General features: G+C 67.2%; 55 protein-coding genes, 1 tRNA gene and 1 other RNA gene (1 of these 57 cut by a window edge). 32 read left to right on the forward strand and 25 right to left on the reverse strand.

What is annotated here, in order from left to right:
- Window positions 1-74 precede the first annotated feature (74 nt).
- Window positions 75-1250 carry a hypothetical protein gene (locus tag IDF66_RS13985; RefSeq protein ID WP_190267294.1) on the forward strand — a complete coding sequence of 392 codons (1176 nt, stop codon included), beginning with the start codon at window positions 75-77 and terminating at the stop codon, window positions 1248-1250.
- Window positions 1247-1627 carry a DUF6188 family protein gene (locus tag IDF66_RS13990; protein WP_190267295.1) on the forward strand — a complete coding sequence of 127 codons (381 nt, stop codon included), beginning with the start codon at window positions 1247-1249 and terminating at the stop codon, window positions 1625-1627. Before IDF66_RS13985 ends, IDF66_RS13990 begins: the two co-directional genes overlap by 4 nt.
- 56 nt (window positions 1628-1683) lie before the next feature.
- Here IDF66_RS13990 and IDF66_RS13995 read toward each other — a convergent pair whose 3' ends face one another.
- Window positions 1684-2874: a TY-Chap domain-containing protein gene (locus IDF66_RS13995; RefSeq protein WP_190267296.1), complete on the reverse strand. Its 1191-nt coding sequence runs from the start codon at window positions 2872-2874 to the stop codon at window positions 1684-1686.
- Window positions 2875-3002: 128 nt separating this feature from the next.
- Window positions 3003-3671, reverse strand: a complete 669-nt coding sequence (locus IDF66_RS14000; RefSeq protein WP_190267297.1) for a fasciclin domain-containing protein — start codon at window positions 3669-3671, stop codon at window positions 3003-3005.
- Between the two features lie 228 nt (window positions 3672-3899).
- Here IDF66_RS14000 and IDF66_RS14005 point away from each other — a divergent pair, with 228 nt between their 5' ends.
- Window positions 3900-5465, forward strand: coding sequence for a molybdopterin-dependent oxidoreductase (locus IDF66_RS14005; RefSeq protein WP_190267298.1), 1566 nt, complete (start codon window positions 3900-3902; stop codon window positions 5463-5465).
- A gap of 1 nt (window position 5466) precedes the next feature.
- Here the strand turns inward: IDF66_RS14005 and IDF66_RS14010 are convergent, their stop codons facing one another.
- Both IDF66_RS14010 and hpnE read right to left on the reverse strand, forming a co-directional pair.
- Window positions 5467-6966 carry a flavin-containing monooxygenase gene (locus IDF66_RS14010; RefSeq protein WP_317628711.1) on the reverse strand — a complete coding sequence of 500 codons (1500 nt, stop codon included), beginning with the start codon at window positions 6964-6966 and terminating at the stop codon, window positions 5467-5469.
- A 40-nt stretch (window positions 6967-7006) separates the two neighbouring features.
- On the reverse strand, window positions 7007-8428 hold the full coding sequence (gene hpnE / locus IDF66_RS14015; RefSeq protein ID WP_190267300.1) for a hydroxysqualene dehydroxylase HpnE: 1422 nt from the start codon (window positions 8426-8428) through the stop codon (window positions 7007-7009).
- A gap of 87 nt (window positions 8429-8515) precedes the next feature.
- Here hpnE and IDF66_RS14020 point away from each other — a divergent pair, with 87 nt between their 5' ends.
- A complete protein-coding gene (locus tag IDF66_RS14020; RefSeq protein ID WP_317628697.1) occupies window positions 8516-9079 on the forward strand; it encodes a TetR/AcrR family transcriptional regulator in 564 nt (187 codons plus the stop codon).
- Between the two features lie 12 nt (window positions 9080-9091).
- On the opposite strand, the gene IDF66_RS14025 is transcribed toward IDF66_RS14020, so the two are convergent.
- Complete coding sequence (locus tag IDF66_RS14025; protein ID WP_190267302.1) at window positions 9092-9643, reverse strand: DinB family protein; 552 nt, start codon at window positions 9641-9643, stop codon at window positions 9092-9094.
- A 272-nt stretch (window positions 9644-9915) separates the two neighbouring features.
- Window positions 9916-11490, reverse strand: a complete 1575-nt coding sequence (locus IDF66_RS14030) for an AMP-binding protein (RefSeq protein ID WP_190267303.1) — start codon at window positions 11488-11490, stop codon at window positions 9916-9918.
- Window positions 11491-11653: 163 nt separating this feature from the next.
- On the opposite strand from IDF66_RS14030, the gene IDF66_RS14035 reads away from it, so the two are divergent.
- Entirely contained in the window at window positions 11654-12469 is an 816-nt protein-coding gene (locus IDF66_RS14035) for a helix-turn-helix transcriptional regulator (RefSeq protein WP_190267304.1), read from the forward strand.
- Window positions 12470-12491: 22 nt separating this feature from the next.
- Here the strand turns inward: IDF66_RS14035 and IDF66_RS14040 are convergent, their stop codons facing one another.
- Window positions 12492-12761: a DUF7218 family protein gene (locus tag IDF66_RS14040; RefSeq protein ID WP_190267305.1), complete on the reverse strand. Its 270-nt coding sequence runs from the start codon at window positions 12759-12761 to the stop codon at window positions 12492-12494.
- 154 nt (window positions 12762-12915) lie between these two features.
- Here IDF66_RS14040 and IDF66_RS14045 point away from each other — a divergent pair, with 154 nt between their 5' ends.
- The 4 genes from IDF66_RS14045 to IDF66_RS14060 all read left to right on the forward strand — a co-directional run bounded on the left by IDF66_RS14045 (window position 12916) and on the right by IDF66_RS14060 (window position 16783).
- Window positions 12916-13326, forward strand: a complete 411-nt coding sequence (locus IDF66_RS14045) for a hypothetical protein (RefSeq protein WP_190267306.1) — start codon at window positions 12916-12918, stop codon at window positions 13324-13326.
- 179 nt (window positions 13327-13505) lie between these two features.
- Window positions 13506-14600: an S-(hydroxymethyl)mycothiol dehydrogenase gene (locus IDF66_RS14050; RefSeq protein ID WP_190267307.1), complete on the forward strand. Its 1095-nt coding sequence runs from the start codon at window positions 13506-13508 to the stop codon at window positions 14598-14600.
- The gene (locus IDF66_RS14055) at window positions 14597-15226 is read left to right on the forward strand and encodes an MBL fold metallo-hydrolase (protein ID WP_190267308.1); all 630 of its coding nucleotides are present in this window, start codon (window positions 14597-14599) and stop codon (window positions 15224-15226) included. Before IDF66_RS14050 ends, IDF66_RS14055 begins: the two co-directional genes overlap by 4 nt.
- A gap of 36 nt (window positions 15227-15262) precedes the next feature.
- Window positions 15263-16783, forward strand: a complete 1521-nt coding sequence (locus IDF66_RS14060) for an ATP-dependent DNA ligase (protein ID WP_190267309.1) — start codon at window positions 15263-15265, stop codon at window positions 16781-16783.
- Between the two features lie 11 nt (window positions 16784-16794).
- Here the strand turns inward: IDF66_RS14060 and IDF66_RS14065 are convergent, their stop codons facing one another.
- From IDF66_RS14065 to IDF66_RS14095, 7 genes are all read right to left on the reverse strand, one after another.
- Complete coding sequence (locus IDF66_RS14065) at window positions 16795-17553, reverse strand: anti-sigma factor (RefSeq protein WP_190267310.1); 759 nt, start codon at window positions 17551-17553, stop codon at window positions 16795-16797.
- Complete coding sequence (gene sigK, locus IDF66_RS14070; RefSeq protein ID WP_317628698.1) at window positions 17546-18118, reverse strand: ECF RNA polymerase sigma factor SigK; 573 nt, start codon at window positions 18116-18118, stop codon at window positions 17546-17548. The genes IDF66_RS14065 and sigK overlap by 8 nt, the downstream gene beginning before the upstream one ends.
- 71 nt (window positions 18119-18189) lie before the next feature.
- Complete coding sequence (locus IDF66_RS14075) at window positions 18190-19005, reverse strand: DUF1295 domain-containing protein (protein ID WP_190267312.1); 816 nt, start codon at window positions 19003-19005, stop codon at window positions 18190-18192.
- Entirely contained in the window at window positions 19002-20306 is a 1305-nt protein-coding gene (locus IDF66_RS14080) for a class I SAM-dependent methyltransferase (RefSeq protein ID WP_190267313.1), read from the reverse strand. Before IDF66_RS14080 ends, IDF66_RS14075 begins: the two co-directional genes overlap by 4 nt.
- The gene (locus tag IDF66_RS14085; RefSeq protein WP_190267314.1) at window positions 20303-21091 is read right to left on the reverse strand and encodes a DUF1365 domain-containing protein; all 789 of its coding nucleotides are present in this window, start codon (window positions 21089-21091) and stop codon (window positions 20303-20305) included. Before IDF66_RS14085 ends, IDF66_RS14080 begins: the two co-directional genes overlap by 4 nt.
- A complete protein-coding gene (locus IDF66_RS14090; protein WP_190267315.1) occupies window positions 21088-22389 on the reverse strand; it encodes an NAD(P)/FAD-dependent oxidoreductase in 1302 nt (433 codons plus the stop codon). Before IDF66_RS14090 ends, IDF66_RS14085 begins: the two co-directional genes overlap by 4 nt.
- An 82-nt stretch (window positions 22390-22471) precedes the next feature.
- The gene (locus IDF66_RS14095) at window positions 22472-22891 is read right to left on the reverse strand and encodes a YccF domain-containing protein (RefSeq protein WP_190267316.1); all 420 of its coding nucleotides are present in this window, start codon (window positions 22889-22891) and stop codon (window positions 22472-22474) included.
- 99 nt (window positions 22892-22990) lie between these two features.
- Between IDF66_RS14095 and IDF66_RS14100 the strand changes: the two genes are divergently transcribed.
- On the forward strand, window positions 22991-23236 hold the full coding sequence (locus tag IDF66_RS14100) for a hypothetical protein (RefSeq protein WP_164310322.1): 246 nt from the start codon (window positions 22991-22993) through the stop codon (window positions 23234-23236).
- A 28-nt stretch (window positions 23237-23264) separates the two neighbouring features.
- Here IDF66_RS14100 and IDF66_RS14105 read toward each other — a convergent pair whose 3' ends face one another.
- The gene (locus IDF66_RS14105) at window positions 23265-23831 is read right to left on the reverse strand and encodes a TIGR03086 family metal-binding protein (RefSeq protein WP_190267317.1); all 567 of its coding nucleotides are present in this window, start codon (window positions 23829-23831) and stop codon (window positions 23265-23267) included.
- A 37-nt stretch (window positions 23832-23868) separates the two neighbouring features.
- Between IDF66_RS14105 and IDF66_RS14110 the strand changes: the two genes are divergently transcribed.
- The gene (locus tag IDF66_RS14110) at window positions 23869-24711 is read left to right on the forward strand and encodes a helix-turn-helix domain-containing protein (protein ID WP_190267318.1); all 843 of its coding nucleotides are present in this window, start codon (window positions 23869-23871) and stop codon (window positions 24709-24711) included.
- Between the two features lie 147 nt (window positions 24712-24858).
- Window positions 24859-26136, forward strand: a complete 1278-nt coding sequence (locus IDF66_RS14115; protein ID WP_190267319.1) for a helix-turn-helix domain-containing protein — start codon at window positions 24859-24861, stop codon at window positions 26134-26136.
- Window positions 26137-26161: 25 nt separating this feature from the next.
- Here IDF66_RS14115 and IDF66_RS14120 read toward each other — a convergent pair whose 3' ends face one another.
- Window positions 26162-26809, reverse strand: a complete 648-nt coding sequence (locus IDF66_RS14120; RefSeq protein ID WP_190267320.1) for a class I SAM-dependent methyltransferase — start codon at window positions 26807-26809, stop codon at window positions 26162-26164.
- A gap of 43 nt (window positions 26810-26852) precedes the next feature.
- On the opposite strand from IDF66_RS14120, the gene dinB reads away from it, so the two are divergent.
- The 8 genes from dinB (at window position 26853) to IDF66_RS14160 (ending at window position 37907) form a co-directional block, all read left to right on the forward strand.
- Window positions 26853-28061: a DNA polymerase IV gene (gene dinB / locus IDF66_RS14125; RefSeq protein WP_190267321.1), complete on the forward strand. Its 1209-nt coding sequence runs from the start codon at window positions 26853-26855 to the stop codon at window positions 28059-28061.
- A 353-nt stretch (window positions 28062-28414) separates the two neighbouring features.
- Entirely contained in the window at window positions 28415-29881 is a 1467-nt protein-coding gene (locus IDF66_RS14130; RefSeq protein WP_190267322.1) for a CitMHS family transporter, read from the forward strand.
- 34 nt (window positions 29882-29915) lie between these two features.
- A complete protein-coding gene (locus IDF66_RS14135) occupies window positions 29916-31610 on the forward strand; it encodes a sensor histidine kinase (protein ID WP_190267323.1) in 1695 nt (564 codons plus the stop codon).
- Entirely contained in the window at window positions 31603-32268 is a 666-nt protein-coding gene (locus IDF66_RS14140; protein WP_190267324.1) for a response regulator, read from the forward strand. Before IDF66_RS14135 ends, IDF66_RS14140 begins: the two co-directional genes overlap by 8 nt.
- A 110-nt stretch (window positions 32269-32378) precedes the next feature.
- A complete protein-coding gene (locus tag IDF66_RS14145; protein WP_190267325.1) occupies window positions 32379-33197 on the forward strand; it encodes a mycofactocin-coupled SDR family oxidoreductase in 819 nt (272 codons plus the stop codon).
- A gap of 124 nt (window positions 33198-33321) precedes the next feature.
- Window positions 33322-35715 (forward strand): phosphoketolase family protein, encoded by a 2394-nt coding sequence (locus tag IDF66_RS14150; protein WP_190267326.1) that lies wholly within the window; start codon window positions 33322-33324, stop codon window positions 35713-35715.
- A gap of 130 nt (window positions 35716-35845) precedes the next feature.
- A complete protein-coding gene (locus IDF66_RS14155; RefSeq protein ID WP_190267327.1) occupies window positions 35846-37147 on the forward strand; it encodes a TrpB-like pyridoxal phosphate-dependent enzyme in 1302 nt (433 codons plus the stop codon).
- Window positions 37148-37175: 28 nt separating this feature from the next.
- The gene (locus IDF66_RS14160) at window positions 37176-37907 is read left to right on the forward strand and encodes a DUF429 domain-containing protein (RefSeq protein WP_190267328.1); all 732 of its coding nucleotides are present in this window, start codon (window positions 37176-37178) and stop codon (window positions 37905-37907) included.
- On the opposite strand, the gene IDF66_RS14165 is transcribed toward IDF66_RS14160, so the two are convergent.
- The 3 genes from IDF66_RS14165 to IDF66_RS14175 all read right to left on the reverse strand — a co-directional run bounded on the left by IDF66_RS14165 (window position 37900) and on the right by IDF66_RS14175 (window position 40524).
- Window positions 37900-38472 (reverse strand): GNAT family N-acetyltransferase, encoded by a 573-nt coding sequence (locus IDF66_RS14165; protein WP_190267329.1) that lies wholly within the window; start codon window positions 38470-38472, stop codon window positions 37900-37902. The two genes, IDF66_RS14160 and IDF66_RS14165, sit on opposite strands and share 8 nt — an antisense overlap.
- 63 nt (window positions 38473-38535) lie before the next feature.
- A complete protein-coding gene (locus IDF66_RS14170; protein ID WP_190267330.1) occupies window positions 38536-39360 on the reverse strand; it encodes an alpha/beta fold hydrolase in 825 nt (274 codons plus the stop codon).
- Between the two features lie 174 nt (window positions 39361-39534).
- Window positions 39535-40524: a GlxA family transcriptional regulator gene (locus IDF66_RS14175; protein WP_164310337.1), complete on the reverse strand. Its 990-nt coding sequence runs from the start codon at window positions 40522-40524 to the stop codon at window positions 39535-39537.
- Between the two features lie 72 nt (window positions 40525-40596).
- Here IDF66_RS14175 and IDF66_RS14180 point away from each other — a divergent pair, with 72 nt between their 5' ends.
- Complete coding sequence (locus IDF66_RS14180; protein WP_190267331.1) at window positions 40597-41523, forward strand: hydroxymethylglutaryl-CoA lyase; 927 nt, start codon at window positions 40597-40599, stop codon at window positions 41521-41523.
- 13 nt (window positions 41524-41536) lie between these two features.
- Here IDF66_RS14180 and IDF66_RS14185 read toward each other — a convergent pair whose 3' ends face one another.
- Together IDF66_RS14185 and IDF66_RS14190 are read right to left on the reverse strand one after the other, a co-directional pair.
- Complete coding sequence (locus IDF66_RS14185) at window positions 41537-42928, reverse strand: acyl-CoA synthetase (protein WP_190267332.1); 1392 nt, start codon at window positions 42926-42928, stop codon at window positions 41537-41539.
- Window positions 42929-43204: 276 nt separating this feature from the next.
- Window positions 43205-43293 (reverse strand) — tRNA-Ser (locus IDF66_RS14190).
- Between the two features lie 115 nt (window positions 43294-43408).
- On the opposite strand from IDF66_RS14190, the gene ffs reads away from it, so the two are divergent.
- From ffs to IDF66_RS14210, 4 genes are all read left to right on the forward strand, one after another.
- An RNA gene (ffs, locus tag IDF66_RS14195) (signal recognition particle sRNA small type) lies at window positions 43409-43503 on the forward strand.
- A 64-nt stretch (window positions 43504-43567) separates the two neighbouring features.
- Window positions 43568-44845, forward strand: coding sequence for an aminotransferase class I/II-fold pyridoxal phosphate-dependent enzyme (locus tag IDF66_RS14200; protein ID WP_190267333.1), 1278 nt, complete (start codon window positions 43568-43570; stop codon window positions 44843-44845).
- A gap of 31 nt (window positions 44846-44876) precedes the next feature.
- On the forward strand, window positions 44877-46268 hold the full coding sequence (locus IDF66_RS14205) for a glycosyltransferase 87 family protein (RefSeq protein WP_317628699.1): 1392 nt from the start codon (window positions 44877-44879) through the stop codon (window positions 46266-46268).
- An 89-nt stretch (window positions 46269-46357) separates the two neighbouring features.
- A complete protein-coding gene (locus IDF66_RS14210) occupies window positions 46358-48613 on the forward strand; it encodes a DNA polymerase III subunit gamma and tau (RefSeq protein WP_190267335.1) in 2256 nt (751 codons plus the stop codon).
- Between the two features lie 62 nt (window positions 48614-48675).
- Here IDF66_RS14210 and IDF66_RS14215 read toward each other — a convergent pair whose 3' ends face one another.
- Both IDF66_RS14215 and IDF66_RS14220 read right to left on the reverse strand, forming a co-directional pair.
- Window positions 48676-50004: a class I SAM-dependent methyltransferase gene (locus IDF66_RS14215; RefSeq protein ID WP_190267336.1), complete on the reverse strand. Its 1329-nt coding sequence runs from the start codon at window positions 50002-50004 to the stop codon at window positions 48676-48678.
- Window positions 50001-51422, reverse strand: a complete 1422-nt coding sequence (locus IDF66_RS14220; RefSeq protein WP_190267507.1) for an FAD-binding oxidoreductase — start codon at window positions 51420-51422, stop codon at window positions 50001-50003. The genes IDF66_RS14215 and IDF66_RS14220 overlap by 4 nt, the downstream gene beginning before the upstream one ends.
- 79 nt (window positions 51423-51501) lie before the next feature.
- On the opposite strand from IDF66_RS14220, the gene IDF66_RS14225 reads away from it, so the two are divergent.
- The 7 genes from IDF66_RS14225 (at window position 51502) to IDF66_RS14255 (ending at window position 55610) form a co-directional block, all read left to right on the forward strand.
- On the forward strand, window positions 51502-51939 hold the full coding sequence (locus IDF66_RS14225; RefSeq protein WP_164310354.1) for an SRPBCC family protein: 438 nt from the start codon (window positions 51502-51504) through the stop codon (window positions 51937-51939).
- 32 nt (window positions 51940-51971) lie between these two features.
- Window positions 51972-52880, forward strand: coding sequence for a pseudouridine synthase (locus tag IDF66_RS14230; protein WP_223309682.1), 909 nt, complete (start codon window positions 51972-51974; stop codon window positions 52878-52880).
- A gap of 24 nt (window positions 52881-52904) precedes the next feature.
- On the forward strand, window positions 52905-53234 hold the full coding sequence (locus IDF66_RS14235; RefSeq protein WP_164310356.1) for a hypothetical protein: 330 nt from the start codon (window positions 52905-52907) through the stop codon (window positions 53232-53234).
- Complete coding sequence (locus IDF66_RS14240; protein WP_190267338.1) at window positions 53212-53631, forward strand: YbaB/EbfC family nucleoid-associated protein; 420 nt, start codon at window positions 53212-53214, stop codon at window positions 53629-53631. The genes IDF66_RS14235 and IDF66_RS14240 overlap by 23 nt, the downstream gene beginning before the upstream one ends.
- A gap of 6 nt (window positions 53632-53637) precedes the next feature.
- A complete protein-coding gene (gene recR / locus IDF66_RS14245; protein WP_164310358.1) occupies window positions 53638-54249 on the forward strand; it encodes a recombination mediator RecR in 612 nt (203 codons plus the stop codon).
- Window positions 54250-54310: 61 nt separating this feature from the next.
- The gene (locus IDF66_RS14250; protein ID WP_321189581.1) at window positions 54311-54868 is read left to right on the forward strand and encodes a uridine kinase family protein; all 558 of its coding nucleotides are present in this window, start codon (window positions 54311-54313) and stop codon (window positions 54866-54868) included.
- Window positions 54869-54896: 28 nt separating this feature from the next.
- Window positions 54897-55610, forward strand: a complete 714-nt coding sequence (locus IDF66_RS14255) for a uracil-DNA glycosylase (RefSeq protein WP_190267339.1) — start codon at window positions 54897-54899, stop codon at window positions 55608-55610.
- A gap of 25 nt (window positions 55611-55635) precedes the next feature.
- Here IDF66_RS14255 and IDF66_RS14260 read toward each other — a convergent pair whose 3' ends face one another.
- Window positions 55636-56358, reverse strand: coding sequence for a type 1 glutamine amidotransferase (locus IDF66_RS14260; protein WP_190267340.1), 723 nt, complete (start codon window positions 56356-56358; stop codon window positions 55636-55638).
- Window positions 56355-56512: the 3' portion of a Mur ligase family protein gene (locus IDF66_RS14265; protein ID WP_190267341.1), read on the reverse strand. 1129 nt of this gene lie beyond the right edge of the window; only the last 158 of its 1287 coding nucleotides appear in the window; its start codon lies off the right edge, out of view; it ends in the stop codon at window positions 56355-56357. Before IDF66_RS14265 ends, IDF66_RS14260 begins: the two co-directional genes overlap by 4 nt.

A 56512-nucleotide genomic window follows, 5' to 3' on the forward strand; every position in this document is an offset into this window, starting at 1 on the left:
CATCCGGGAGCCCGATAGCCCGATCGCCGACCTAGATTCATCTCGACCCACACATTCGCGAGAGTCGAGACAACATGCGATCTTCCAGAGCCATCACCACGCTGATCGGCGCCTGCGTCACCGCTGTGGCCGCCGTCCTCATCGCCGTCCTCCCCCTGGCACATGCCGGCGCGGCGTCCACCAAGGGCATGGGCGGCGGTGCGTCGTCATCGCAGTCGGGGAACAGCAAGAGCGGCCACGACAAGGCCCCGTCACCGGGAAACCGGGGCGGCGAGGCGCATCAGCTCAAGCCTCGGCCAGGGACGTCGAGTCCGAACAGCAATTCGCCGTCGCCCTCGTCGCCGGGTTCTCCCGGTGCGCAGCCGTCGAAACCGGCGGCCCCCAAGAACCCCTCGACGCCCCAGCGATCACCGGCGAAACCGGATCGCGACCCGCACAAGTACTCGCCGAAGACCAAGGCGCCGAATAACAAGGCGCCGAATACTTCTGATCACGCCGGTCGCAGCGGGAACAAGCGGAAGGGTTCTGACCGTCCATCCGGTCCGTCCGAGAACCGCGGCCCGAACAAGACCGCGCCGAAGACCTTCGCCCGTCCGGACACGTCACCGGATCGGAGTTCGCACGGACGGCCGGGCGAGAGCGGCCGCACCGGGGAACGCACGCCGGACCGGGACGATCCGCCTGCGACACCTCTGGACAGTCCGGGTATGGACGGTGTCGACAATGATCACGACGGCATCGTCGACAACGAGAATCCGTTCGTCGAGCTTCCGCCCGTGGAGATCCCGATGCCGCGGGGTGGCGGTTTCCCGCTGCCGGGGATGAAGCCGCCGGCTCCGAAGGCGCCGGCAGAGCCTGCACCTGCCCCGGCGCCGAAGGCCCCCGAATCCGCACCGGCCAGACCGACGCAGCCGCCCGCCGCCCAGAAGCCCGCCCCCGCGCCGGCGAAGTTGCGGCCATGGCAGCAGGGTGCCCCTCGCCCCCCGCAGGTTCCGGAGGGCTACGTCGCCGGACCGGCGAGGAACGGAAAGGGTGTCGTGTGGCGTCCGCCGGGTTCCCAGGGCGACGAGAACTCGATCCGGATCATGGAACCGACCCCGCAACACCCCAACGGGTACGTTCGGTACTACAACAAGTACGGACAACCAGTCGACCAGCAGTTGAAACCGACCGGCCCGGACATGACCCACCACGATTTCGGACCGGATGGACAGTTCCCGTCGGTCCCCAGCGGATGGCCACAGAAATGACGAGCATCACCGACCGATCTCAGACGATCTCCGAGGTCGTGATCGAGCCGTACCGAATCGTCGTCCGCACCGATCTCGACTGGGCCGTCGTGCTCGAGGTCTACGATGCGGTTCGCACGGGAGAGGGGGCGGTCATCCCACCGGACGAAGTGCCGAGCACTCTCGAGTCGCTGACCGGTAGGTCCGTCGACAAGATGGCGGTCGATCACCCGGGGACCTTGTCGCTGACCCTCGACGACCGATCGCGAATCGACATCGGCTGCGACCCGAGCGGCCGATACGAGGCGTGGTCCGTCGTCGCCCCCGACGGGGTCCGGGCCGTCGCGATGCCCGACGGCGAGGTGGCGTTCTGGGATCCACCGCCCGTCCAGCAGTGACAGCCTGAACGGCCGGCCGCTCTCGCCTCTGGGCAAGGGCGGCCGGCACGTATCGGTCAGGTGGTGTGATCGTGGCCCGACGACTCGGGCCTGCGGTGGTTCTGGGCGTCGTCGAGGGCGCGCAGCGCGGTGCCGAGGCAACGGATGACGTGCCGCCACTCGCGGGCCTCCTCGGCCCGGTGCTCGGCCTCGTCGGCATCGCCGATCTGGCGGCATGCCTTCTCGTCGACACGGCACCGATTGGACTGCTGGGCGCAGTGGCGCAGATAGCCGAGGATGGTGGTCTCGTCATACCGGCACAGGGCGGCGATGGTCATCCCGTCCGGCTCCGACCGTTCGTCGACCAGGGCGAGTACACCGTCGAGGCCGGCAGGCATCTCGTCCGACCCCGTGGGCGAAGGTCGCGGTCGCGCACTGCTGCAGCGCAATCCGATCTCAGTTGCGGCCTCGTGGATGAACGAGTCCCAGATCTCCAGCCCGGCAGTGAGGTTGGCCGGATGGAAGGCCGAGCACTCGATGCGGTGCGACGCGTGAACCCGGCCATCCTCGATCGACAGACAGATCCCCGGCCACCGCCGGCCGTTGGCGGCGACGAACTCCGCTGCACCGGAGCCCGACACCTGATCGGTGAGGATCGTGTAACACTCGATCGCCGCGACGTCGTGAATAGGGCGCAACCACGACTTCACCGGATCGGTCGGGAGCGGGATCTCGCCGTGCCGATCGACTTGTACGGGGACGCCGACGAGTTCTTGCAGGGCCTCGACGACCAAGCCGAGCAATTGTGTCGAATCGTAGGCGAGAGTGGCGAGTTCGATGGCCGGCTCGCCGGGGATGGCCTCATCCGACGGTGGCCGAAGGAACGCCGGATGTACGACCTCCCACACTTCGCGCAGTGCCGCCACCGCGATCGCGGAGAGCCTGTCGACCTGACGTTTGCCGGTGTCGACGACGAAGTCCCCGTCGGGCCTCCGCAACGACCGCATGCCGAGGTCTTGCAGAAGGCGCGCTTGTGCGGGTCGCCGATCGTCGTCCGCGAGTTCGGTTGCGTGAACTCGACATCGGTACCTGCGGGAACCGGTCAGCGAACATGTCATCAGCGGATGCGCATCGCTGCCGCCGTCGACGGGGATCGCCGACACGACCAGCTCGTCCCCGGGCGGAAGGCCCGCGACGCGATCGGCCAGGTCGATCCGGTACCGGCGCCATGCGACTTCCAGTTCGTCGTCGAAGTCGGCGATGGTCATGGCGAACTCCTCTCGATCGCTGGATGCGATGCTGGAGTCGAAAAGCGTGTCACTGCAATCGATCTGATCGGAGCGGTGGGGCAGCACCGAGGCCGTGAGGCTCTCGGTGCTGCCTGAACGGTCCGCGATCAGGCGGCGGGAGGTGTGAGCACGGTGTCGATCAGGTAGACGGTCGCGTTGGCGGTCTTGACGCCACCACACACGACGGTTGCCGAATCGTTCACCTTCATGTCGTTGCCCGATCCCGACACGGTGAGGGACTTGCCCTCGACGGTCTTGTGTTCACCGCCGACCTGATCCGGGGTCATCTGACCCGGAACAACATGGTAGGTAAGGATATCCGTGAGCATCGCGGAGTCGGTCTTGAGCTTGTCGAGCGTTGCCGGCGGGAGCTTGGCGAACGCGTCGTCGGTGGGGGCGAACACGGTGTACTGCCCGTTGTTCAGCGTGTCGACGAGGTTCACGTCGGGGTTCAGCTGTCCCGACACCGCCTGGGTGAGGGTCTTCAGCATCGGGTTCGCGGCCGCCGCAGTGGCAACAGGAGCCATCGCCATCCCGTCGACCGATGCCGGGCCCGTCGGATTCTGTTGTGCGTAGGCGGCACAACCCGAGCCGACCATCGCGGCCGGTGCGGCAGAGGCGCTTTCACCAGCCATTCCGCTCATCGGTGCCATACTCGACGCGGTAGAATCGGATGACGTGGAGCTGTCGTCCGACGAACATCCCGCCACGAGTCCGATTGCCAGCACGGCACCTGACGCCGCCAGCACTACTCGCTGCATTCCTTTGATCGCCATGATCGATCATCCAATCTGTCGGTGGTGGACCCACCGCCCGGCAGGTCTCATCGAGTCATTCGCTGGCGAGGTGATTCCGGATGGGTGTGGGTTTTCTGATTGCGCCACATGCCAGCTCACCAGCGACGATCTGTGCACCAAACCAATCCGCATGTCGTGCTCAACCGAATAGCAGATGTCGTTGATGAACAGCTGGTCCGGCGGATCTGCTGTGAGAGGAGGCCGCAGATGCGCGCCAGTACCGAAAAGTATGTGCGTGCGGGCATATCCGGGCTTGTCGCCGTCGGGTGCGGCGTGGCGTCGGGTGAACTCGTCGCGCTGGCCGTCTCGCCGTTCGCATCGCCCTATCAGGCCGTGGCCGCCTTTCTGGTCGACCATTCGCCGGCATTTGCCCGTGAGTTCGCCATCCACACCTTCGGGACGAACGACAAACAGGCGCTGATGTTCGGCATGGTGGCGGTGATCGTCGTTCTCGCGGTGGTGGCCGGAATCCTGCAGGCACGTCGGCCGCCACTCGGCCTGGTCGTGGTCGTACTCTTCGCGGCCTTCGGAGTTCTCGCCGCGGTGACCCGGCCTACGTTCGAGCCGTTCTACATCCTCCCGCCTGCCGTGTCCGGACTCGTGTCGGGCCTCGTGCTCGTTCTGTTGTGCCGCGGAGCGCAGCCCCGCTCGGATGGTCCTGTCGAATCCGGGGAAGGGCCTGCTCGGAGCTCCGTCGGAGGCGGATGGTCGCGCCGACAGTTCGCCGGTGCGATCGGGGTGCTCGCGGTGGCCTCGGCCGCTTCGGTGCTCGTGGCCCGCCAGGTGGCCCGTACCGGTGGCGTGATCGCAGAGCGGATGCGCGCGGTGTTGCCGAAGGTTTCCTCGGCGGCCGCCCCGATACCTGCGGGTACCGATGTGGCAGTCGATGGCGTGACCCCGTTTGTCACCGGGAACGGTACGTTCTATCGGATCGACACCGCGCTACAGGTGCCGCAACTGAGCACGCGTGACTGGCGATTGCGTATCCATGGGATGGTCGATCGAGAGATCACGCTGTCATGGGACGACCTGATGTCGATGCCGGCCATGGAACGCATCATCACGCTGTCCTGCGTCTCCAATGAGGTCGGCGGCGATCTCGCGGGCAACGCGCGATGGCTCGGCTTCCCGATGCGCGACATCCTCGATCGCGCTGGTGTGCGATCCGGCGCCGACATGCTCTTGTCCACCAGCATCGACGGTTGGACGTCCGGTACGCCGCTGCAGGCGATCACGGACGGCCGGGACGCGATGCTGGCCATCGGCATGAACGGTGAGCCGTTACCACTCGAACACGGCTATCCGGTCCGGCAGGTGATCCCCGGCCTCTATGGGTTCGTGTCGGCATGCAAGTGGGTCGTCGATTGGGAGATCACCAGATTCGATCGTGCACAGGCCTATTGGACGAAACGCGGCTGGGGGGTACGGGCACCGATCAAGACCGCGTCCCGCATCGATCGTCCTGCGCCACTGTCGAGACAACCGGCCGGGCGGGTGGTGGTGGCCGGCACCGCTTGGGCGCAACATCGCGGTGTGCGTGGTGTGGAGGTGCGCGTCGACGACGGGCCCTGGCAGCCGGCCACTCTGGCGACCGAGTACTCCGTCGACACCTGGCGCCAGTGGACCTGGGACTGGGATGCGACTCCGGGTCAGCACACTGTGCACTGCCGCGCGACCGACGCGGCCGGTCGCACCCAACCCGAGCAGCGGGTGGCCCCGATCCCCGACGGCGCCACGGGCTGGCACAGCCGGGTGTTCCGGATCGAGGGGTGAGTCAGGCGGGTGCAGGTGCCCGGCCGAACACCATCGAGTCCTCGACATCGTCGAGGCGATGGTCGATCGCGTCACGGTAGTAGTTGTGGCGTACCGCCCAGTGTCCTCTGGTGCCCGACTTGGGCAGGGCGTCCGGTGCGCGCTCCACGTAACCGGCCTTGAGATCCCACAACGGTCTGGACCCCATCGATTCCGATCCCAGATGCGGGTAGGCATGGGTGTAGCCGTGGGAGTTCATGTAGCGCAACAGCTTCGCCACGGCGCGCGCTGTCATGTCCGCGCGCAGGGTCCAGGATGCGTTGGTGTAACCGACCGACCATGCGAGATTGGGGACGTCCTCGAGGAGATGGCTCTTGAAGACGAAGCGATCGTGTGGCTTGATCTCGGCGTCGTCGACACGAATCCGGATGCCGCCGAACGCGAGCAGTTGCAGACCGGTGGCAGTCACGACGAGATCGGCATCGATGTGTCGTCCCGACTGCAGGGTGACGCCGTCCGCGTCGAACCGATCGATCTGATCGGTCACCATCTCCACCCGGCCGGTGGTGATCTCGGCGAACAGGTCGCCGTCGGGCACCATGCACATGCGCTGATCCCAGGGGTCGTAGCGGGGATTGAAATGCACATCGACCGGGTAATTGTCGGGGAGCTCCTTGGCGACGCCTGAACGCAGGAGCTTACGGCCGACCTTCGGGAACCGGTGCATCCCGTGCACCATGGCGGCGGTCTGCGCCGCGTAGCGGGCGCGGATCACCTTGTGGGCCGCCTTGGCGGGCAAGAGTTTCCGGATCAGCGGATTGATTCGCTGCTGCTGTGACATCGACGCGATATACGACGGCGACCGCTGGAGCATCGTGACGTGTTCGGCGGTGCGTGCCAGCGAAGGGATGAGGCTCACCGCGGTGGCGCCGCTCCCGATCACGACGATCCGTTTGCCGGAGTGGTCCAGACCTTCCGGCCAATGCTGCGGATGCACGACCGTGCCGGTGAAGTCGTCTAGTCCGGTGAACCGCGGTCGGTAGGGATCGTCGTAGTCGTAATACCCGGTGGCGAAGTAGACGAACCGGCACCGGTAGGTCTGTTCTGTGCCGGCCGCGGAGGTGGCGATCGTCCAGGTGTCGGTGCTCGAGTCCCAGTCGGCGGAGCGGACGTGGTGTCCGAACCGGATGTGTTCGGTTATCCCGTGCCTGGCCGCCGTCGCAGTGACATAGTCACGGATGTCTGCGCCCTGGGCGAGGGCTTCTGGTCGACGCCACGGCTCGAAGGGAAAGCTCAGGGTGAAGATGTCGCTGTCCGAGCGTATGCCGGGATAGCGGAACAGGTCCCAGGTGCCGCCGATGTGCTCGCGTCGCTCCAGGATCAGGTAGCGGGTGGTGGGGTCCGACTCGGTCAACCGGTAGGCGGCATCGATGCCGGAGAGTCCTGCGCCGATGATGATGACGTCGTGGAGCTCGGCGCCGTCGGCGCCCGATCCGATGCTGGTTGTGTCGGGCTCGTTCACCGGGACCTCCTCGTCGAGTTCCGCACTGATCGCGGAACGATCACGGACCGTGTCGATCACGAACGTGGGCAAACACATCCGCGACCGCCCGTTGTGCACTGTCGGCAGCGGCCTCCATCGTCGACGGCAGACCGGTGTCGGTCCAGTCGCCGGCGAGGAACAGTCCCTCGACGGGGGTCCGTGAAGGTAACCGTAGTTCTTCGAAGCCCGGTTGTGCGGAGAATGTGGCTTGCGGCTGATGGATGACCTGCGCGCGCAACACCTCGGCGTCGGCGAAGGCCGGGTAGTTCGTGCGGAGCGCATCCAGGGCGATGTCGATGAACTCGTCGTGCGGTGTGTGCAACACGTCGCGGGACGCGCTGACCGCGAGGGCGTAGCAATGGTCGGCGCGTCCCTGCATCTGGCCGACGTCGAAGACCCACTCGATGGTGCAGTCGCGGAGGTTCTCGGCCAGGCGTCGGTTGCCGAGTGGACGATCGAGCCAGACATACACCGATGAGATCGGTGCCGCCTCGATCTTGCGGACCTGGCTGAAATGCTCGAGCGAGCCGAGTGCGCTTCGGTCGAGGATGGTGGTCAGCGCCCAGGGCGGGATGGCGAGCACCACCGCGGATGCGGGAAGGACCCGGCCATCGGTGAGCTGCACGGCCGTGACACCGTCGTCGGCGAGCTCGACATCGATGGCGGCCTTGCCGGTGATGATGGTCGCGTCGCGGTCCAGCAGATATTCGACGGCGGGCGCGACGAAGAGGTCGTAGAGGGAGACCCGCGGCCAGATCGCGTCCATGCTGCGGGGGTTGCCCGCGAGAGCGCGCTCGAGACCGACATGCAGTGTCTGGACGAAGGTGAACGCCGACACCCGGTCGGGCTTCTCGTTGAGCAGACCGATCACGAGCTGATCCAGCTGTATCTTCCGCAGCGATCGCGGCGCGCCGATCGTCCGGAACCATGCGGCGACGGTCAGGTGGTCGAGGTCGGGCGACGGTGACGCGGCCGCGCGGGCGATACGGAACAGGGCGAGCAGTGCCGCAGGTCGGTCGAGCATCGGTATGGGGACCCGCGCCATCCAGAACACGCCGAGGGCGCGGCTCAACGGCAGCGGCAGCCACGAGGGCCCGCCGTCGAATCCGTGCAGCCGATCGGGGCCCGTTCGAATGGCGAAGGGCGGCATGTCCCAGAGCAACTCGTCGCGAGTCCCCACGGTGTCCACGTAGGACAGCAGGGCATCGTAGAAACCGGCAAAGAGATGTGGCCCGTTGTCGACGAGTTGGTCGTCGCCAGGTAGCTCGAACGACATGGTGCGGCCGCCGAGCCGGCCACGCTTCTCCACCAGGGTCACCGGCACGCCGTCGCGCGCCAGCCACACCGCGGTGGCGAGTCCGGCCAGCCCACCCCCGACGACGATCACCGGATTCTCGAGGTCCGGATCGTGTCGGCTCGTGGCGTGCTGCGTTGCTGTCATGCGGCCCCGACCCCTGCAGGAAAGCGATTGGACTGCCACCCTCGTCGCCGAAAAGTGCGACATCGGTGTTGCATGTACGCTAGGCCGGTGACTGTCGCTGCGCAAGTACGGGCGGACGTCGAACGCAATCGCAGCGCGATCGTCGCCGCGGCGATCGCGCTGCTGGGTCAGTCGCCGAATGCGTCGATGCAACAGATCGCGCAGGCGGCCGGTGTCAATCGGGCCACCCTCTACCGGCACTTCACGAATCGCGAACAGTTGTTCACCGCGCTACACGAGGCGGTGCTGGCCGACACGGCAGCCTTGTCGTCGCAGCTGCCCACCGAGGGACCGGTTGTCCCGGCCCTGCGCGCCTACCTCGACGACGCCATCACCATCGGTGAGCGCTACCGGTTCATCCTGATGTACCGACGCACCGACCCCGGACTCTTCGAGGCGGAGGCCAAGGCGACCGCACCGGTGGTCCGGGCCATCCGACGAGCTCAGCAACAGGGGGAGATCGACGGGCGGCTCGACCCGGTGTTCGCGTCGGGACAACTCGCAATGCTGGTGATCGGTGCGGTCGGTCTCGTCGAACGCGGCGCGATGACGCTCGACGACGCCCGCGTGCAGGCGCAGGTCGCCCTCGGCAACGCCATCGTGCCGCGTTAGTCCCTCTGCGGCCTAGGCGTCGGGCATGGTGAACAGCGCGCCCATCGTCGACTGCCCGTCCAGAGCCTCGCGGATGATGTCGGCGTGACCCGAGTGATGCGCGGTCTCGCGGAGCTTGTGCAGCATCATCTTCCGGATCGTCCACCACTCGCGCTCGGGCTGCCAGGGTGCGGTCGGCTGCGGGATCAGCTCGTCGAGGCCGCCGACCTCCGCGACATATTCGTCGAGTTCGGCTGCCGCACGGTCGTATTCGTCGAGCCAGCCGGCGAGCGTCTCACCGTCGGTGAGATCGTAGGCGTGCTCTGCCTCGCTCATGTCGAACTCGGCCGTCTCGTCGCGCTCGCGCAACTCCTCGAGGGTGTTCCGCTCGCCGAGTGCGAGGTGCTTGACCAGCCCGCCGAGGGTCAGGTCGCTCACCGTGGTCCGCGTGCGGGCCTGCTCCTCGGTGATTCCCCGGACGGTGACCTTGAAGAGTGCCCGTTGATCGGCGAGCAGAGTGAGCAGGTCTTCTTTCTCACCGGCGACGGTGAACGGGAGTGCGACGGGGGTGTAGGTGCCGGCCATGATGGTGCCTCTCGTTGTCGGTGCTTGCGATGTGGTGCTGAGGACAACGATATGCACGATTGCGGACAGGTTCGGTCCGCGATGTGTCGGGGCAGTGGGAAACCCGTGGAGGTGTGCAGGGGTTGGCGGATCTCGATACGCGCCCTCGCTTCGCTCGGGGACTACTCGATCGGCGAGGGGCGGTCGGGGGCTACTCGATCGGCGAGGGGCGGTCGGGGGCTACTCGATCGGCGAGGGGGGTTGGGGTGGGAGGGGCGTATCGAGACCGCTGGTCACTTCTGGGTGCGGAGGATGAAGCGCTGGATCTTGCCGCTCGGCGTCTTGGGTAGCGCATCGACGAAGTGCACGGTCCGCGGATAGGCGTGCGCCGCGAATCCGGTCTTCACGAGCTGCTGCAGTTCCTTCTCCAGGTCGTCGGTCCCGGAGACGCCCTCTGTCAGTACGACGAACGCCTCGAGGACCTCACCGCGCAGGTCGTCGGGCCGCCCGACGACGGCGACGTCCAGCACCGAGGGATGCGTGATCAGCACGCTCTCCACGTCGAAGGGACCGATCCGATAGCCCGCCATGATGATCACGTCGTCGTCGCGAGCGGTGAAGAAATAGCGACCGTTCTCGTCCATCCGGCCGGTGTCACCGGTGAGGTACCACTTCTTGTCGTCGGTGAAACGCGCGGCGGTCTTGTCGGGCGCATCGAGATAACCGGTGAACCACATCAGCGGACTCTGCGCGACGTCGATGGCGATCTGGCCGTCGACGATGCCCGCCGCGAAGCCAGGCATGGGCTTGCCCATCGAGCCGGGGACCAGCGGCTCGGCGACGTCGGGGTGCCAGTGATTGTTGATGAACATGCCATGTTCGGTCTGCCCGTAGTGATCACGCACCTCGGTGTTCAGGGCGGACTTCGCCCACTCGATCACATCGGGGGTGAGCGGTTCACCCGCCGACGATGCGCGTCGCAGGGTGAAGCCGGTGAACGACTGGTCCTTCGACAGCGACCGGTACACCGTCGGTGCGGCGGCGAAGTTGGTGACACCCAGTTCCCGGATGATGCGCGCGGTCAGTTCGGGGGAGAAGCCCGCGTGCAGCAACAGATTTCGGCGACCGAGTGACAACGGGCCGAGCACGCCGTAGTAGAGCCCGTACGCCCAGCCGGGATCGGCGGCGTTCCAGAACACGTCGTCCGCGGCGACGTCGAGGCCGTAGTGCATGTAGCAGGCGAACGACGCGAGCGCGCGTACCGACACCGGGACGCCCTTGGGCGCGCCGGTGGTTCCGCTGGTGAACAGGAGGATGAGCGCGTCGTCGCCGCCGACCGCCACCGACTCGGCGATGGGCGCGCTGGTCGCCACGAGATCGTCGAGCTGCTCACCGGCGACGATCGTGGTGATGCCCTCCACGCCGTCGAGCTTGGCGGCCTGACTCGGCTCGGTGATCACCACGCGTGCCTTGCCGGCTGTCAGGCGCATCTCGATGGCCGGTGGCGCAAAGGCGGTGAACAGCGGGATGTAGACGGCGCCCAGTCGCGCGATGGCGAGCAGCGCGACGACGAGTTCGGCACGCTTGCCCATCAGGACACCGACGGTGTCGCCACGACCGATGCCCGCCTCGGCGAGCGCGGTGGCGAATCGCTTGGACGAATCGGCGAGTTCGCCGTAGGTGAGGTCGACGGTGACCAGATCATCGCCGTCGACCTCGATGGTGGTGAAGGCGACCGCGGCCCGATCGTGGCGATCCACGAGCAGTTCGGCGGCGTTCGCGTCGTCGGCGCCGAAGGTGGTGAGCCATGCGTCGATGGTCGCGGTGACCGAGGCGTGGTCGGCGGGGGTGGGAGCGGTCTGCGTCATGGTGAACCTCTGTCGGTGCCGGGGGCGGAACGAGCGGGCCGGCTCGGATCCGGCCCACGGGTAAGCTGGGTCACATTGTCCCGGTGGAGGTGCATCACGAACACCCCCCGAAGAGGGGTCGTGCCGAGATCGTCGGTCGACGCCGAGACGCCTGGAGGCTGCGATGAGCGAATCGACGCTGGTCACAGATGCGCTGCGCCGCGTACGCCGGACCAGTGGCGTGTCACTCGCGTTTGCCGGAATGGTCAAACCGGCGGTCGGCACACGGCAACGGAGTGTGCGCCTCGAGCATTTCGTCGGGAACACCATCGGCGCGCTGGCCGGGGTGTCGGTGGACGTCGGGCACGGTCTCGGCGGCAAGGTCGTCAGCGTGAGCCGTCCGGTCGCCGTCGACGACTATCTGCGCACCCCGAACATCACCCATCGCTACAACACGATCATCGCGACCGAGGGACTCCGTGCAATGGCCGCGGCACCCGTGATCGTCGACCGCACCCCCGTTGCGGTTCTGTACGGCGCGCTGCACACCGACGACCCGATCGGAAACCGCACTCTCGACGTGCTGGCCATGGAGGCGCGGGCACTCGAACAGCAGATCGTCGCGACCCGTGCCGCCGTGGAGTCGGCGGCGGCGGTCCCGGAGGTGAGTGCCCTGCGCGACCGGATCACCGACGCGTACGCCCGGCTGCGGGTGCTGGCGCAGAACCTCGACGACCCGGCGTTCACCCGAGAACTCGACCTGATCACCGAGTCGCTGATCGACTCGACGGCCGGCCCGGGAGCGACGCTCACACGCAGGGAGCAGGACGTGTTGTCGCTGGCGGCGCTGGGCTACAGCAACGCCCGTATCGCCGAGACCATCGGCGTCGGTGTGCAGACCGCCAAGGGCTACATGAAGGACGCGATGCGCAAACTCGGTGCGTCGACGCGACTGGAGGCGGTTGTCATCGCTCGGCGCGCAGGCGTGCTACCCGGTTGATGAACGCCGTGGCCACCGGATTTCAGTGGTTCCGCAACGCCGCGATGAGCTCGTCCTTGTTCAGGTCCGAATAGCCGGTGAGGTCGAGTTCTTTTGCGCGGTTGCGCAATTCGTCGACTGTCCAGTCCTCGTATGAGCCGGACGTGCCACCCTTCTCGCCGACCGATGATCGGGATTCGTTGGCGGCGGCGTTCGCGATACGGGCGGATTTCTCCTTGGAGTTGCCTTCGTCGCGCAGCTTCTCGTACAGCTCGTCGTCCTTGACAGAAGGTCCGGGGTCGCGTTCTGGCATGGCTGCCTCCTCCGATGATCGAAACAGGTTCGACATCATGGTCTCGTCTGTGTTCTCAACCGAGGGCCTGCTGTCGAGGCTACGCCAGGGGGGTGGAAGATTGCCGGTTTCGTTCTAGGGTTGGGAGACAGCCGAAAGCGGAGAGGGACAACACATGGGCAAGAAACAGAAGTTGATCGGGCGCCTCGAGAAAGAGGTCGAGAGGCTGCAGCAGGAACTGTCCCGTGTGGAGAAGGAAGCCAAGAAGCGGCTGAAGAAGGCCGACAGCGATGTCGCGTCGCTGCGCACCGAGGTCTTGAGGTTGATCGGCCAGCGCGGGTCTGCGAAGCCGGCCGTCACGGAGAAACCGGCCTCCCGGCCTGCCGTGGTCCCGGAGGCGGTGACCAAGCCGTCGACCCCGGCGAAACCCGCTCCGAAACCCGCTCCAAAACCCGCTACACGCACGACGCCGCGAGCACGTCGGAGCGGTCCGACCGTGGCGGAGTTGCGCACCCGGGCCAAGGAGAAGGGCGTCAAGGGCTATTCGTCGATGACAAAGGCGCAGCTCCTCGACGCGCTCAACTGAGATCTGGCGCATCGACTGGACACTTGTCTAGGCTGCATGCGAGGGAATCGGAACGGCGACGAGCTCGATCATGCTGATAAACACCGTCCACTCTGGGTGGACGTGGTGTTGCCTCGTCGTTAGGCTGATGCCGACGTTTCGATCACATCGAGAACGCAGTCGCGGAAGGAAAGCAGCGCATGTCGCAGACCGTCAAGGGAGTCATCTCACGCAGCAAGGGAGCGCCGACCGAACTGGTCGACGTGGTGATCCCGGACCCGGGCGCGCGGGATGTGGTGGTGGCGATCAAGGCGTGCGGGGTGTGCCACACCGACCTCGCGTACAAGCAGGGTGGCATCAACGACGAGTACCCCTTCCTGCTCGGCCATGAGGCCGCGGGCGTCGTGGAGTCGGTCGGTTCGGACGTCACGCATGTGGCGGTCGGCGATTTCGTGGTGCTCAACTGGCGTGCGGTGTGCGGTCAGTGCCGCGCCTGTAAGCGCGGTCGGCCGTGGTACTGCTTCGACACCTTCAACGCGAGTGTTCCGATGACGTTGACCGACGGCACCGAACTGACCCCGGCGCTGGGCATCGGCGCGTTCGCCGACAAGACGCTGATCCACGAATTACAGTGCACCAAGGTGAATCCCGAGACTGACCCTGCCGTCGCCGGGCTGCTCGGATGCGGTGTGATGGCAGGTCTGGGCGCGGCGATGAACACCGGCAACGTCGGCCGTGGCGACTCGGTCGCCGTGATCGGTTGCGGCGGTGTGGGTGACGCGGCGATCGCGGGTGCGCGGCTGGCCGGCGCCACGACCATCATCGCGATCGACCGGGATCCGGCCAAGCTGGAGTGGGCCGTGGGCCTCGGCGCGACACACACCATCAACGGCGCCGAGGTCGACGACGTGGTCACCGCGGTACAGGACCTGACCGATGGCAACGGTGTGGATCTGGTCGTCGACGCGGTCGGTCGCCCGGAGACCTACAAGCAGGCGTTCTACGCTCGCGATCTGGCGGGCACCGTGGTGCTGGTCGGGGTGCCGACACCGGAGATGACACTCGAGCTTCCGTTGATCGACTTCTTCTCCCGCGGTGGGGCATTGAAGTCCTCGTGGTATGGCGACTGCCTGCCCGAACGTGACTTCCCGATGCTCATCGATCTCTACGAGCAGGGCCGGTTGCCGCTCGACAAATTCGTCACCGAGCGCGTCGGCCTGGGCGATGTGGAGGCTGCGTTCTCGGCGATGGAGGCGGGCAAGGTGTTGCGGTCGGTGGTGGAGTTGACGGCATGAGTGACTTGCGCATCGACAATGTCGTGACCTCGGGTACGTTCTCGCTCGACGGCGGCACCTGGGACGTCGACAACAACATCTGGGTGGTCGGCAACGACGACGAGGTGATCATCATCGACGCCGCGCACAACGCCGCGCCGATCCTCGATACGGTCGGTGACCGAACGGTGAAGGCGATCGTGCTCACCCACGGCCACAACGACCACATCACCGTCGCGCCCGAACTCTCGAAGGAGACGGGCGCGCCGATCCTGCTGCACCCGGGCGACGACATGCTGTGGAACGAGACGCATCCGGACGTGACGCATCAGGATCTCGAGGACGGTCAACAGATCGAGGTGGCCGGCACGTCGCTGACGGTGATCAACACACCGGGACACTCACCGGGCTCGTCGGTCATCTACGCGCCGGAGGCCGGTGTGCTGTTCTCCGGTGACACCCTGTTCCAGGGCGGACCCGGCGCGACGGGGCGGAGCTACTCGAGTTTCCCCACGATCATCGCGTCCATCCAGGAGAAGATCTTCACGCTCGATCCCGAGACGAAGGTCCACACCGGACATGGTGACGGCACCACCGTCGGCGCGGAATCGCCGCACCTCGAGGAGTGGATCAAGCGCGGTAACTGACCGGCGCTGTCGTCTGGGCAGGTAACGTCATCGCGGATGAAGCTGTCCCGTGTCGTCGAGGCGTCGAGCGCCGTCACCGCCACCCGGTCTCGTAAGAAGAAGACCGAAGAGCTCGGCGCGCTCCTCGGGGACGCATCGGTCGACGAGATCCCCACCGTCGTCGCCTGGTTGTCGGGAGTGATCCCGCAGGGGCGCCTCGGTGTCGGATGGCGCTCGCTGGTCGCGTTGGAACTCCCGCCTGCGACCGATCCGACGCTCACCGTGGCCGGTGTGGATGACCTGCTCACCCGGTTGTCCACCGCCACGGGGCCGGGATCGGTCGCACGTCGGCGTGCATTGTTGGACGAATTGTTCGGCTCGGCAACCGAATCCGAACAGGATCTGCTCCGCAGGTTGATGACCGGCGAACTGCGGCAGGGGGCGCTGGCCGGGGTGATGGTGGACGCGATCGCGTCCGCGTCCGGGCAGCCGCTCGACCTGGTCCGTCGTGCCCACATGCTCACCGGCTCGCTCGCGGAGACCGCTTCGCTCGCTGTCCATGGCGGCACCCAGGCGCTGTCCGACGTCGGCCTGCGGGTGGGGCGCGCGGTGGCCCCGATGCTCGCCACCCCGGCCGATTCGCTTGCTGACGCGGTGACATCGCTCGGTCCGGACCTGGTGGTCGACTTCAAGCTCGACGGTGCGCGTATCCAGGTCCATCGTCGTGGCGACGAGGTCTCGGTGTTCACCCGCACCCTGCGCGACATCACCGACGCGGTGCCCGATCTGGTCGCGGTGATCCGCGAATTACCCTGCGAGACCGTGATCCTCGACGGTGAGACATTGACGCTCGACGCCGACGGTCGGCCGCGACCCTTCCAGGACACCATGAGCAGGTTCGGTTCGGCGGGTGATCTCGGCGACGATCCGGCCGGCGTGCTGCGCCCGTTCTTCTTCGACTGTCTGCACCTCGACGGGGTCGACCTCATCGACCGACCGCTGCGTGATCGGTTGGCGGCGCTGACGTCGGTCGCGCCGGGGCTGCGGATCCCATCGGTGACCGATCCGAGCGTCGCACAGGCACAGCAGCACTTCGACGCGGCCCTCGCCGCCGGTCACGAGGGTGTCATGGTGAAGTCGCTGGCGGGGCCGTATGCGGCTGGTCGGCGCGGAAAGGGTTGGCAGAAGGTCAAACCCGTGCACACCCTCGATCTCGTGGTGCTCGCCGCCGAATGGGGTTCGGGACGACGCACGGGCTTCCTCTCCAATCTGCATCTCGGCGCACGTGATCCCGACGGCGGCCCGCCGGTCATGGTGGGCAAGACCTTCAAAGGTCTCACCGATGCGCTGCTGCAATGGCAGACCGACGAGTTCGGGCGCCACGAGACCCATCGTGACTCCTACACGGTGTATCTGCGTCCGGAACTCGTGGTCGAGATCGAACTCGATGGCGTGCAACGCAGTTCGCGCTACCCCGGTGGCGTCGCGTTGAGATTCGCGCGCGTCGTGCGCTACCGGCCCGACAAGACGGCCGCAGAGGCGGACACCATCGATGCCATCCGGGCGAAGTTGCCGTGACCCGGCGAGGATCAGCTCAGTGGGAGCTCCGCGACGAAGGGGCCGGTCGGCTGTTGTGAACCACCGGGCGGCTCGACACTGAACGCCAATGTGGTTGCGTCGCCGAGGTCCTTGAGGACCGCTGTGGTGGACGGTGCGACGTCCTTGTCGGTCATCGTGCCGGCCGACGTCCGGCCGTCGGGGCCGACCAGCCACATCTGATAGACGGTGCCCGGCTGGGGTGGGGGCACGTCGTTCATCACCAGGACCCCGGCGCCCTCCGACGGGGAATACGTGACGGTGGCGTGACCGGTCGCGACGGCGCCCGACGAGGTCCGGACGTCTGTCGCGGCGAACACCTGCTCGGCCGTCGGAGGTTGGGTGGGTTCGGTGTCAGACGATGCGCCGATGACCCAGCCGATGGCTCCGACAGCGATCGCCACGATGGCGGCGGCTGCGAGATAGGCGGCGCGGCGTCGTCGGTTGTGCAACGGGGTGACCGTCGCGGCCTCGGGGGCCTGGTCGGCGGGGGCCGGACCCGATTGTGGGGGAGTGCCCTCGGCACGGGCAGCCGCCAGGACGCGCTCGCGCAGCGTCTCCGGGGGAGATACCGCAGTCGCCTCACTCACCCGGGCCATCGCCTCGCGGGTGGCCTGGACCTGCCGGTGGAATTCGTCGCGGACCACCGGCGATGCGCCGTCGGCCTCCCGTGTCACCTCGTCGAGTTCGGCGCCGTGCACGGCATTGAGACCCACCACGGGCGCGAGTTCGAGGAGTTCGTCGTCAGGCATCGCGATCCCCCAGACACCGGCGCAGCCGTTTCATGCCGTCCCGGATCCTCGACTTCACGGTCGGGAGCGCGACGGTGAGGCGCTCGGCGACCTCGCGATACGACAGACCGTGGTAGTAGGCGAGATCCACCGATTGTCGTTGGACGTCGGTCAGGGTCTCCAGACAGCCGACCACCTCGCGTGTGGTCTCCCGGGTGGCCACGGCGTCGACGACCTGGTCGAAACTCGCGCGCGTGTCCTCGAGACCGTAAGCGACATCGCGACGGGAGGCCGCGGATTCGGAGCGGACGCGGTCGACCGCCCGGCGATGCGCCAGCGTGATCAACCAGGAAAGAGCCGAACCGGCCTGCGGGTCGAAGGTGTGCGCCGACCGCCACACCTGCAGGAAGACCTCCTGCGTGGTCTCTTCGCTGTAGCCGGGATCGCGCAGCACACGCAGGACCATGCCGTACACGCGGTCGCAGGTGAGGTCATAGAACCGGGCGAACGCATCGGCGTCCCCCGATCCGATCCTGTCGAGCAGCGCGGGCAGCGCGGCGACATCGGATGCGGGATCAGCAGTCACCGCGAGCGCTCCGTAGTCATCGTCGATCAGCCTATCCGGACGGTGCCGGGGCCTCAACGATTCGAGCGGTGTCATGGCACAGTCCGCCGGGGTGGTCGGGGCAGGAAGTAGGACGTCCGCTCCTGGTAGGCGGCGTAACCGGGTCGGCGGCTCATCGATTCCTCGAGTAGTCGCGCCCCGGTGGCGTACACGAGGAAGTAGGTCATGGCGACGGGCGAGAGCACGGTGAGCACTCCCGGCCACGCGCTTGCCGCGACGAGCCACAGGCCCCACCACACGCTCGCGTCGCCGAAGTAGTTGGGATGGCGGGTCCACGACCAGAGCCCGCGGTCCATGATCTCGCCCTTGTTGGCCGGATCGGCCTTGAACCGGCGCAGCTGGGCGTCGCCGACGCCCTCGAAGGCCAGGCCGAGCACCCACAGCCCCACACCGAGGACCAGCACGACGATCCAGATCCCCTCGGTACCTCCGACCACCGCCGACACCTGGATGGGGAGGGACACGAACCACTGGGAGATCCCCTGGGTGGCAAAGATCTTGCGGGCCACGACGCCGAGCCCGTCGCCGCCGGAGCGCGACAGCAACTCGGTGTAGCGCGGATCTTCGCCTTTGCCTGCGGACTTCACGTACATGTGCCAGGTCAGTCGTGAACCCCACAGGGCCACCAGCACCGCCAACAACCATCGGCGGGCCAGGTCGCCTGGCCCAAGGACCAGCGACAGCACGGCGATCCCGACGAATCCGAGCCCCCACGCGACGTCGACGACGTTGTAGCGACCGATGCGATGACCGATCGCCATCGTCACCCCGTGCAGGACCGCGAGCAGGAGCAGGGAAGCTCCGGTGATCACACCGAAGGCGGCCCAGCCGTGGAGTCCGGAGATCATCGTGTGTCCCGCTGCCCGCGGTCGCGATCGAACACCAGCTGGTGAACATCCAGATAGCCGGATCGGAAGCCGGCCTCGGAGTAGGCGAGATAGAACTCCCACATCCGCGTGAAGGTGCTGTCGAAACCGAGCTCCACGACGTCGTCGTGCCTGCCGACGAACCGTTCGCGCCACAGCCGCAACGTCTCGGCATAGTGGTCGCCCATGGCATGGACGTCGACCAGCCGGAGGTCGGTGTGGCGCCGCGTCACCGAGTCGAGAGCGCGCAGCGACGGCAGCTGTCCGCCCGGGAAGATGTACTTGTGCACCCAGGTGTAGGTGTTGCGCGAGGCCGACATCCGGTCGTGCGGCATGGTGATCGCCTGGATCGCCACGCGGCCGCCGGGGGCCAGGACTCGGTCGAGGGTCTCGAAATACACCGGCCAGTACTTCTCGCCGACCGCTTCGATCATCTCCACCGAGACCACCGCATCGAACTCTCCGTCGACCTGCCGGTAGTCGAGGAGATCGATGGTGACGCGGTCGGCGAAGCCCGCGTCGGACACCCGCTGTCGGGCCAGCTGTTGCTGCTCCACCGACAACGTGACCGAACGGACGACGGCGCCACGGGCCGCGGCACGCAGGCACAGTTCACCCCAACCCGTCCCGATCTCGAGGACACGACTGCCCGGGCCGACTCCGGCGAGGTCGAGCAGCCGGTCGATCTTGCGTCGCTGCCCGTCGGCGAGGTCCGACCAGGGCGGCCTGGTGCCCGGCGTCAGACCTTCGAAGAGCGCGCTCGAGTAGGTCATCGTGTCGTCGAGGAAGGTGGCGAACAGGTCATTGGAGAGGTCGTAGTGCCGGGCGATGTTGGAGCGCGTGTTGGTGGCCGTGTTCTCCTCGGAACGCGGTTGGCTCGGCAAGACCGCAGATCGCAGGATCTGCAGCGGTCGCGGGATGAGACGTGCCATCCGGGCCGCGAACGGTGTGAGGACGCCGACGAGGTCGTCGGTGGTCCAGTCCCCGGCCATGAACGCCTCGCCGAATCCGATCAGCCCGTCGGCGCCGACGCGACGGGCGAAGGCCTCCGGCCGCCGGATGATCATCCGGGGCTGGACGCCGGAGCTCCGCAGCCCAGACAACTCGCCGTCGGGATATTCGACCCGGACGTCGACGCGCCGCGAGGCGTGACGGAACAGCCACGCTGCGGCCGAGCTCCGCAGGGCAACGGTCGGCCCGTCGGGCACGCGGGCGACGTCGGGCCAACGGGCCGCCTCGTCGGGTGGGAAGTCGTTGGGGAAGTTGCGAATCGGGGCATTCATCGTCGTTCCTTCCGGCCGGAGGCGGTGGAGATGGTGGTGACATGCGAGTGGTCGGGACGGCGGATCACCGGCAGATGTCCGAGCCACAGCCGGATTCCGTGCCAGCGGATGCGGGCGGCGACGACCAGCGGCGCGAGTGGCGTGCGCAGCTGGGTTGCCAGAATCGTGGCGGTTCGGGCCGGGCGGGCACGACCCGACAGGGCGGCGACGAACGGATCGTGGCCATCACGCTCCAGGGTCACCGACACCGTGATCCGACCGTCGGCCGTCGGCGGGGGCATCCGAAGCCGGTACGTACCGTTCACCTCGTTGAACGGCGATACGTAGAACTCCTTGTCCACCTGGGCATGACCGTCGTCGTCGGGTGCGACGATGTAGGTATGCCGTTCCCCGTAGGTGTTGTGCACCTCGGCGACGACGTATGCCGGGGTCCCGTCGGGGTGGTGGCACCAGAACACGCTCAGCGGGTTGAACACGTACCCGGCGACCCGCGGTGAGAGCAGGGCTACGACGTGACCGGCCGGCGGGCTGACCCCGGCGGAGGTCAGATGGCCGGTGAGCCGATCACGCAGGGTCTGGCCGGCGGCCGGCGTCTCGGGGAAGTGATCGGCGGGATCGAAGCGGGCAAAGGGGCGCAACGGCTTTGCCGGGACAGGTAGGTGATCGATGTCGATCAGCCACGACGCGCTCCGGTAGACGAACGCATGGCGGATCGGAGTGGTACGGGTGTGCGAGATGCGGGTGGCCACCACCGCAGGCGTCGGACACGAGATGCTGTTGCTCATGCGGTCACCTGGGTTGTGGAGGTCTGCCAGGCGACGCCGAGGCGCTCGGCGGCACGGGCACCGGAGAGTGCGCCGTCTTCGTGGAATCCCCACCCATGGTAGGCGCCGGCGAAGCGGATCACGTCTGTCTCGGCGTCGGGGAGAAACGCTTGGGCAGAAACGGATTCGGTGGTGTAGACGGGGTGTTCGTAGGTCATCTCGGCGAGCACACACGTTTCGTTCACGAGGTCGGTTCGGCCGAGCGTGACGAGCATCCTGGGCTGTGTTGTCGGCAGGCGCATCAGTCGTGTCATGTCGTAGGTCACCGCGACATCGGAACCGTCGTCACGGATCTGGTAGTTCCACGACGCACGGGCCCGTCGAGCGCGCGGTAGCAGGGAGGTATCGGTGTGCAGCACAGCCGGTTTCGCGGAGTAGCCGATCGCGGAGAGGATCCGCTGCTGTGCACGGGTCGGTTCGGTCAGCATGGTCAGTGCCTGGTGCGGGTGCGTGGCGATGACGACGGAGTCGAATCGTTGCGCCCCGACGCCGTCGGCGGTGATCTCGACGCCGCCGTCGACCGGTGTGACCGAGCGGACCGGTGACCCGGTGCAGATCGTCCCGCCACGCCCGGCGACACCGTCGGCGATCTTCTCCACGTAGCGAGCCGAACCGCCGACCACCGTTCGCCAGGTCGGCGATCCGAACACCGACAGCATGCCGTGATGGTCGAGGAAGGTGAACAGGTAGCGGGCCGGGTACTCGGCGGCGACCTCGTCGTCGCACGACCAGACCGCGGCGACCAAGGGCACGAGGAAGTTCTCCAGGAAGTAGTCCGAGAAGCCTTCGCGGGCGACGAACTCGCGCAGTGGCTCGTCGGAGTCGGGGATGTCGAGGAGCCGGCGCGCCGCCCGGTGGAAGCGGATCACCTCGCCCAGCATGGCCAGATAGCGCCCGCGCGTCAGCGTGCGCGCAGTGGGGAAGATGCCCCGCACTCCGAGCGCGCCGGCGTATTCGAGTCCGGTGATCTCCGAGCGCACCGACATCGACATGTCGGTCTCCTGCGTGGCCACCCCGAGCTCGTCGAAGATCCGCAAGAGGGTGGGATAGGTGCGGTCGTTGTGCACGATGAAGCCGGTGTCGACCGAGAGCACCTCGCCGTCGGGCATGGTGACGTCGTGAGTGTGGGCGTGTCCGCCGAGCCGCGCGTCCGACTCGAACAACGTGACCCGGTTCTGCCCGGACAGCAGGTGGGCGGCGACCAGTCCGGAGACGCCGCCACCGATGACCGCGATGGACCGGGACGGTGAAGAACTCATGCCCGGTGTTCGGAACTATCAGCAGTTCGGATGGGTCGAACAGGGAGGCCGAACTGCCCCAGTAGGTGTGAGAGACGTCTCGTCAGTAGGCGGGGCGCTGTGCCGGTGGCGGCCCGGCGGGCATGTACTCGTCCTTGGAGACGATCTTGGCGCCGAGCGGCAGCAGCGAGACCGGCACCATCTTGAAGCTCGCGATACCCAACGGGATGCCGATGATGGTCAGGCACATGGCGATTCCGGTGGCGATATGGCCGATCGCCAGCCAGATCCCCGCAACGACGAGCCAGATGATGTTCCCGATCAGCGACATCGCCCCGGCGGTGGGTTTGCGTACGACGGAACGACCGAACGGCCACAGCGCATAATTCGCCATCCGGAACGACGCGATCCCGAAGGGGATGGTGATGATCAGGATGCAGCAGATGATCCCCGCCACCACGTAGCCGATGGCCATCCACACACCACACAGCAGCAGCCAGATCACGTTGAGAACGGTTTTCATGCCACCATTCTCCGCCACCGCCGGGCCGCGCGTCGAGAAACCGGTCGTGCCCGTTCGCATCGCCCGGTGCGGGGTCGTCCACGCGGTTACTCTGACGCCATGGGCGATCGGGGTCGGGAAGCCGTGTGGGCGGTGATCACCACGCTCGTGCTGGTCGTCCGCATCCTCGCGACCATCGCCCTGGTGCTGCTGGCCATCGGATGGGTCGTGGTGGCCGTGCGGGGATCGTTGCTCAACGCCTACCTGTGGCCGACGGTGATCACCGCGGGTGTCCTGCTGGTGAGCACCTACCTCTACAGCTTCCTGCGTGCCCGCTACCCCCGGCGCAACGGATGGATTCCGTGACCGCACCCGGGGGCAGAGGGGCGCGTCGTCAGGCAGAGCGGCCGAGCATGGCCAGGACGCGGGCCTGACGATCGGCGTCGGGGCCTGCCTCGACACCGGATTTGCACACCCCGTCGCCGTAGAGCGCGGGCCCGAAGCCCGCTGCCGCGGTCGCCATCATGTCGAGTTCGGCGTCGGTGAAGCGCAACTCGCGGCCGACGGCCGAGGCCACATCCCATCGGTGGGCCACCATGTCGAATCCGTAGAAACGCAGCAAGGTCTCGCCGACGGTCGTGGGGCCGAAATGACCGTCGAAGGGCTTGACCCCGACAGCGGGCTCGGCCAGCCGGTCGGCGACGGCGGTTCGGTGCGCCCGCCACGCGGCGGCCGGGTCGTCGAGGGCCGGGGTCTCGCCGAGGTCGATCTCGTGCCGGGCGATGAAATCGCGTTGGGTCTCGATGACGTGGCCGACGACGTCGCGCGCCGTCCAGCCGTCGCACGGGGACGGCGCCGCCCATCGATCGGACGGGACCTCGTCGAGGACGTCGCCGAAGCCGGTCGCGAGCCGCGTGTATTCGGCGGCGAGTGTCTGGGTGATGTCGGAAGAAGTGGTCATGATGGAAAGGTACGGAGAACGACCGGAGTGGGGCTTGATGAAATCCGACAGATCAGGTGAGTCCGCGACACGCATCGACGACGTGGAGCGCGCACACCTCGTCGACCCCGAGGACACGTCGTTCGCGATCGGGCGCTGGGCTCCGTCGCCGGATCTCACCGACCTCGTCAGGCGGTTCTGGGTGCCGATCTGGTCGGTACCCGCGGGCCGATCTGCGCCTCAGCGGGTCCTGCAGTATCCGGTGTGTCTGGTGGTGGTGACCGACGACTACGCCCGTTTCTACGGGGTCAACACCGGGCTGTCGGAGACGGTGCTGACCGGTCGGGGGTGGGCGATCGGGACGATGTTCGCGCCTGCTGCCGGTGCCCTGATCACCGGCGGCCCGGTCGCCGACTGGACCGACCGGTTCGCCGACCTCGCCGAGGTGACCGGCCCCGCCGGGGCCGCGCTCGGCGCCGACATCCGGTCGATCATGGCCGACGACCCGAACGACTCCGTGCGTCAGCACGAGGCCACCGACCTCGTCGAGGCGTGGCTCCGTCCCCGTCTGCCCGTCGACGACGACGGCCTGCTCGTCAACGCCATCGTCGAGTTCGTCGAGGACGATTCGGCGGTGACGTCGGTGACCCAGATCTGCGACCGATTCCATCTCACCGAACGCAGTCTGCAACGACTCACGCAGCGTCGGCTTGGGCTGACGCCGAAATGGTTGATCCAGCGGCGCAGGCTGCAGGAGGCGGCCGAACGGCTCCGGGGGTCGGGGACCACCCTGGCGATGATCGCGGCCGAGCTCGGGTACGCCGACGAGGCTCACCTGGTGCGCGATTTCCGCACGGTCACCGGCATGACTCCGGGACAGTTCGCGTCGCGGTTCGACTGACGTTCCCGCAGGTGGCGGCGCACCCGCACGTGTGTGCCGCCCTCGACGATCTCGGCGGCGCGCTAGTCTGACAACACGAGGTCGTGTCGACCGTGTCGCTGGCGGAACGACACAATGGGACCGGGTGAGGCGATTGACGGAGGACGTATGAGCGATTCTGCCTCGGCGTCTTCACGTGTACGCCGAGCGTACGAGGACTTCCTGACGGGGATCACCCCACCGGCCGACTCCGTCCGCTCGGTGGTGCGCGATTCATGGGTCCGGTCGGTCACCAGGGGTGTCAATCCCAATGTCTCGGCGCCCGAGAGCGCCACCGCGTCGATGACGGCGGCAGAGTTCGCCGAGTACCGCGACGCCCATCCGATCACTGCCGTCCGCCCCCTGGTGCAGTCCCTCATGCTCGACGACATCGCCGATTCGGGCGTCGTCGTCGCGCTGACCGATCAGGCGGGCCGGCTGCTGTGGGTCGAGGGTGCGACCGATGCCCGGGACAAGGCCGCGAACATCAACTTCGTCGAGGGCTCGTTGTGGAGCGAGGAAGTCGCAGGCACCAACGCCCCTGGACTCGCTCTGGCCGTGGACCGTGGTGTGCAGGTGGTGGGTCCGGAGCATTTCGCCGGGCCGGTCCAGGAGTGGAGTTGTGCGGCCGCGCCGGTGCACGACCCGATCACCGGTCATGTCATCGGCGTCGTCGACGTGACGGGCGGGCGCGAGGTCGCGGCGCCGTTCGCGCTGGCCGCGGTGCGATCGGTGGTGGCCGCCGTGGAACGCGAGATACGCTCGCGAGCAGTTGATCTCGCCGATCCGGCCACGTTCGCTGCGCCTGGCGGCGCCCGCCTGACGGTGCTGGCGGGCAACACCCATCGATGGCGTCGCGAGGGTGATGCGAGCGGTGAACGGACGTTGTCCCGACGACACGCGGAGATCCTGCTGCTGCTCCAGGCATACCCCGAAGGTCTCAGTACGGAGCAGCTCGCGACCCTGCTCGCAGAGGAATCCCTCGACCCCGTCACGGTGCGGGCCGAGATATCCAGGCTGCGGAGGGATCTGGGCACCGATGTGGTCGAGTCCCGGCCGTACCGGCTGACCGTCGACCTGGTCTCGGACGTCTCCGAGATCCGCGATCGTGTCGCCGGCGGCGACGAACTCGGCTCGGTGATAGACGAACTGGGCCGTGGCGGGCTGCTCGCCGAGTCGGCGGCGCCCGGGATCGCCGAACTGTTCGAGGAGATCCGGGAAGACGTCCGGTCCCGCGTCATCGCCGAAGGCGATGTGAGTGTGCTCCGCAAGTGGACATCATCGGCGCACGGTCGCGACGACCTCGCCGCATGGCGGCGTATCGAGCATCGTCTGGCGCCCGGGCATCCCGACCGCGTTCTCGCCGGCGGCCGAATTCGCTTGCTGGACAAGCGCTACGGAGTCTGACTCCGGGTCTGCCCTGCCGGTCCGGTCAGGACTCGCGGCGGGCGTGCAGCACGACGTCGTGGGTGTGTGCGCCACCGCCCGCGGCGACCCCGCGTTCCCTGGTCTCGTCGGTGACCGTCGTCCAGCCGTCGCCGAGGAGGGCCGCGATGTCGGCGGGCTGGAAGTAGTCGTCCGGATTGCGTCCGTGTGCGCGAATGCCTTCCGCCTCGTGAGACACCACCAGGAGATGCCCGCCAGGACCGACTGCGTCGAGGATCTTTTGCATCGTGCGGTCGTCGGAACGTGCAACGGGGAAGTACTGCAGCGAGACCAGCCCGAACCCGATGCCGGGGACCTCGGCCCCGGTGAGATCGGCCTGCAGCCAGGTGATGGATTCGCGGGCATCGGTCTCGCGGGCACGGTCGATGGCGACCTGCGAGATGTCGACCGCGGTCACCTGCCAGCCCCGGTCCGCGAGCCAGCGGGCGTCGGCGCCCTCCCCGGAGCCGACGTCGAGGGCAGTGCCCGGCGTGAGGTCGGAGACCTCCGCGATGAGGGCGGGATTGACGTCGGCTGTCCAGAGCCGGTCCGCGCTGCGGTAACGCTCGTCCCATTCGGCCGCGCCGTCAAAATCCGACCCGCTCGCTGCGCTCCCGGCGTCGTCAAAATCCGACCCGCTCGTGCTCTCGCTCATGACCCGACCGTACCTGTCGGACCCACATGCGAACATATGTTCTATGCGCATCGAGAGGAAGGAGCGGCCGGAAGCGACGATTCTGCACGCCGACCTGGACTCCTTCTATGCCTCGGTGGAGCAGCGCGACGATCCTGAGCTCCGCGGCCGGCCGGTGATCGTCGGCGGCGGGGTGGTGCTCGCGGCAAGCTACGAGGCGAAGGCGTGCGGCGTCCGGACCCCGATGCCCGGGCGGGAAGCCCGGGCCCTGTGTCCTCGGGCCGTCGTCGTGAGCCCACGGTTCGACGCGTACATGGAGGCGAGCCGTGCCGTCTTCGAGATCTTCCACGACACCACACCCGTGGTCGAGGGGATCTCGGTCGACGAGGCCTTTCTCGACGTCGGCGGACTCCGTCGCGTGAGCGGATCGCCGGTCGAGATCGGGCAGCGGTTACGGGCACGAGTGGCGACCGAGGTCGGCCTGCCGATCACCGTCGGGATCGCGCGGACGAAGTTCCTCTCGAAGGTCGCCAGCGCGGTGGGCAAGCCCGACGGGTTGCTCGAGGTGGCTCCGGGCACCGAGCTCGCATTTCTGCATCCTCTCCCGGTGCGGCGCCTGTGGGGCGTCGGTGCGATCACCGAGGCGAAACTTGCCGATGCCGGGATCACCTCGGTCGGCGACCTCGCGGCGTTCGGGGAGCACGGACTCTGCGGGCTGCTCGGACCGGGCACCGGCCGCCATCTGTACGCGTTGTCGATGGCCAGGGATCCGCGACGGGTCGAGACGGGTCGTCGTCGGCGGTCGATCGGTTCGCAGCGCGCACTCGGGCGCAGACCGAAGAGCGAGGCAGATATCGAGGCGACGCTCGTCGCGATCGTCGAGCGCCTTGGAAAACGTCTCCGAGGTGCCGAACGTGTCTGCCGCACAGTCGTTCTGCGTCTCCGGTTCGACGATTTCGCGCGCGCCACCCGGTCGCGCTCGTTCCTCGAGTCGACGGACCGGACGGACATCGTCATGGCGGTCGCCCGCGGGTTGCTCGCCGACGCGATGCCGTTGATCCGGGAGCGGGGCTGCACGCTCATCGGGCTGTCGCTGACCAACCTCGACGACCACGACAGTGTGCAACTCGCGTTGCCCTTCGACTCCGACCGTGGCGTCGAACTCGACATCGCGATGGACCTCCTGCGAAACAGGTTCGGGCGTGACGCGGTGACCAGGGCGGTCCTCGTCGGTCGCCACCACGGGGACGATGCCCCGATGCTGCCCGACTGACGCGTCGATCGTGGGCACGGGGTCTCGATCGTGCGCTGGGGGGGGTCTCGATGCGCAGCTCACTCCGTTCGCGGCTTACTCGACCGGCGGGGGCGGACCATTCGACCGGCGGGGGCGGACCACTCGACCGGCGGGGGCGGACCATTCGACCGGCGGGGGCAGGGGCAGAGGGGGTGGCGGGGGATGGCGGGGGGCGGGGCAGCGGGGGCGGCATGCGCAAAACGCGCAAAAGACGACTTATGAGCGCAAGCGTGACTGTGACGTGGGTTACCCGAAGACTGCTCCTGTAACGGCCGACATCACAGCTCGGCGACCGGGCGGCCGTTCCCCACACGCAGAAAAGAGCATGACAAATGTTGGTAGCACTCGGCCTCGCAATGGTGGCCACCTTCATGTTCCTGATCATCACCAAGCGGGCGACCCCGGTGGTCGCGCTGATCCTGGTGCCGGTGGCGTTCGGTCTGTTCGCCGGGGCCGGCCTCGACATCAGCGACATGATCACCGACGGCATCAAGGAGCTCGCGCCGACGGCGGCGATGCTGTTCTTTGCGATCATCTTCTTCGGCATCATGATCGACGTCGGGCTCTTCGATCCGGTGGTCCGCCTGGTGGTCCGCATGGTCGGCAACGACCCGGCGCGGCTGGTCGTCGGCACCGCGGTGCTGGCGATGGTGGTCTCTCTCGACGGTGACGGGTCGACGACGTTCATCATCACCACCGCCGCCCTGCTGCCCCTGTATCTGAAGCTGGGTGTCAGTCCCGTGGTCCTGACCGTGGCCGCAGGCCTGGCCAACGGGACGATGAACATCCTTCCGTGGGGCGGTCCGACGGCCCGCTCCGCGAGTGCGCTGAAGATCGACACGAACGCGGTGTTCCTCCCGATGGTCCCGGCCTTGATCGCCGGTCTCGTCGTGGTGCTGCTGTTCTCGTACCACCTCGGTGTCCTGGAGAGGCGTCGTATCGGCCGGATCGAGATCAGGGACTCGATTCTGATGCCGCGCCAGGAGGTACTGGTCGCGGCCGGCGGGGGCGCAGGTACCGCCGTTCCGCCGACTTCCCGCGGGCGAGGCCACGCGGGTGGGCAGGCAACGGGTTCGGGCGACACGTTCGACGGCGACAGGCAGGACGACGACAGGCAGGACGACGACGAGCAGGGCGACGAATCGGGCTTCACCGGAGTCCTCGACCCGAATCGTAAGACTCTGCGCCCCAAGCTCTTCTGGATCAATGCGGGTCTGACCGTCGCATTGCTCGCCGTACTGGGCCTCGACATTCTCGCCATTCCCGTGCTGTTCATGATCGCCACCGGCATCGCGCTCGCCGTCAACTTCCCGCATGTGAAGGATCAGCAGGAGGCGATCACCCGACACTCGTCGAGCATCGTGTCGGTGGTGGCGATGGTGCTCGCGGCGGCAGTGCTGACCGGTGTGTTCAGCGGGACCGGGATGGTCGACGCGATCGCCCACTGGCTGGCCTCCGGTATCCCGGACTGGATGGGCCCGCACATGGCGGTCGTCATCGGTGTCCTCTCCATCCCGCTGACCTTCCTGATGAGCAATGACGCCTTCTACTACGGGGTGCTGCCGGTGATGTCGGAGACCGCGACCCGCTACGGCATCGACCCTGCGGAGATGGCCCGGGCGTCGATCACCGGTCAGCCGTTCCACATGCAGAGCCCGCTGGTCCCGGCGATCCTGCTGCTCGTCGCTCTGGCCGGGGTGAGCTTGGCCGATCATCACAAGAAGGTGCTGTGGCGGGCGGCCGCGGTGTCGATCGTGATGCTCGTCGTGGGATGCATGGTCGGCGCGATTCCGTTCTGACCTGAGCCGGCACACCGACGCCTAGGCTGACCGCATGCGACTGCGAACGCAGGTTCTCCTGCTGCAACTCGCCGTCATCGCGGTCAGCCTGAGCGTCGGTTTCGGGCTGGTGATCTCCGGATCGGACGATCGCGTGCGGGAGGAGTATGCGCAACGAGCCCTCGCGATCGCGCAATCGGTCGCCGCCGACTCCGATGTCCAGAGTCAGGTCGCGAGCCATCGAGGTTCTGGGGTCGACCAGGCCGAACTCGCATCCGGGCCGCTGCAGGCCGAAGCCGTTGCCGTGCAGCAACGTACCGGCGCACTGTTCGTGGTGATCGGCAACCAGAGCGGGGTCCGGCTCGCGCATCCGGAGCCGGATGAGATCGGCAAGCAGGTCTCCACCGACCCGTCGAACGCGCTGGCGGGCAACGAGGAGGTGAGCACCGACCGCGGCACTCTCGGCGAGTCGGTCCGCGCAAAGGTTCCGGTCTTCGACGACGGGCGGGTCGTCGGCTTCGTCAGTGTCGGGGTGTCCACGGCGCGGCTGGCCGCCGAGACCCGGCGCGACACCCTGGCCACCATCCTCATCGCGCTGGCCGCGTTGGCCGTCGGTGCGGCCGGTTCGGCACTGTTGGCCCGACGATGGCGCCGACTGACGCTCGGGCTCGAACCCGACGAGCTCACCGAACTCGTCCGTGAACAGGGCGCGGTCCTGCACTCGATGGCCGATGGCGTCCTCGCCGTCGACAGCACCGGGATCGTGCGGGTTGTCAACGACACGGCCCGGCGACTGCTCGACCTCACCGATCCGGTCGGCCGCAACGTCGACGCGCTCGGGCTCACGCCGCGCGTACGGAGTGTGCTCGACCAGTCGATCGCAGAGCCTATCGCCGCCACCGTCGGCGATCGGGTGGTGCTCGTCAGTTCGCACACCGTCGAAGCCGACGGACGTGATCTCGGCATGGTGATGTCGGTCGTCGACCGCACCGACGTGGAACGACTCACCCGTGAGGTGGATTCGATCCGGGCGATGAGTACCGCGTTGCGCGCGCATCGCCACGAGTCCGCCAACCGGTTGCACGTGCTCGCCGGTCTGTTGCGCCACGATCACCCGGCCGAGGCGATCGCCTACCTCGACGAGCTCACCGGTGCAGGCCCGCGCAGTTCTCGGCTCGAGGGTCTCGACAACGTCGGCGAACCGCATCTGCAGGCATTTCTCGACGCGAAGGCGGCTCATGCCCGGGAGCGCGGGGTGACCTTGCGGCTCGGCGACCAGACCTGGGTGCAGGGCACCCTGCGGGACCCGGTGGTGGTGACGACCGTGATGGGCAATCTGGTGGACAACGCTGTCGACGCGAGCTCACCGTGGGCGGCGGGTGCCGATCGAGATGGCCGGCGGGCGATCGTCGAGGTGGAGGTCCTCACCGACGCCGACGACATGTTCATCACGGTCAGTGATTCCGGCTCCGGGATCGCGCTCGATGACCCCGATGCGATCTTCGGGGAGGGCGTGACCACCAAGGTCGACCCCGGCGTACCCGGCGGGCGCGGTATGGGATTGGCGTTGTCCCGGCAGATCGCGAGGCGTATCGGAGGAGACATCTGGGTGGCCGACCCGGGTGTCGGCGGGGTGGACAATGAGCTCTCGGGGGCGGTTGTCGTCGCCCGGCTGCCTGCCGTGATCAACACCGGATCCACGGCGGATGACGACGACGGCGAGACAAGTGGAGGTGGCGCAGATGGCTGACGACCTCGGGGTCCTCATCGTCGACGACGATTTTCGGGTCGCCGCATTACATGCCACCATCGTCGACGCCGTGCGCGGGTTTCGGGTCGTCGCACAGGCGGGCACCATCGCCGCCGCGCGCGCCGCCGTCGCGAACCATCCTGACGTCGACCTCGCGCTGCTCGACGTCTACCTGCCCGACGGCTCGGGTATCGACCTGGTCTCCGAAGTGCCGTGCGACGCCTTCATCGTCGGAGCGGAGACGGATGCGGCGGCGGTGCGCCGGGCGATGCGTGCCGGTGCGCTGGCCTACCTGATCAAGCCCTTCGACGACACCGAGCTCGCCAGGCGGCTGGCCGGCTACGCCCAGTACCGGCGCGTCCTCGCCGCCGACAACGTCGATCAGCACGCCGTGGATTCGGCGCTCTCGGCCTTGCGATTCGGTACCCGCGGATCCGATCGACCCGACGCGGGTTCACACACCGAACAGCGCATCCTCGAACTGTTCGCAACCGCAGGCGGGCCGCTCTTCGCCGACCAGGTGTCGGAAGCGGTCGGCGTCTCCCCGGCCACCGCACGTCGTCATCTCGCACATCTGGTGTCGGCGGGCAAGGTCCGGATGTCGCTGCAATACGGGAGTACCGGGCGGCCACGACAGGAGTACCGGTTGCCGGGCTGATCCCGGCGGGCCGATGACGACAAGGCGATGACGGCGAGGCGATGAATCCGTGCGACCGATCCGGTCTACACCCTCGACGAACGCTTCCGACACGAGTGGAAGGTCAGGCCATGGGATTGCTCGACGGCAGGGTTGCGATGATCACCGGCGGCGCCCGCGGCCAGGGCCGGGCGCACGCGTTGACCCTGGCGCGCGAAGGTGCCGACATTGTGTTCTGCGACATCGCCGCACCGGTGTCGGAGGTGGACTACGAGACGGCCACGCCCGACGACGTCGAGGCGACGGTGCGTGACGTCGAATCCCTCGGTCGACGCTGTCTCGGCGTCGCGGCCGATGTGCGCGACCTGTCCGAGGTCGAGGGAGTCGTGGGCCGGGCGCTCGCCGCCTACGGCCGGATCGACGTCCTGATCGCCAACGCCGGGATAGCGAGCAGCTGTCCGATCGCGTCGATGTCCTCGCGTCGATGGCAGACGATGATCGACGTCAACCTCACCGGGGTCTTCAACTCGTTGCGGGCCGTGCTGCCGCATATGATCGAGCGCCGGTCCGGGAGCATCGTCGCGACGTCATCGAGTGTCGCGAAGACCGGCGCGACGAACTCGGGTCACTATGCGGCGGCCAAGGCAGGCGTGGTGGCCCTCGTGCAGTCGGTCGCCTACGAGGTGGCCGAATACGGGATCACGGTCAACGCCGTGCTGCCGTCCGGGGTGAACACGATGATGATCCACAACCCGGCGACCTACCGGCTCATCCGGCCCGATATCGAGAACCCCGGCCGCGACGACGTCGAGGAGATGTTCGCACAGGGACGCCCGCGGCCGGGCTTGCTGGAACCCGACGATGTGGCGAATGCGGTGCTCTACCTCGTCTCCGACCACGGACGCTGCCGGTCGGGTGATTCGATCTCGCTGTCCAACGGGATGGATTGAGGACGGCAGCGATCGCGCGGATTTCGACGCGACACCCAAGAGTTTGCTGGACCGCACCTGTTCGGCGGGCTAGAACAGTGGAGGGGGAGTGTCCGACGTCCGGAACACGCCGAAGGAGTCTTCGTTGACCGAGACCCGCACCGACCACGCCGCCTACACCGATGACGAGCTCGACACCGACCTCCGATGGTGGGCGGCCGCCAACTACCTGACGGTCGCGCAGATCTATCTGCAGGACAACGTGTTACTGCGCGAACCACTGACCGCGGAGCACATCAAGCCGCGACTGCTCGGCCATTGGGGGACCAGCCCGGGATTGTCCGCGATCTACACCGTGCTCAATCGCGTGATCCGAGAGACGGATTCGGACTGGCTCTACGTCACCGGGCCGGGACACGGCGGGCCCGCGCTGGTCGCCAACGTCTATCTCGAGGGCACCTACACCGAGATCTATCCGCACGTCTCACGTGATGCGCGGGGAGTCCTGAAGCTGTGCCGCCAGTTCTCCACCCCGGGTGGTATCCCCAGTCACGTGAGCGTGCAGACACCGGGCAGCATCCACGAGGGTGGGGAATTGGGATATGCCCTCGTGCACGCCGCAGGCGCCGCGTTCGACAATCCCGACCTGACCGTGGTCTGCGTCGTCGGTGACGGCGAGGCGGAGACCGGGCCGTTGTCGGGATCGTGGAAGATCCCGGCCTTCCTCAACGCCTCCCGCGACGGTGCAGTGCTCCCGATCCTGCACCTCAACGGCGCGAAGATCGCCGGGCCGACGGTCCTCGGCCGCAGCTCCGACAGCGACATCGCCGACTATCTCGGCGGACAGGGCTGGACCCCGATGTTCGTCGAGGGTGATGACCCCAAGGCGGTGTTCCGAGATCTGAAATCGGCAATCGACCAGTCCCACCGGATCATCCGCGACCTCCAGGCGCAGGCGCGCGACGACGGGCCGTCGGCCGGCACCCGGTGGCCTGCCATCGTGCTGCGTACGCCGAAGGGGTGGACCGGTCCGCACGAGGTGGACGGCGAACTCATCGAGGGCACACATTGGGCGCATCAGGTGCCGCTGTCGGGTGTCCGTGAGAATCCCGGTCATCTGGAGATCCTGGAGACCTGGTTGCGGTCCTACCGGCCAGAGGAGATCTTCGACGCGGCGGGTGCAGTCGTCGACGAGATCGCCGGGCTCGCACCCGAGGGCGACCGCCGGATGGGTGCGACGCCCTACGCCAACGGCGGTCGGCTGCTGACCCCGCTGAAACTGCCACCGATCGCTCGGTATGCGCTCGAGGTCGACAAGCCGGGAGCGACGATCCACGAGACCACCCGGGTACTCGGTGAGTACATGCGCGACATCTACTCCGAGAACTCGTCGTCCGACGACGACGGCGGCGCCTTCCGACTGTTCTGTCCCGACGAGACCGCCAGCAATCGTCTCGCCGCGGTGTTCGAGACGACCGATCGATGCTGGCAACTCCCCACCAACGAGCACGACGACAATCTGTCCCAGTCGGGCCGGGTGATGGAGGTGCTCAGCGAACATCTGTGTCAGGGGTGGTTGGAGGGTTATCTGCTCACGGGCCGGCATGGTCTGTTCGCCACCTATGAGGCGTTTGCCATGGTGAGTGCGTCGATGGTCATCCAGCACACCAAGTGGCTGCAGCACGCGGCGACCCTGGACTGGCGTGAGCCGGTCGCGTCGCTGAACATCCTGTTGACCTCCACCTGCTGGCGCAACGATCACAACGGCTTCTCCCACCAGGGGCCGGGGCTCATCGACGCGGTGCTTCCGCTGGCACCCGACGTCGTGCGGATCTGGCTGCCGCCGGACTCCAATTCGCTGCTCTCCATCGCCGAACACTGCTTTCGCAGCCGCAACCACGTGAACCTGCTCGTCGTCGACAAGCAGCCTCATCTGCAATACCTCTCACTCGACGAGGCCAACGACCAGGCGGCGGCCGGTATCTCGATCTGGCCGTGGGCGGGGACCGAGGGCGACAACGACGACGATCCCGACATCGTCCTGGCCGGCGCAGGTGATGTGCCGACCCAGGAGATCCTCGCGGCGGCACAGATGCTTCGAGAGTGGGTGCCGTATCTACGGGTCCGCGTGGTCAACGTGATGGATCTGATGTCGTTGCTGCCGCAGGCCGACCATCCACACGGGATGTCCGAGGACGACTTCGCCGACCTGTTCACTCGTGACGGTCACGTGGTGTTCGCATTCCACGGATACCCGCGCGCGGTCCATCAGCTCCTGCACGGGCAGCCGGACGCAGATCGATTCCACGTACGCGGATTCTCCGAGCAGGGCACCACGACCACACCATTCGACATGGTGGTGCTCAACAAGATGAGTCGCTACCACCTCGTGCTCGAGGCGCTCCGGCGATCGCGTCGGGTACCCGAACGTTCCGAGGAACTCGTCGAGTTCTGCCATCGGCAGTTGGCCCGCCATCACGACCACGTCCGTGAGCACTTCGAGGACCTGCCGGAGATCCGCGACTGGACCTGGTCGTAGCGGCGGTGGCGATCTCGGTACGTCCTGTCTCGGCCGGTCGTCTGGTTCGTCTGCTGGTCGAGTAGCCGACGAGCGCAGCGTGGAGGCCTATCGAGACCACCGTCCGCCACGGCCCGCTTACAGTGTTCGCATGACGATGAACGTGGACGCCGCCAATCCTGATCTGGTGACCGTCGGGGTGCCGACCCACTGGTACAACCTCGCCGCCGAGCTCGACGTGCCGATCCCGCCGCATCTGCATCCGGGAACCAAGGAGCCGGTCGGCCCCGACGACCTCGTCGCGTTGTTCCCCGCAGGCCTGATCGCGCAGGAGGTGTCCACCGATCCGTATGTCGAGATCCCCGATCCGGTGCGGGAGATCTACCGGATGTGGCGGCCGTCCCCGCTGATCCGGGCGCGCCGGTTCGAGGAGGCGCTCAACACCAAAGCCCGGATCTACGTCAAGTACGAGGGTGTCAGCCCGGTCGGGAGTCACAAGACGAACTCGGCTGTCGCGCAGGCCTACTACAACAGCGTCGACGGTGTGCGGAAGCTGACCACCGAAACCGGTGCCGGACAATGGGGCAGCGCGCTGGCGTTCGCGGGTGCGCAGTTCGGCATCGACATCGAGGTCTGGCAGGTCCGCGCCTCCTACGACTCGAAGCCGTATCGCGGGCACCTGATCCGCACCTATGGAGGCACGTTGCATCCGTCGCCGTCGGATCTCACCGAGTCCGGCCGCGCGATGCTGGCCAAGGACCCCGACACCACCGGTAGTCTCGGTATGGCCGTCAGCGAGGCAGTCGAGGTCGCCGCCGGTGATCCGGACACCCGCTACGCGCTGGGTAGTGTGCTCAATCACGTTGTGTTGCACCAGAGTGTGATCGGGGTGGAGGCAGTCGAGCAGCTCGACGCCGTCGAGCCCGGTGGTGCCGACGTCGTCTTCGGCTGCGCTGGTGGCGGTTCCAACCTCGCCGGGCTCTCGTTCCCGTTCCTGCGCGAGAGGATCCACGGCCGGTCGAACCCGCGGGTCGTCGCGGCCGAACCCGCCGCATGCCCGTCGATCACGCAGGGCGAGTACCGCTACGACCACGGCGACGTCGCGGGCCTGACTCCGCTGCTCAAGATGCACACGCTCGGGATTGACTTCGTTCCAGACCCCATCCACGCGGGCGGGCTGCGCTATCACGGTATGGCGCCTGCGCTGAGTCACACGGTGAACCTGGGCCTGGTCGAGGGTGTCGCGATCACTCAGCATGACGCGTTCTCGGCAGGCGTGCAGTTCGCCCGGACGCAGGGCATCGTGCCGGCCCCGGAGTCCACCCACGCCATCGCCGCGTGCGCCGCTCACGTCGCCGACAGCGACAGAGACGAGGTGGTGGTGATCGGACTCTCGGGTCACGGGCAGCTAGACCTCCCGGCATATGCGGAGTTCCTCGACGGGAAGTTCTGAGCGACAGACGGATTCGGAGGTATCGGTGATGCGGACGGTCGGCGTCGACCTGGCCGCGTCACCGAAGCTCACTGCCGTCGCGGTCGTCGAGTGGTCGACCGGGGCTGCACGACTGGTCGACCTGGTGATGCCCGCGACCGACGCGGAGATCGCCGACCTCGTGGTCGGTGCGGAGAAGATCGGTGTCGACGCCCCGTTCGGATGGCCGGATGCGTTCGTGGATTTCGTCGTCGCGCAACACCGGGGCGAGCTCGGCGCCGGACGGTCTCTCGATGACATCGAGCAGCGAAGGCCGCTGGCCTATCGACGGACCGACCGCGTCGTCGTGGAGAACGGGTGGGGCCGTCCGCTGAGCGTGTCCGCGGACCAGATCGCGCACGTGGCGTTCCGGGCAGCCGGCCTGATCGCGGATCTGGGCGTCGTCGATCGCGTGACCGGGTGGGCAGTGGAGGCCTATCCGGCTGCGGCACTGAAGCACTGGGGACTGACGTCCCGTGGTTACAAGGGCGTCGCACGGCGCGCTGTGCTCGCGGCGTCGTACGAGTCCCTGCTCGAGAGCGCGCCGTGGCTGGACCTCTCCCGCCACCGAGAACTCCTGACCCGGGATGACAACGCGTTCGACGCGGTGATCACCGCTCTGATCGCGCGTGCGGCGGCGTCGGGACAGACCTTCCTTCCCGATCACCGCGACCGGTCCGTCGCGGCTCGCGAGGGATGGATTCACGTCCCGGACTGTGCACTGGGCGATCTGGTCAGGTGAGATCCAGGCGCATCAGCACGCGCGGAAACCCGTTCAGTACCGACGTCGTGTCGGCCGCCTTGGCGAAACCCGCTGTCTCGAACAGCTTTCGCGTGCCGACATAGGCCATGGTCAGGTCGACCCTGTTGCCGGCGTTGTCGACCGGATACCCCTCGACGGCGGGCGCCCCGTTGGTGCGGGCGAACTCGACGGCTCCGGCCAGCAGCGGGTGCGAGATGCCCTGCTTACGATGGCCCGGACGGATGCGGATGCACCACACCGACCACACGTCGAGGTCGTCGAGGTGGGGGATCTTCCGGTTGCCGGCGAACGTGGTGTCCGCGCGCGGCGCGACCGCGGCCCAGCCGACCACCTGGTCGCCGTCGTAGGCGAGGACGCCGGGTGGCGGTTTCTGTCTGCACAGTTTCCGCACGTACTCGCCGCGATCCTCGCGCACGAGTTCCTGATTCAGCTTGTTGGGAATCCGATAGCTCAGACACCAGCAGACGTTGGCGTCGGGCCGCTTCGGGCCCACCATGGTGCGGACATCGGCGAACCGCGTCGCCGGACGTACCTCGATCGCCATGTGATCAACCTTGGTCGACGGGCACCGGATCGGCAAGGCGATCGATGCCCGTCGACACGGTTGTCAGGAGCGGAAGAACTCGAGCAGATCCGCGTTGATGGTTGCCGCCTCGGTGGTCGGCATGCCGTGCGGGAAACCCGGGTAGGTCTTCAGGGTGCTGTTGGGCAGCAGCTCCGCCGACCGCACACCGGTGTTCTGATAGGGGACAACCTGGTCGTCTTCGCCGTGCAGAACCAGCGTCGGGATGGTGATCTTCTTCAGATCGTCGGTGAAGTCGGTCTGCGAGAAGGCGACCACACCGTCGTAGTGGGCCTTGGCGCCGCCCATCATGCCCTGACGCCACCAGTTGGCGATGACGCCCTCGGACGGCGTTGCGCCGTCGCGGTTGTAGCCGTAGAAGGGGCCTTCGGCAAAAGTGCGGAAGAAGTCGGCGCGAGCCGTGGCGACCTGCGCCTGGATGCCGTCGAAGGCCTCCTTGGGAATCCCGTCCGGGTTGGTCTCGGTCTTGACCATGAGCGGGGGAACGGAGCTGATCAGAACCGCTTTCGCGGCACGGTCCTGCCCGTGCTGCGCGAGGTAGTGGGCAACCTCGCCGCCCCCTGTCGAGTGACCGACGTGAATCGCATCCGACAGGTCGAGATGCTCGACGACGGCGGCAAGATCGGCCGCGTAGTGGTCCATGTCGTGTCCGTCGGCCACCTGCGTCGACCGACCGTGTCCGCGGCGATCGTGGGCGATCACCCGATAGCCCTCCGCGAGGAAGAACATCATCTGCGTGTCCCAGTCGTCGGACGAGAGCGGCCACCCGTGACTGAAGACGATGGGCTGCCCGCTGCCCCAGTCCTTGTAGAAGATCTCGACGCCGTCGGAGGTGGTGAACGTGGGCATGGTGGTGCTCCTTCGAAATGGATGCGACAGTGCTCGGATGTCGGTTGCCGCGCCTGAGACATCCGGGCGCAACCGGCCACTTCAGTGTGCCGCTCTCCCGGCTGTCGCGGTCCCACTTCGCGCGCCAGGAACACCCCTTTTTGCGCCACGTTCTCGCGGGGGAAAGACTTGTGGTCAGACCGCGATCGGTCCGGTGGTCGCGAAGCGCTGTTGATATTTGCGGGGCGAGATCCCGATTCGTGCGATGAAAGCCCGTCGCATCACCTCGCCACTGCTGTAGCCGGCGCTCTGCGCGGCCTGGGTGACGCTGAATCCGGCGTGGAGGCTGTCACAGGCCACCTCGAAGCGCGTCGCCGCGACATATCCTGCCGGTGTGGTGGCGAGTTCGTCCCGGAAGAGGCGGGTCAGTTGCCGGGCACTCACGTTCACATGTGACGCGAGACTGCCGACGGTGTGCGGGAGCCGAGGATTGCCGCGGACGTGGTCGGTGACCCTGCGGACCACGCTGCTGCGGGGGATCGGTCCTCGCAACGACGCCGAGAACTGCGACTGACCACCGCCGCGCTGCATGTAGACGAGCAATCCCTGAGCGGTGCGCCGAGCGACCTCGGCGCCGTGGTCCTCTTCCACCAGCGCCAGGCTGAGATCGATGCCGGCAACCACTCCGGCCGAACTGTAGACGTCGCCGTCGCGGACGAAGATCGCATCGTCGTCGACTCTGATCGCGGGATAGCGGTGGGCGAGGTCGGCGGTGAACTTCCAGTGGGTGGTGGCGGCGCGGCCGTCGAGGAGGCCTGCGGCTGCGAGGACGAACGATCCGGTGCAGACCGATGCGAGACGCCGGGTGCGGGTGGAGAGGTCACGGACGGCCTCGATGAGGTCGTCGGTGAGAAAGGTCGGGGGTGCCAGTTCGCTGCCTGCGACCAGCACGGTGTCGAAACGGCCTGAGCCGGCCACCGGTTGCGTGCTCAGACGTGCGTGGACCGACGTCGTCACATCTGCGCCGTCGGGCGACAACACCACGACCTCGTAGTCACCGGCGTGCTGATTCGCTTCGACGAAGACCTCTGCGGGACCGGAGAAGTCGAGCATCTTGACTCCGTCGAACACGACGATGCCGATCCGGCGGTGCGACGGTACCGCGGACAGACCAACTGGCTTCATGGGAGTAAATCTAATCTGCCGCGTGCGAGTCTGCCGTCATCGGCAGGTCGGTGCGATCGGTAGGGTGACGGCATGAGCGTGGCAGGTCCCAGTGCGTCCCGGGTCACCATCGTCGAGGTTGCGCCTCGCGATGGACTGCAGAACGAGAAGGTGGAGCTGACCACCGCCCAGAAGCGGGAACTCGTCCAACGTGCGGTCCGGTACGGGGCGCGCAACATCGAGGTCACGAGCTTCGTCCATCCCAAGAAGGTGCCCGCCATGGCCGATGCGGAAGATCTCGTCGGTCTTCTGCCCGGTGACGACGGGGTCGCCTACAGCGCGTTGGTGCTCAACGAGCGGGGACTCGACCGTGCGCTCGCCGCGGGCGTCACCGAGATCAATGCTGTCGTGCATTGCACCGACACGTTCAGCGGACGAAATCAGGGCACCGACGTCGACGGTGGGGTGGCCATCTGGCACCGCATCGCTCGCACCGCACGCGAGGCCGGTGTCACTGCCAATCTGACGATCGCGGTCGCCTTCGGTTGTCCGTTCGAGGGTGAGGTTCCCGCGGATCGGCTGCGCGCGATCCTCGAGCGGGTGCTCGAGGAACCGCCGACGGAACTGTCGCTGGCCGACACCATCGGGGTGGCCGTCCCGAAGGACGTGCGTGAGCGCTTCGTCGTGGCCGCCGATCTGGCTCCGTCCGGTACCGCGTTGCGCGCCCACTTCCACGACACCCGCAGTTGCGGGATCGGCAACGCGCTGGCCGCCGTCGAATCCGGGGTCACCATCCTCGACGCGAGTCTCGGCGGCATCGGTGGTTGCCCGTTCGCACCCAACGCGACCGGCAACATCGCCACCGAGGATCTGGCGTACGCCCTGGACCGCACCGGGATCGCGCACGGGCTGGACACCACCGCGCTGCAGGCGTCGGGCGAATGGCTCGAGGGGATCTTCGGTCGTCGCTTGCCGGCCATGGTCCTGCATGCGGGCGGGTTTCCGGCGGGTGTCGCCTGACCGCGGTGCGGCCTCAGTCGAGCAGCTTCTTCTGCACCTTGCCCATGGCATTGCGAGGCAGCGATTCGACGAAGCGGATCTCCCTGGGCCGCTTGTGATGTGACAGTTCTGCGCTGACCATGTCGATGAGCTCGGTGTCGGGGACGCGCCCACCGACGACGTAGGCGACGATGCGCTGACCGAGGTCGTCGTCGGGGATGCCGATCACGGCCACCTCGTCGACTGCCGGGTGCGCGAGCAGCACCGTCTCGATCTCGCCGGCGCCGATGCGGAAACCTCCCGACTTGATCAGGTCGGTGGCCCGCCGTCCGACGATCCGATGCATGCCGTCCGGACCGATCACCGCGACGTCACCGGTGGCGAAAAACCCGTCGTCGAGCCAGGATTCGGCAGTCTTCTCCGGCTGATCGAGGTAGCCGGTCGACATCATCGGGCCGCGCACATGGAGGTCGCCGACCGTTTCACCATCGTGTGGGAGGTCGGAGTCGCCCTCGCGGAGCCGCGTCTCGACGCCGGCGAGCGGCAAGCCGACCCAGCCGGGACGGCGTTCTCCGTCAACCCGCGTGCTGACGGTGATCATCGTCTCCGTCATGCCGTATCGCTCGACGATCTCGTGGCCGGTCAGGTCGCGGATCTTCTCGAAGACGGGGACGGGGAGTGGGGCACTGCCGGACACCAGGAGCCGCGCCGACGACAATGATTGCGCCGCAGACTGATCGGCGGCGATGCGATTCCATACCGTCGGTACGCCGAAGAACATGGTCGCGCCACGGCCCATCGCGGCCGCGTAGTTCGCTGCCGACGGCGTGACGGTGTGGATCAGGCGCCCGGCCCGGCGCAGCGGCCCGAGCATCCCGAGGATCAGCCCGTGAACATGGAAGAGCGGAAGGCCATGAGCGAGTGCGTCATCGGCGGTCCACCCCCAGGCGCCCGCGAGCGCGTCGAGGCCCGCGGCGATGGCCGAACGGGAGATCGGTACGCCCTTGGGCAGCCCCGTGGTGCCGGAGGTGTACAGGATGAGAGCAGTCGCGGACCCGGGTGGCTCGGGGTGGCGATGCCACGATCTGGCATAGCGCCGCACCGGGATCACCGGGAGGGTCGGATCGTCGGGGGCGGCACCCAACCATGCCTGCGCGCCGGAATCGCCGAGGATGTGCTCCATTTCGCGCGCGCCGGAGTCCGGCGGGACGGGCACTGCGGCGACGCCGGCGATCAGGCAGCCGACGATGGCGAGCACGGTGTCCGTGGTCGGCCGGGCGTAGACCGCCAGCACCCGGGCGCCGGCGACTCGCTCGGCCACTGCGGTCGCTGCGCCGACCAGGTCCTCACGGGAGAGCTGGTCGTCGCCGATCGTGATCGCATCGGGGATATCGGGTGCGTTGGGTGTGAGCGTCGGGAACAGCACCCCACCAGCTTCCCACTCGGACGATTCGTCGGTGTGCGCACCGGGCTGCTATCGTTGGGCCACGTTCACGCGATGCTGTAACTCGCTTGTTGAACCAGAGGCCGGGGTGATTACAGAAACCCCCGGTCTTGTCCAAACTTCCACCGCGCCCGATCGGCACAGATCTGTGCTGATCAGGCGCGGTTTTGTGCTGATCGCACCACCCGAACCCGAGAGAGACGAAAGATCCGTGGCCATTCTCACCGACGAGCGGGAAGAACGGCCACGGATCTCGTGTGGCGGAGGATAGGGGATTCGAACCCCTGAGGGCTGTTAACCCAACCCGCGTTCCAGGCGAGCGCCATAGGCCACTAGGCGAATCCTCCGTCAGGGATGATAGCGGCCGAGGGGCCACGGGCCCAAAACCGGGCGTCGGGGCCGGTGAGCGCGGTTGCCGACCACCGGATTGTCGATCGGTCCCGACCGCCCGCTACACTTGACGGCGGATCCCGCGCGGCGTGCATCCTGTGAACTCCCCCAGGGCCGGAAGGCAGCAAGGGTCAACGGGCTCTCTCGGGTGCGCGGGGTCCCCATAACCACAATCATCCGCTTGGAGCGCCACCGCCAACCCACGGCGGTGTCACTGGAGAGGTCCCTGCGTTGAACTACCACTCGTTGAGTGCCGACCAGCTCCGTGAAACCAACTCCGAACTGCAGGATCTCTACGACGCACTGTGTGCGGCAGGCCTGAAACTGGATCTCACCCGCGGTAAGCCCGCGCCCGAGCAGCTCGACCTCTCGAACGGGCTGCTGGCGCTGCCGGGCACCGAATACCGCGATGCGGCCGGGACCGACACCCGCAACTACGGCGGTCTGGCCGGCCTCCCGGAACTCCGCGAGATCTTCGGCGAGCTGCTCGCCGTCGACCCGGCCAACCTGATCGCGTTCGGCAATTCCAGCCTCGAGCTGATGCACGACCTCACGGTGTTCTCGCTCCTGAACGGCAATCCCGATTCCGCGCAGCCGTGGGGATCGGGTCCGGTCAAGTTCCTGTGCCCGGCACCCGGCTACGACCGGCATTTCGCGATCACCGAGAGCTACGGCATCGAGATGATCCCGGTGCCGATGTTGCCGAACGGTCCCGACGTCGACGCCTGCGCCGCGCTCACCGCGGCCGATCCCAGCATCAAGGGACTCTGGGCCGTGCCGACCTACTCCAACCCGACCGGCGTGACGTTCACCGAAGACGTGACACGCGGTCTGCTGGAGATGCCCGCCGCCGACGACTTCCGCATCTACTGGGACAACGCCTACGCAGTGCACACCCTCGTCGAGGCACCGCCGACACCGCTGCCGGTGATCGAGATGGCGGCCGAGGCAGGCAACCCCAACCGCGTCTACGTGCTCGGCTCGACGTCGAAGATCACCTTCGCCGGTGCCGGGGTCTCGTTCTTCGGCTCGTCGAAGGCGAATGTCGACTGGTTCAGCCGTCACCTCGCGTTCAAGACGATCGGTCCGGACAAGGTCAATCAGCTCCGGCACGCGAAGTTCTTCGGCGACGCCGACGGTGTGCGTGCGCACATGGCCCGACACCGGGAGCTCCTGGCCCCGAAGTTCCGGCTGGTCCTCGACATCCTCGCCGACCGCCTCGCCGACTCCAAGGTCGCCGCGTGGTCGGAGCCGGAGGGTGGCTACTTCATCAGCCTCGATGTCATCGACGGGACTGCTCGCCGCACCATCGAACTCGCCAAGCAGGCGGGTATCGCGCTCACCGCAGCCGGGTCGACGTATCCCTACAAGGAGGATCCGTTCGACCGCAACATCCGACTGGCACCGACGTTCCCCTCCACAGATGATCTCCGAACCGCCATGGACGGCGTGGCGACCTGCGTGCTGCTGGCAGCTTCGGAGACCCTCTTGGCGTCGCGCGAATCCTGACCGGACTCGTGCCCGTGACCGTCCGCAGAGCGTGAGGACCCACCGGTCGGCGCTGGTCGCCGTCGGATTCGTGCTCGTCGGACTCCTCGCGATCTGGCTGCAGGATGTGGTGGTGCCCCTCAACACCCCGTTCTGGGGACTGTTCGACAACCAGCTCGATCTCCAGGTCTACCTCGACGGTGCCCGGACAGTACTGACCGGCGGACACCTCTACGACGCCAAGTTCCTCGGGCAGATGGATTACACGTACACGCCCATCTCGATCTTCCTGTTCGCCCCGTTCACCTGGGTGTCATTCGAGGCGGCGCGGATCATCTGGACCGCGGGGATCTTTGTCGCGCTCTATCTGATCGTCATGCTGAGCTTCAAAAGCCTTGGGCGTCAGGCGACATGGCCGCTGCGCTGTATCGGGTTGTCGCTGGTGGCGGTGGTCTTGCTGCTGGAACCCGTCCGCACGACGATCTGGTACGGGCAGATCAACGTCTTCCTGCTGCTGATCATCGTCGCCGACCTGGCTCGCCCGGAGCGCAGTCGCCTCTACGGTGTCGGCACGGGTATCGCCGCCGGGATCAAGCTGACACCCCTGATCTTCGTCTTCTATCTGGCACTGCTGCGTCAATGGCGCGCAGTTGCCGGTGTGGTCGCCGGATTCGTCGGCACAGCCGTTGTCGGCTTCGTGGCGTTGCCGCGGGAATCGTGGTCGTACTGGACGGGCAAACTGTTCGATTCCGATCGCGTGGGCGCACCTCAGACGCCGGGCAACCAGTCGGTCCGTGGCCTGCTCGCGAATCTCCTGCACAGCGACGACCCGAACGGTTTCCTCTGGCTGGCCTTCGTCGTCGCCGCGCTGGCTCTCGGGATGTACGCGGCCGTGCTGGCGCACCGGCATGGGCAGGAACTGCTCGCGATCACCATCGTCGGGATGAGCGGTTGCGCGATCTCACCCATGTCCTGGGGACATCATTGGGTGTGGTTCGTCCCGCTGGTGGTGATCGGTTTCCACATGCTGATGACGCCGGGCCGTCGCCCCGGGACCTACGTCCTGATCGCGGCGGGGCTCATCGGCTTGATCCTGGTGGCGTTCTCCTGGCGGAGCTACCTGGCGCATCCGATCTGGTTCGTGAACCGGACGGTGCCCGACGCCTACCTGATCGGGCTGTTCTTCAAGACCGGCATCGGGTGGCTGACGTGGTTCACCTACTACCCGTACAACGCCGTGTTCCTGGTGACGGCCATCGCGACGATCGTGGTGTTCCGACGGCGCGAGAACACGGTGCCCGACACAGATCCTGCCCTCGTGGTCGCTCGCCCCGCCCCTGCAGACGTGACCGCGACAGACGACATACCCATCAGGGAGAGCCCCTCGCGGGATGTCCGTGAGGCCGACGACAGCGACATCGAACAGTGGCAACCGCGACCGTGATGCTCGAGGCATCCCTGATCGCGACGATCGGGTGTGGACAGCGTGGGGGAGCGGGTTCGGCTGTCGGCGATCGCCGGTAGTCTCGTCACGTGGCTCTGTATCGCACCTATCGCCCGGCTACCTTCGCCGACGTCGTGGGCCAGGAGCACGTCACCGATCCGTTGAGTCATGCGCTCGACTCGGGGCGGATCAACCACGCCTATCTCTTCTCCGGCCCCCGCGGATGCGGTAAGACGTCGTCGGCCCGCATCCTGGCCCGTTCCCTGAACTGCGTGCAGGGTCCGACGTCGACGCCGTGCGGCGTGTGTGACTCGTGCCAGGCGCTGGCGCCGGGCGGACCCGGCAATCTCGACGTGATCGAACTCGACGCGGCCAGCCACGGCGGCGTCGACGACACCCGAGAACTGCGTGACCGTGCCTTCTACGCGCCATCGGAATCCCGGTACCGCGTCTTCATCGTGGATGAGGCGCACATGGTCACGAATGCGGGATTCAACGCGCTGCTCAAGATCGTCGAGGAGCCGCCGGAACATCTGATCTTCGTGTTCGCGACCACCGAACCGGAGAAGGTGCTCCCCACCATTCGCTCACGGACGCACCATTATCCGTTCCGCCTGCTCGCGCCGCCGGTGATGCGTGGCCTGCTCGAGAAGATCTGTGCGAACGAGAATGTGACGGTCGCGCCCGACGTCTATCCGCTGGTCATCCGGGCCGGCGGTGGCTCACCGCGTGATTCGCTGAGCATCCTCGATCAACTTCTCGCAGGGGCGGGTGACGAGGGGGTCACCTACGACCGTGCGCTCGCGCTGTTGGGTGTCACCGACATCGCACTCATCGACGAGGCGATCGACGCACTCGCGGATGCCGACGGCTCGCGGTTGTTCGGCGCGGTGGAGAAAGTGGTCGATGCGGGCCACGATCCCCGGCGGTTCGCCGTCGATCTCCTCGAGCGGCTGCGTGATCTCATTCTGCTGCAGGCGGTTCCGGATGCAGCCGACCGTGGCCTCGTCGAGGCCCCCGGTGATCAGTTGCAGCGCATGCAGTCCCAGATCGAGAGCCTCGGTCCGGCCGCGCTGACGAGGTTCGCCGAGATCGTGCATGCGGCGCTCGGCGAGATGCGCGGCACCACCTCGCCCCGGCTGCTGCTGGAGGTGATGTGCGCCCGGATGCTGCTCCCGGCGGCATCGACGGAGGACGCGGCACTCCTGCACCGACTCGAACGTCTCGAGTCCGGCGTCGTGACGCCGAACGCGTCGTCGGCGCCCCGATCGGCAGCGTCCGCCCCCGGCGGCGCACAACCGCCTGCCGGGACGACCGAGTCCGAGCCGGCGCCCAAGTACGTGCGCCCGTCTCAGCGCAAGGCTGCCGAACAACCCGCGGCCGAGGCGAGCGCGCCGGCCGAAGAGGCCGCGGCGGTTGACCAACCCGCTGAATCCCCATCGTCGGACGCGCCATCGGTTCCCCAGCCGACCGCACCGCGTGGCGGCGGCAACCCGACGTCGCCGCAACCGCCTGCGCGGGTGCCGGCCGAACGTGAACCCGAGCCGGTGGCACCGAAGGAATCGGTGCCCGCGCAGCCGGATTCGCCGCCCGTTGCCCCGACGCCGACAGCTCCGCAACCACCGGTTCCCGATCTGTCGTCGACGTCGGTCACCGACGACGACATCCCGCTCCCCGACGAGCCGACCGGCGATCCGGCCGACGACGCCGCCCCGCCCTACGACGACGGCGTGGCCAGTGCTGCCGCCGACGACTCGGATCCCGAAGAGTCGCAAGCGGCTCCGGGACTCGCCGTCGCCGACGTCGAGGCACGATGGCCGGAGATCCGCGAAGCGGCCCGCGGTATCACCCCGGTCCTGGAGGTCATGCTCTCCGGTGCGTCCATTCAGGGTGTCGACGGGCAGACCATCGTGTTCGGCCACACCACCGAGATGCTCGTCGGCCGGTTGAGCAACGAACACGCGGGCAATCTCCGCGCCGCGGTCCAGCGGGTGTTCGGTCCGGGAATGGACGCTCGATGCGTCCACGCGTCCGGGCCGACCGTCCAGGCACAGCCTCCGCGGGGCGCCGGCGACCGCGAGCCGTCCCGGCCTGCACCGAAACGGCCCGCCTACTCGCGGCCGAGTCGAGGCCGTGACCAGTCGCAGTCCGCCACTCCGCCACCGGAACACGCTCCCGAACCCGAGGAGCCCGAGCCGCCACGGCCGGACGAGGAGATCACCGACGCGGAGCGCGACGAGATGGTCGCCGACGCGCACTCGGGGCCGCCGGAGCGTCGCCTCGATCCCGATCAGGTCGCGCTGGAGTTGCTCAAGTCGGAGCTGGGAGCCCGCCCCCTCGAGTGAACGTTGTCCGTTGCTCTCAGCGGGGGCGGGGCTGCACTCTGGGTGGGAAGCCGGTCAGGGACTCAGGCGTTCCACCAGGGGCGCAACGGCAGGTCGTTCCCGCCCTTGTCGTCCAGCTTGGTCGCGAGCACGTGATGGAGCTGGATGATGTCGCGCTCGAAGCCGATCCGGCAGCCGGCCATGTAGAGGCCCCAGAGGCGGGCGGTTCCCTCGCCGACCTCGTCGACGGCCTCGTCCCAGTGCTCGAGCAGGTTCTTGTTCCAGTCGCGCAGGGTCATCGCGTAGTGGTCGCGGAAGTTCTCCTCGTGCACGACCTCCATGCCGCCGATGTCCTGCAGCTTGGAGATGATCTTGCCGGACCCGGTGAGCTCCCCGTCGGGGAACACATAACGGTCGATGAACGAGCCCGCCCGCCCGTTCTTGAGGTTGTCCGGTCGAGTGATGCAGTGGTTCAACAGCATTCCACCGACCCGTAGCCGGTCCCGGATGAACTTGAAATACGCGGGGTAGTTGGCGACCCCGATGTGCTCGGTCAGTCCGATGGACGACACCGCGTCGAAGCCGGTCTCGGTGACGTCGCGGTAGTCGCTGTGCCGTACCTCGGCCAGGTCCGACAGTCCTTCGTCGATGATGGCCTGCTGAGCCCACTGTGCCTGCTCGGCGGAGAGGGTCGCGCCGATGACCCTGACTCCCCGGTGTGCGGCGTAGCGGACCATTCCGCCCCAACCGCAACCGATGTCGAGGAGACGGTCGCCGGGCTTGAGCCGCAGCTTCTCGAAGATGAGCCGGTACTTGTTCTCCTGAGCCGCCTCGAGCGACGCCTCGAGTTCGGGGTACACCGCGCAGGTGTAGGTCATCGACGGCCCGAGTACCCACTCGTAGAAGGTGTTCGACACGTCGTAGTGGTGGTGGATCACCTCGGCGTCGCGAGCCTTGCTGTGCCGCAGGCCTTCGGCGAAGCGACGCCAGCGCGGCAGAGCCTCCTGCGGGGGTGGTGCGATCGGCTTGAAGTGCTCGATGCCCAGCGAGCGGGCGATGTTCGCGAGGACGAGCGGAGAGGGTCGACTGAAGTGCAGATCGGCGGCCAGGGCACGCAGTGCCCCGTACGGGTCGCCCGGGTGCGCACCGACGAGTTCGAGATCTCCGGCGATGTAGGCGCGGGCCAGTCCGAGGTCGCCGGGGGCGGTGACGAGGTAGGTGGTTCCGCGGGAGGACTTGAGGTCGAGCCCGAACTCCGCGTCCTCGGGGCCTGCCGAACTGCCGTCGTAGGCGGTGATGCGAATCGTGAGATCGCCACCCATCAACGATTCGAAGATCTGTGCCAGGGTCATCCTGCCCGTCGACGCCGCGTCGCCGCCGGCATGGAGGGGGCTGTCCTTGAATGTCGTCATTGTCGTTTCACCGCTTTCGCATACAGATCCAGTAGACGGCCTCGTGGGTCGTACCGCTTCTTGAGCAGCCGATAATTCTCGCCCCCGTAGAGTTCATCGAACTCCTCGGGGGAGTAGAAGGATTCCGAATAGAGGGACTTGTGGCCGTCGAGGTCGGCCACCTTCCGTTCGATGAGCTTGTTGGTGTGCCCGGGATCGCCAGGGGTGACGGGCACCGCCGACCAGAAGCCGATGTTCACATATGTCCGGCGTGGTTCGAGTGGATACAGCGGCCAGGGCCGGACCGGATCCGAACCAATGACGGCGGGCTCCCGGAGTCGCAACGGGCACAACCAGATCGGCTCGATCGGAATGTTGTCGAGGAACCACTCGACGTATGCCGTGGTGTTCTCGATCGGCACCTCGATGTCCTGGACCACCCGCTCGTTCGGCGGCTCGCCCTTGCGGGCGCTGAGCTTGTCGCCGATGTTGTACCGGTGGTCGAGAGCGATCAGCTTCCAATAGAAGCTGCTGCGCAGCAGCTTCTTCGGCCAGAACCGGCGGATCCGTGGATTCTGGGCACCAAAAGCGCGTGAGCACCAGAACCAGTCGGTGTCCCATCGCCACAGATAGTCGTGGATGGTGAGGCGATCGGTGCCGATCGAATTCGTTCCGCTCGCTCCGCTCCCGGCGACCGTGGAATCCTGGATGGACCGGTAGAAGATGTCCATCCCGGTGTAATCGCTGACGGGTCCGGGCTCGTCGGTCTGACGTCCAAGGGTCAGATACGACTCGTCGGCGGTGAACACCACGCCGTCGAGGTAGTCCACCCGTTCGTCGCGATACGAACCGGCGGCGATGATCGCCGCCATCGCCGACTGGAGGTCCTCGATCCGGTCAAACCGGACGTGCCGCAGTGACACATACGGCTGTACGGACTCCAGCTCGATCTTCAGGCGGACCGAATAGCCGAGCGTGCCATAGGAATTGGGAAATCCGAAGAAGATGTCGGCATGCTCGTTGGTGGGTGTGGCGGTGATGATCTCACCGTCGCCGGTCAGGACGTCGATCTCGAGCACCGACTCGTGGGGCAGACCGTTGCGAAACGACGTGCTCTCGATCCCGAGTCCGGTGACCGCACCGCCCAGCGTGATGGTCTTCAACTGCGGGACGACCTTGGGTGCCAGTCCGTAGGGCAGGGTCGCTGCGACCAGGTTCTCGTATGTACACATGCCGGCGACATCGGCCGTCTTCGCGTCCCGATCCACCGAGATCACCCGGTCGAGGCCCGAGACGTCGAGGCCGGGATGCGGGTTCTCGGCGCGCTTGCGGAACAGGTTCGAGGTCTTCTTCGCCAACCGGACGGTCGCACCGGTCGGAATGTCGCGGTAGCTCTTCAGGAGGGTTGCGACACCCTGGTCGAATCCCTGCGCCCCCATCTCCAACCGGTCAGAGTTCACTTGGATAGCCTAGGTCGTGAGTTTGCCCCCTGCCAATCCGTTCTAAGGAGTGCCCGCCGTGGGTCAGGTTTCCGCAACGCAGTCGATCGACATCGCCGCCACCCCGGATGCCGTGGTCGCCGCACTCGCCGACTACAACGAGGTGCGCCCGGCGATCCTGCCCTCGCAGTACCGCGACTATGCCGTGATCAGCGGCGGAAACGGTGAGGGAACGGTGGTGCACTGGATCCTGCAGGCCACCGAGAAACGTCAGCGTGACGTCAAGGCCACCGTCTCGGTGGTGCCGGACACCGTCACCGAGAACGACGAGAACTCGTCGATGGTGACCACCTACACAGTCGCGAAGTCCGGTTCGGGCAGCACAGTGACCACCACGACCACCTGGACCGGTGCCGGCGGGATCGGCGGGTTCTTCGAGAAGACGTTCGCGCCCAAGGGGCTCAACCGCATCCAGGCGGAGCTGCTGGGCAATCTCAAGAAGCGTCTGGAGAACTGACCCGCCGACGACGTCGAGGGACCGTCACGCCGCTGCCGCCGCGTGACGGGGTCGACGCCACGCGTGTGGTGCTGCGGGCCGGTCCGGAGCGGACCGTCGGCGAGTGTCTGCTCGCGACACCTTCGCTGACCGGCGTCACCCTCGACGATCTGGCGGCCCGCGCGGCGCGCGGCGAGATCGTCGATGCCGACGGTCGGCCGATCGATCTCGACGTGCCCGCTCGTCTCAACACGTCGGTCTACTTGTACCGGGACGTGCCCGACGAGCCGGACATCCCGTTCGACCTGCCGATCCTGTACGCCGACGACAACATCGTCGTCGTCGACAAGCCGCATTTCCTCGCCACCATGCCGCGTGGGCGCCACGTCACGCAGACCGCGCTCGTGCGGTTGCGCAGGGAGCTCGGGACCGATCTGGTGTCCCCCGCGCACCGTCTCGATCGGCTGACCGCAGGCGTACTCCTGTTCACGCTGCGGCCCGAGGTGCGGGCGGCCTACCAGGCATTGTTCGCCGAACGGCTGGCGATCAAGGAGTACCGGGCGCTGGCGCCCGTCCGCGCCGATCTGGAGACCACGACCACCGTCGCCAACCGGATCGAGAAGACCGCGGGAGATCTGCGAGCGCGCGTCATCGCAGGCGAGGTCAACGCGATCAGCGACATCACCTTGGTCGAGCAGGTCGGCGCCGGTGGGGTGTACGACCTACGGCCGTTCACCGGGCGCACACATCAGCTCCGGCTGCACATGGCACAGCTCGGTGTCGGAATCGTCGGGGACCCGCTCTATCCGGACGTCCGTGCGGAGCTCGCCGCGCGACCCGATCACGGCGACTTCTCCGAACCGTTGCGATTGGTCGCGCACACGTTGCGTTTCGTCGACCCGCTGAGCGGGGAGAAGCGGCACTTCGTCTCGCGGCGGACGGTCACCGACCCGATCGTCTGACGGCGTTGTGGCTACCCTGAGCCCATGGCCATTCAGGCGACATACGAGCGGCACACCGATCTGGGGTGCGAGGCCATCGTCTTCATCGACGACGAGTCCATGGCATGTTTCCAGATCCAGCGTGACCTGGTGGGCGGGCCGAGGTCTGACGAATACTGCGTGACCACGGGCGCCAGTGCTCCGATCTACGGTGCGATCACCGAGTGGCGGAGGATCGACGACCGGTTCGAATTCGCTCTGACCAGGCGAGCAGGCCGACTGTTCGGCGACGATGTGATCTCGTTCATCGTCACCCCCGGCCGCGGCGTCACCGTCGAGGAGCTCGCCGAGCATGTCGATCGGCTCCTGCGCTGACCCGGCGATTACTCTGGAGCCCGTGACTCAACCATTCGACCCCAGCGCACTCTTCGGCGGCGGCGACAACGCCGGCGGCGACAACCCGATGGCCGGGCTGCTCGCGCAAGCGCAGCAGATGCAGGAGCAGCTGCTGGCCGCACAGAACGAGATCGCGGCCGCCGAGGTCACCGGATCCGCCGGAAACGGCCTGGTGATGGTGACGGGTAGCGGCACCGGTGAGGTCACCGGGGTGGCCATCGATCCCAAGGTCGTCGATCCCGAGGACGTGGAGACCCTCCAGGACCTCGTCCTCGGTGCGCTTGCCGACCTCGCGTCCAAGCGCGAGGCGCTGACGCAGGAGAAGATGGGACCACTCGCCGGCGGGCTCGGCGGCGGTCTGCCCGGTCTCGGCTAGGCCGTCATGTACGAGGGACCCATTCAGGACCTGATCGACGAGCTGGCCAAACAACCAGGACTCGGCCCGAAGGGTGCCCAGCGAATCGCCTTCCACCTGTTGGGCGTGGAGAACAACGAGATCGATCGGCTGATCGCGGCCCTCGGCCGGGTGCGTGACGACGTCACCTTCTGCGCCGAATGCGGGAACGTGTCAGCGAACCGACTGTGCCGGATCTGTTCGGATGCTCGCCGCGATGCCACCAAGATCTGCGTCGTCGAGGAACCCAAGGATGTGCATGCCATCGAGCGCACCAAGGAGTTCAACGGCAGGTATCACGTCCTCGGCGGAGCGCTGGACCCGTTGTCGGGAATCGGACCCGATCAGCTGCGGATCCGCGAACTCCTGCGTCGGCTGGCCAACCAGGAGGACGGTGTCGACGTCAGCGAGGTGATCGTGGCAACCGACCCCAACACCGAGGGTGAGGCCACGGCGACCTACCTCCTGCGGATGCTCAAGGACTTCCCGGGGTTGTCGGTGACCCGACTCGCATCGGGGCTCCCGATGGGCGGCGACCTCGAGTTCGCCGATGAGCTGACCCTCGGTCGCGCGTTGTCGGGCCGTCGGGCGCTGGCCTGACCGCGAGAACGCGCCCGCCCGCCGGCGCTCGCCACGGCAAGTGATGGATATCCTCGACACCGTGGACATCTCCGGCCCGTCGCCCACCGTCGAGGCGCACCTGGACGAGCTGGCCGGTGAGCTCATATCGGGGATCGTCGCGATCGACGGGCCGTCGGGGGCCGGCAAATCGACGGTCGCCGACGCGCTGGTGGCCCGACTCCGCGAGAGGGGCACCGGTGTCCAACTCATCCGCACCGACGACTTCGCCACGTGGGACAATCCGGTCGCCTGGTGGCCGGAGCTGGAAACCGATGTGCTGCATGCCTTCATCCGCCGACACGACTACCACTACCGGCCCCGGGTCTGGCGCGGCGGCGTTCCCGAGGTGGGGCGTCGGGTGTGGCTCCGATGGGAACCGTTGCTGATCATCGAGGGCGTGTCGTCGGCGCGACGCAGGATCGCCGAGCGGCTCACCTACTCGCTCTGGCTCGACGGCGGTCCCGCCGAGGAGCGTTTGGAACGTGCGGTTGCCCGCGACGGCGAGGGATCACGAACCGAGCTGGAACGGTGGCAGCAGTTCGAGCGTGGCTGGTTCGCGGTCGATCGGACCCGCGATCGATGCCGCGTATTGGACTGAACGCGTCTCGGAGGCGTTACCGTGAGGTGTGGGTTATCGCAGCATCGCGGCGCTCGACGACGAGCTCGTCGAATGTCGCGCGTGCCCACGTCTGGTCGAGTGGCGAGAACAGGTGGCACGCGAGAAGCGAGCGGCGTTTGTCGATCAGACCTACTGGGGCCGACCGGTTCCCGGCTTCGGGCCCGTCGATGCGCGGGTGATCATCCTCGGGTTGGCGCCGGCCGCGCATGGTGCCAACCGGACGGGCCGGATGTTCACCGGCGATCAGAGTGGCGATGTCCTGTTCCGTGCCCTGTACGACGTCGGTCTGGCGAACCAGCCGACCGCGGTGTCCGCCCACGACGGCATGGAATTGTTCGGGGTGCGGATGACCGCGCCTGTCCGGTGTGCCCCTCCCCAGAACAAACCGACGGTGACCGAGCGGGATCGGTGCGCACACTGGCTCGACGCCGAGGTCGACCTGCTGTTGCCCACTCTGCGCTCGGTGGTCGTGCTCGGAGCGTTCGGTTGGCAGTCCGCGTTGCGCGCCTTCGGTGAACTCGGCTGGATCGTCGAGCGGCCGAAGCCGAAGTTCGCCCATGGCGCCCGCACGACCATCCGCCGTGGCGACCGTGAACTGGCGATCTTCGGCAGTTTTCATGTGAGCCAACACAATACGTTCACCGGTCGGCTGACGCCCGCGATGCTCGTCGACGTGCTGAGTGCCGCAGCCCGTCACGCCGGGCTGACGTCGCGGACGTGACCGGGCATCGACGCCGCCGGGGTGCTCAGCCGCGCCGGCCGACGGCCAGCCGTTCCTTCCGCAGCCGCTCGACCTCCGGAAGATACAGTGGTGCCAGGGAATCGGAGCCTGTCGCGCGGGCCAGCAGGTAGTCGGCCAGCTCGGGATTGCGCGCCAACGCCGGACCGTGCATGTAGGTGCCCAGCACCGATCCCTGGATGACGCCCTCGGTACCGTCGCCGACACCATTGCCGACACCGCTGCGGACACGCGCCAGAGGCCTCGCATCGCTTCCGAGAGTTGTTCCGCCCCGGTGATTCTCGAACCCGGTGAGCGGAGCTGTCAGTCCGTCGACGGCGGGGGCGGTGATCAGTTCGCCGATGCTGCGCTCGGCCTGTGGTGCGGTCGTGAGGTCGAAGAGGGAGATCCCGTCGACCCGCTCGCCTGCCGACGTCTCGTACCAGTGTCCGAGGACCTGGATCGCCGCGCAGATGGCCAGAACGGGGCGACCTGCGGCCGCGGCGCGTTGCAGGCCGGGATAGCGCGTCAGATGGCGGGTGGCCAGACGCTGCGCGTAGTCTTCTGCGCCGCCGAGGGCATAGACGTCGAGGGAGTCGGGCACCTCGTCGTCGAGGGTGATCTGGATGATCTCGGCGTCGATACCGCGCATGCGTGCCCGCTGCTTGAGCACCAGCGCGTTGCCGCCGTCGCCGTAGGTTCCCATCACGTCGGGCAGGACGAGTCCGATTCGGAGGGTCGATTCGCTCATTGATCCGCGCCCTTCTGTAGGTCGGACCCCCGTGCGCGTTCGGCGCGATCCAGTGCGACGCCGAGGTCGCGGAACGCCGTGTAATTTGCCAGCACCTCGACGCGACCCGGCGGACACGACGCGATCGCCTTCATCGGGTCGGGGATGGTGGTGT

Source organism: Gordonia hankookensis, assembly GCF_014673215.1.
GTDB classification, from domain to species: Bacteria; Actinomycetota; Actinomycetes; order Mycobacteriales; family Mycobacteriaceae; genus Gordonia; species Gordonia hankookensis.

Bases quoted from the DNA above. Each gene is read 5' to 3' on its own strand.
- IDF66_RS13985 (WP_190267294.1), top strand. From the start codon at position 75: ATGCGATCTTCCAGAGCCATCACCACGCTGATCGGCGCCTGCGTCACC.
- IDF66_RS13990 (WP_190267295.1), top strand. From the start codon at position 1,247: ATGACGAGCATCACCGACCGATCTCAGACGATCTCCGAGGTCGTGATC.
- IDF66_RS13995 (WP_190267296.1), bottom strand. From the start codon at position 2,874: ATGACCATCGCCGACTTCGACGACGAACTGGAAGTCGCATGGCGCCGG.
- IDF66_RS14000 (WP_190267297.1), bottom strand. From the start codon at position 3,671: ATGGCGATCAAAGGAATGCAGCGAGTAGTGCTGGCGGCGTCAGGTGCC.
- IDF66_RS14005 (WP_190267298.1), top strand. From the start codon at position 3,900: ATGCGCGCCAGTACCGAAAAGTATGTGCGTGCGGGCATATCCGGGCTT.
- hpnE (WP_190267300.1), bottom strand. From the start codon at position 8,428: ATGACAGCAACGCAGCACGCCACGAGCCGACACGATCCGGACCTCGAG.
- IDF66_RS14025 (WP_190267302.1), bottom strand. From the start codon at position 9,643: ATGGCCGGCACCTACACCCCCGTCGCACTCCCGTTCACCGTCGCCGGT.
- IDF66_RS14030 (WP_190267303.1), bottom strand. From the start codon at position 11,490: ATGACGCAGACCGCTCCCACCCCCGCCGACCACGCCTCGGTCACCGCG.
- IDF66_RS14035 (WP_190267304.1), top strand. From the start codon at position 11,654: ATGAGCGAATCGACGCTGGTCACAGATGCGCTGCGCCGCGTACGCCGG.
- IDF66_RS14040 (WP_190267305.1), bottom strand. From the start codon at position 12,761: ATGCCAGAACGCGACCCCGGACCTTCTGTCAAGGACGACGAGCTGTAC.
- IDF66_RS14045 (WP_190267306.1), top strand. From the start codon at position 12,916: ATGGGCAAGAAACAGAAGTTGATCGGGCGCCTCGAGAAAGAGGTCGAG.
- IDF66_RS14050 (WP_190267307.1), top strand. From the start codon at position 13,506: ATGTCGCAGACCGTCAAGGGAGTCATCTCACGCAGCAAGGGAGCGCCG.
- IDF66_RS14055 (WP_190267308.1), top strand. From the start codon at position 14,597: ATGAGTGACTTGCGCATCGACAATGTCGTGACCTCGGGTACGTTCTCG.
- IDF66_RS14060 (WP_190267309.1), top strand. From the start codon at position 15,263: ATGAAGCTGTCCCGTGTCGTCGAGGCGTCGAGCGCCGTCACCGCCACC.
- IDF66_RS14065 (WP_190267310.1), bottom strand. From the start codon at position 17,553: ATGCCTGACGACGAACTCCTCGAACTCGCGCCCGTGGTGGGTCTCAAT.
- IDF66_RS14075 (WP_190267312.1), bottom strand. From the start codon at position 19,005: ATGATCTCCGGACTCCACGGCTGGGCCGCCTTCGGTGTGATCACCGGA.
- IDF66_RS14080 (WP_190267313.1), bottom strand. From the start codon at position 20,306: ATGAATGCCCCGATTCGCAACTTCCCCAACGACTTCCCACCCGACGAG.
- IDF66_RS14085 (WP_190267314.1), bottom strand. From the start codon at position 21,091: ATGAGCAACAGCATCTCGTGTCCGACGCCTGCGGTGGTGGCCACCCGC.
- IDF66_RS14090 (WP_190267315.1), bottom strand. From the start codon at position 22,389: ATGAGTTCTTCACCGTCCCGGTCCATCGCGGTCATCGGTGGCGGCGTC.
- IDF66_RS14095 (WP_190267316.1), bottom strand. From the start codon at position 22,891: ATGAAAACCGTTCTCAACGTGATCTGGCTGCTGCTGTGTGGTGTGTGG.
- IDF66_RS14100 (WP_164310322.1), top strand. From the start codon at position 22,991: ATGGGCGATCGGGGTCGGGAAGCCGTGTGGGCGGTGATCACCACGCTC.
- IDF66_RS14105 (WP_190267317.1), bottom strand. From the start codon at position 23,831: ATGACCACTTCTTCCGACATCACCCAGACACTCGCCGCCGAATACACG.
- IDF66_RS14110 (WP_190267318.1), top strand. From the start codon at position 23,869: ATGAAATCCGACAGATCAGGTGAGTCCGCGACACGCATCGACGACGTG.
- IDF66_RS14115 (WP_190267319.1), top strand. From the start codon at position 24,859: ATGAGCGATTCTGCCTCGGCGTCTTCACGTGTACGCCGAGCGTACGAG.
- IDF66_RS14120 (WP_190267320.1), bottom strand. From the start codon at position 26,809: ATGAGCGAGAGCACGAGCGGGTCGGATTTTGACGACGCCGGGAGCGCA.
- dinB (WP_190267321.1), top strand. From the start codon at position 26,853: ATGCGCATCGAGAGGAAGGAGCGGCCGGAAGCGACGATTCTGCACGCC.
- IDF66_RS14130 (WP_190267322.1), top strand. From the start codon at position 28,415: ATGTTGGTAGCACTCGGCCTCGCAATGGTGGCCACCTTCATGTTCCTG.
- IDF66_RS14135 (WP_190267323.1), top strand. From the start codon at position 29,916: ATGCGACTGCGAACGCAGGTTCTCCTGCTGCAACTCGCCGTCATCGCG.
- IDF66_RS14140 (WP_190267324.1), top strand. From the start codon at position 31,603: ATGGCTGACGACCTCGGGGTCCTCATCGTCGACGACGATTTTCGGGTC.
- IDF66_RS14145 (WP_190267325.1), top strand. From the start codon at position 32,379: ATGGGATTGCTCGACGGCAGGGTTGCGATGATCACCGGCGGCGCCCGC.
- IDF66_RS14155 (WP_190267327.1), top strand. From the start codon at position 35,846: ATGACGATGAACGTGGACGCCGCCAATCCTGATCTGGTGACCGTCGGG.
- IDF66_RS14160 (WP_190267328.1), top strand. From the start codon at position 37,176: ATGCGGACGGTCGGCGTCGACCTGGCCGCGTCACCGAAGCTCACTGCC.
- IDF66_RS14165 (WP_190267329.1), bottom strand. From the start codon at position 38,472: ATGGCGATCGAGGTACGTCCGGCGACGCGGTTCGCCGATGTCCGCACC.
- IDF66_RS14170 (WP_190267330.1), bottom strand. From the start codon at position 39,360: ATGCCCACGTTCACCACCTCCGACGGCGTCGAGATCTTCTACAAGGAC.
- IDF66_RS14175 (WP_164310337.1), bottom strand. From the start codon at position 40,524: ATGAAGCCAGTTGGTCTGTCCGCGGTACCGTCGCACCGCCGGATCGGC.
- IDF66_RS14180 (WP_190267331.1), top strand. From the start codon at position 40,597: ATGAGCGTGGCAGGTCCCAGTGCGTCCCGGGTCACCATCGTCGAGGTT.
- IDF66_RS14215 (WP_190267336.1), bottom strand. From the start codon at position 50,004: ATGACGACATTCAAGGACAGCCCCCTCCATGCCGGCGGCGACGCGGCG.
- IDF66_RS14220 (WP_190267507.1), bottom strand. From the start codon at position 51,422: ATGGGGGCGCAGGGATTCGACCAGGGTGTCGCAACCCTCCTGAAGAGC.
- IDF66_RS14235 (WP_164310356.1), top strand. From the start codon at position 52,905: ATGGCCATTCAGGCGACATACGAGCGGCACACCGATCTGGGGTGCGAG.
- IDF66_RS14240 (WP_190267338.1), top strand. From the start codon at position 53,212: ATGTCGATCGGCTCCTGCGCTGACCCGGCGATTACTCTGGAGCCCGTG.
- recR (WP_164310358.1), top strand. From the start codon at position 53,638: ATGTACGAGGGACCCATTCAGGACCTGATCGACGAGCTGGCCAAACAA.
- IDF66_RS14260 (WP_190267340.1), bottom strand. From the start codon at position 56,358: ATGAGCGAATCGACCCTCCGAATCGGACTCGTCCTGCCCGACGTGATG.